We start from the raw sequence: 57,671 nt of genomic DNA, 5'->3' as shown, positions 1-57,671 counted from the left end.
AGTACTTTTACATGGTAAGTGCTGAGGGGCATTTAAGGTTAGCCGGTGAGCATGCTTTTGCTGATAACATTGCGTTAGGCTACCGCTCCTATGTGAGAGGATATGAATTGTATATAATAGGAGGGCAGCATTATGGCATGTTTAAGCAAGGCCTAACGAGGCAGCTGCTTGATATTAAAAGTATAAAACTTAAATTTATAGATAACCCAAAGTTTAATAATATACCTTTGTCGGTGTTTCTCAACGCTTTTACAGATGCAGGTTATGTAGTGGATAACGCCTTTGCTGAAGGAAACCCACTAACCAACCGTTTTTTGGCTGGAGGAGGATTAGGCTTACATGTGGTTACTTTTTATGACATGGTGCTACGGGCAGAGTACACGTTGAACCTAGAAGGAGACAGAGGTATATACTTTAGCGGGCGCATACCTTTTTAAACTTTATGAATTATGAGAATAGCAATACTGGGAAAACCATTCAGCGATAGCATTGCACCTTTTATCCAGATGCTTTTTGATGAACTAAAAAGGCGCAAAGCAGATCTTTTTTTAGTTGAACACTTTCATGCTTATTTAAAAAACACACTTAACATTCCTACTGGCATTCAGACTTTTAAACGCGGTGATAAGCTTGAAGGTGTGGATGTTGTGTTAAGTGTTGGAGGAGACGGCACGCTGCTAGATTCTGTAACTTATGTAGGAGCACAGCAAATACCTATACTAGGAATCAATACTGGGCGTTTAGGCTTTTTGGCAACTATACCTTACGATAGTATAAGCATTGCATTAGACGCACTGTACAAAGGCCATTATACGTTAGATGATCGCGCTTTGATTAGGGTAGATTCTGACCAAGAAGTGTTTGACGGGATAAACTTCGGGTTAAATGAATTTAGTATTTTAAAACGTGACACATCATCAATGGTAGTAGTGCATGCCTATTTAGATGGTGAGTACCTGAACTCTTACTGGGCAGATGGCCTTGTAGTTGCCACTCCTACAGGGTCTACGGGATATTCGTTAAGCTGTGGTGGACCATTAGTGCTACCGCAAACCAACAATTTTGTTATTTCACCCGTATGTCCCCATAATCTAAATGTGCGCCCTATGATCGTGTCAGATCGAAGTGTAATTTCCTTTGAAGTAGAAGGACGTAGTAGTGGCTATCTTGCTTCATTAGATTCAAGGTCTACTCCAGTAGACATGTCGGTGCAGTTAGCCGTAAGAAGAGAACACTTTGTTGCCCGCTTAGTAAAGCTGAATCACGTTAATTTTTTATCTACGCTGCGTAGTAAATTAAATTGGGGTCTTGATAAAAGAAATGTCCTTCTAAAGTAAATTATATTAAATATATTAAATATCATTTCTTTAGTAAGGTTAAATAGTTATTTTTGTCCTTGCTATAGTAAACTGGGGTAAGTGTTAATTATACAAAATCTCCATTCTTAAGAAATTGTTATCATTATGAGAAAATTTTGTACCCTTGTGCTGCTGCTTATCTTTACGATTACCTTGGTAGCCACTGAGGCTGAAGCGCAGCGATTCACACAAAGAAAGAGGTACGGTTCTATCGGTTTAAGCCTAGGTGCTACGAACTACTTCGGGGACATAGTGCCGGAGCCAGATTTTACAAGCCTTCGCTTTAAGTCTACAAGGCCAAGTGCAGGTATTAGCTACACCTATCGATATTTCCCAAGAATATCATTCCGTGGAGCTTTTCAATGGGGGCGTATTGTTGGCGATGATATGCTAAGCGCATCTGAAAACGAGTCGGAGAATATTGGCCGTTTCGGACGTAACTTATCTTTTAGGAATGATATCAAAGAATTAAGTGGAGTTGTTATTGTTGACCTATTCGAAAACCGCCAGACTTATCGCCGTCGTCCGGACTTTGTGCCGTATGGCTTTGTAGGTGTCGCGTTATTACATCACAACCCAAAGGCATATTACGAAAGAGGTTCCTACTACGCTCCAGGCTCAGGAAGAACACTTGCTCCAGAAGATGACATTCCAACAGGATGGTACGAGCTTCAGCCGCTTGGTACAGCAGGCCAGTATGCAAACGGAGATTATCCTGAGCCATACAAACGCATTCAGATTGCCATTCCTTTTGGTTTAGGTGTGCGTTATAAGATAGACAGATATTGGGACCTAAGCCTTGAAGTTGGCTGGAGAAAAACATTTACTGATTACTTAGACGACTCTAGCGGGGGCTATGCCAGCAAAGCAGATATATTAGCAGGTGGCGGCAGTAACCCTAAAGCTGCGGCTTTACTTTCAGACAGAAGCGCAGCCAGCGGGTTTACAGTAGTTAATGATGAGTCTGGTACACCTTATGGAAGTGCCACGCTTAATCCTAACAGCACAAGCCAGAGTTATGGTACTATCAGAAACAATAGAAGAGGTAATGATGCAGACGATGATTGGTACATCACATCAAACATTACTTTGAACTATATTCTTACTCCTCGTATTAGAAGTCCGAAGTTTAGATAATAGAATGAACATGTTATCGTTCTTCTCTAAACTCCGTATTAGATTTTCATGATATTAAAAATATTTAAACAAGTACTCCTTATTTGTGCCTTACAGCAAATAGGGAGTCTTTTTTTTAGCCAATTGGCTCAGGCTCAGTCGCGGGTTACAACCAGCGAAATAGGTGTTGGTATAGGTGGGGCTAACTATAAAGGCGAACTTTCTCCAAATTACCGCTTCTTAAATAATCAACCGGCAGTTACGGCTTTTTACCGCAGAGATATATCGAGTGCTATAACAGCCAGAGGTGGGCTGATGCTAAGCCACCGTGTTATTGATGATAACACCTTCAGCGATGAGGCTTATGACCTGCCACTACACAATTGGAGACAAGCCGAAGCGCGGCTAAGTTTTGCGGAAGTCTCTTTAGTAGGAGAATATAATTTTCTGGATTATTACGATCTTCGCCAAAGGCTGCGCATCTCACCATACTTTTTTGCTGGCATTGCGGGGTTGATCTACAATATTAAGGTTACAACTGAAAATCCAGATCTTCAGCCTGTGCTCGATAAGCCTTACGAAACAAATGTAGCTATTTCTGTTCCGTTTGGAGTAGGGGTAAAGTATGCGTTAAGCAAGCACTGGAACCTGGGACTAGAGTTTGGAGCACGTAAATTATTTATGGACCGTCTGGACAACGTGTACGAAATTGACGGGAAACGTATAGCCAATCCGTTCGACAACGATTGGTACTTTTACAACGGAATAAGCCTTTCTTATACCATATACCGCGTTAATTGCCCTCCTCCTTATAAAAACAAGACAGGAATATTAGATTAGAAAGTTAATGTTTCACAAATTTGCCTTGTATTTAGTAACTTGCAAGGAAATTGTGCTTTAATGAATCTTAAAGAGAAAGTTGACTTAAACAATTTACCCAAGCACATTGCCGTTATAATGGACGGTAATGGGCGTTGGGCGAAGAAGCGGGGAGGTTTACGCATATTTGGTCACCAGAGTGCCATAACAGCAGTACGTGAAACTGTAGAGGCAGCAGCTGAGATGGGAGTAAAGTATTTAACGCTTTATGCTTTCTCTACCGAGAACTGGAAAAGACCAGCTACCGAAGTAACTGCACTGATGCAATTACTGGTTTCTACTATTCGTAAGGAAACCGCTACCTTAAATAAGAACAATATCCGGTTGCAGACTATTGGCAATACCTCCAGCTTACCTGCTTCATGCCAGAGAGAGCTGATGGAGGCCATGGACCTTACGAAAGAGAATACCCAAATGACGCTGGTACTTGCGCTAAGCTACAGCGGCCGCTGGGATATAACGCAGGCTGTGCAACGTATGGCAGCTGAAGTGGGTCGTGGAAGTATGAAGGCAGAGGATATTACGGAATCTTCTTTTACAAATTACCTGTCAACTGCTGGTATACCCGATCCGGAACTTTTAATCCGAACAAGCGGTGAACAGCGCATCAGCAATTTTTTGCTGTGGCAGATGGCATATACAGAGTTATACATTACAGAGTTGCTTTGGCCTGATTTCAGAAAAGAGCACCTATATGAAGCAATTATTTCTTATCAGCGCCGCGAGCGCAGGTTCGGAAAAACTAGTGAACAACTAACCAAGTGAGAATATTAATGGCAAGATGCATCTGGGCAATTGTGTTCCTGTTGATAACAGGCACAGCATCGTCCCAAGTTCTAAACAACCCTTCGCAAACTACCCCAATTGATTACGCGCAACCTCGCCAGTATGTTATCGCTGATATCACGGTGACAGGGGCTAACTTTCTGGTACCATCTGCACTGGTCTCTATTACAGGGCTCAAAGTTGGCGATCAGATAACTGTTCCCGGTGAGGATATTAGTCGTGCTATCCAAAAGCTGTGGGAGCAGGGTATACTTGGTGATGTAGAGGTATTTATCACAAAAGTAGAAGGCGATCGCATCTGGCTTAACTTTAGCCTTACAGAGCGTCCGAGACTTGCGGATTATACTTTTACAGGGATAAACAAAACACAGTCTGATGCTTTAAAGGGTAAAGTGCCGCTGCAAAAAGGTAAAATTGTAACGGATGCTGTGCTAAACAGCACACGCAATGTAATCCGTAAATATTACGCTGAAAAAAGCTTCTTAAACGCTAAAGTTAATATTGTTCAGCGCCCATCTACTACACTTCCAAACAGTGTAGTGTTAGATATTGCCGTAGATAAGGGTGATAAAGTTAAAATTGGCGAGATTGTAATTGAAGGCAACGAAGCCTTTAAGGATAGTAAACTGAAGCGCCAGCTGAAGAAGACGAAAGAAAAGAAGTTCTATAAGATCTTTACCTCCTCTAAATACCAGAAGGCGGAGTATGAAAACGATAAGGAGCTTTTAATAAACTTCTACAACAAAGAAGGCTACCGGGATGCTACCATTGTGTCTGACTCTGTTTATAGAATAAGCGACGACAGGTTAGGAATTAAGATAGTAGTAGATGAAGGTAGCCGTTACTATTTCCGTAACATTACTTGGAAAGGCAACTACCTGTACGACGATGATTACCTGACACGAGTACTTGGTATTGAGAAAGGTGATGTTTATAATCAGGAAGAACTTGAGAAGCGAATTAACTATAATCCAACAGGTGGTATAGATGTATCTGGCCTTTACCAGAACGATGGTTACCTTTTCTCGAGCATAGATCCTGTAGAGGTAGCTATAGTTGGTGATTCCATTGATTTGGAAATGCGTGTTTTTGAAGGACCCCAGGCAACTATCAATAAGATATCTGTTAGCGGTAACGATAAAACAAGTGACCACGTGATTCTACGCGAACTGCGCACGTTACCTGGCCAAAAGTATAGCCGCGACGATTTAATTCGTTCGCGTAACGAACTTGCAAATCTAGGCTACTTTGACCCAGAGCAAATTGGCATGGTACCAATCCCGAACCAGGCAGACGGTACAGTAGATATTAATTACAGTGTAGTAGAAAGACCAAACGACCAAATCAGTTTATCTGGTGGCTGGGGTGGCCCTATCGGTGCCGTAGGAACAGTAGGCCTCACACTAAACAACTTCTCTACCCGTAAGCTGTTTAACTTATCGGAGTGGAGACCAATACCAAGCGGTGATGGCCAGCGCTTATCACTAAACGTACAGGCAAACGGTAAGTACTATCAGTCTTACTCACTATCGTTCACAGAACCTTGGTTAGGTGGCCGAAAGCGTAATTCATTCTCAGTAAGTTTATTTAAAACTGTAAGAAGAATACCAGGTGATGCAGACCAGCGTTTAAACGTAGATGGTGCAGCTATCAGTTTAGGCCGCCGCCTGAATTGGCCAGATGACTTCTTCTACATGAACCACTCCTTATCATTTAACCGATACAACCTAAACAACTATCCGTTGTTCCAAGGCTTTGGCGATCAAAGATTTGATAACGGAGTGTCTAACAGTATTTCGTTTGTAAATACAATCGGCCGTAGCAGCATAGATAACCCAACATTCCCTCGTCGTGGTTCTTCTGTCTCGTTAAGCGTAAACCTTACACCGCCATATTCACTGTTTGCTGACAGAGAAAACCAGTATGAATTCATTGAGTTTAACAAGTTTATGTTTGATGCCTCATACTTTATAAACTTGGCAGGGAATTTGGTACTAAACACAAGAGCACACTTTGGTTTCCTGGGCAACTATAGCAGTGAGGAGCAAATTGGGCCGTTTGAACGATTTAAACTAGGTGGTTCCGGTCTTGGAGGTGCCAACATATTTGTAGGAACTGAATTCATTGGCTTGCGTGGTTACGATGATGAGCGTGTTGTTAATAACGATGATTTAACGCTACGTTCTGCCGGTGGTGTGGCTTTCAACAAGTTTGTGTTAGAGGCCCGTTATTTAGTGTCACCAAACCCGGCGGCCACTATTTATGGTTTGGCATTTTTAGAGGCAGGTAATAACTTCGGATCTTACGAAAGATACAATCCGTTTAATTTATACCGCTCAACGGGTGTGGGAGCCAGAATATTTATGGCAGCCTTTGGTATGTTAGGTTTTGACTATGGTTGGAGACTGGATACATTGCCTGGAGGTGAGAACGATAAGCGTGGCATGTTCCACTTTATCATAGGCCAGCAGATACGCTAAGGAAGGAATTAGTATGAAAAAGTTTTTGTTCATCTTTTTAACAGGCTTTTTGCTGGCGCATATTTCGCAAGCACAGAAGTTTGGCTATATTGACTCAAATTTTATTCTGAGCAAGATGCCTGCCTACAATAAAGTACAGCAGGAGATGGACAAATACGCAGAAGCGTGGCAGAAAGAAATAGAGACTTTGCAACAGCAGGTTGACAAGTTGAAAGAAGATTATAAAGCCGAGGAAGTGCTTCTTACTGATGAAATGAAGAAGAAGCGGCAGGTTGAGATTGCCAAGAAAGAAACCGAAATGCGTGATTATCAGCGTAAGGTTTTTGGCTATGAAGGTATGATGTTTAAGCGCCGCCAGGAGCTGATGCGACCGATACAGGATGAAGTTTTTACAGCTGTGGAGAAAGTATCGAAGGCAAGGGGGCTGCAGATCATGTTTGATAAGTCCGGGGATCTTGTAATGATTTATACTAACCCAGTTCATGATTATACTGAGTATGTGTTAGAAGAACTTGGCTTAGCTTCAGAGAGGCAAAATACACCTGGTAACAGGCCACCAGCAACTAACACGGCTGATGATTCGACAGATGTTTTACCTGAAACTGGAACGCAGGAAACCCAGCAAAGGGATACCAATACTGCTAAGCCAGCAACAAAAAAGAAGTCTAAAAACTAACAACTGAACATTATTTAATTAACCAACCAATGATGAACAAAATCAAAACCTTAGTAGTAGCGTTCTTACTGATCAGCTTTGCGTCTTTTGCACAAAGCAGTGACCAGCCCCTTAAAATTGGTTATACAAACGTAGAATATATCCTGCTACAGTTGCCAGAGAGCAAGCAAATTGAGTCTGAACTTAAAACACACAGCACGCAGCTGGAAAATCAGCTGAAAGGCAAGTATAACGAGTACGAGACTAAATTGCAGGCTTATGAAAAAGGTGCAGCTACAATGGATAAAACCATTCGTGAGGACAAAGAGAAGGAGCTGATGAACCTAAACAACTCTATTCAGGAATTTCAGCGTAATGCACAGATGTCACTACAGCAAAAAGAGAAATCTTTAGTAGATCCTGTTATTGCTAAGATCGACAAAGCTATCAAAGATGTAGCAAAAGAGAATGGTTATACTTACGTAATTAGCAACCAGGCATTACTTGCTGGCCCAGAGGGTGGCGATATTTCACCACTTGTTCTTAAGAAGTTAGGTGTTGACCCAGCCAAAGCACAGCAAACTCCAGAGCCTGCTGCAGCTAAGCCAGCTTCTACACCGGCCAAAACACCAGCTAAGACGCCTGCTAAGAAGAAAAACTAATTTAGCAGCATAACAAATAACTTTCTATAGTTTGAGAAAGCCGATGTATCTACTTCGGCTTTCTTTTTTATTTATACCTAATAGATATTACCGTGGTTGATTATTTAGAACAGGATGAAACAGCTGAAGACTCAGATGAGTTGTATGAGCATCATCGGATAGTTGTTGATAAGAAGCAAAGCTTACTGCGGATCGATAAATTTTTGATGGACCGCCTGCCAAACGTTACCAGGAATAAACTGCAGGAAGCCATCAAGTCAGAAGCGGTACAGGTTAACCAGAAACCAGTAAAAGTAAGTTACAAGGTTAAGCCAAATGATGTAATTACAGTTACGTTAGCAGAGCCACCACGCGATACTGATATTGTTCCAGAAAATATTCCGCTGGAGATCTTGTACGAAGACAGCGAGCTACTATTGGTAAACAAGGCGGCTGGTATGGTGGTGCACCCTGCCTACAATAACTGGAACGGGACACTGGTAAATGCTTTAGTCTATCATTTGCAGAATTTGCCAACTACTCAAAATGGGGAGGGTCGACCTGGTTTAGTGCATCGCATTGATAAAGATACATCAGGCTTATTGGTAATTGCTAAAACGGATTATAGCATGGCATACCTAGCTAAGCAATTCTATGACCATTCTATAGAGCGAACATACTATGCTCTTGTATGGGGTTCACTTAAAGAGGATGCAGGCACAATTAGAGGCCATGTAGGGCGCAGTATTAAGGATCGGAAGGTGATGGCAGTATATACTGAAGGAGAGTATGGGAAACACGCTGTGACGCATTACAAAGTGCTACGCAGGTTTAAATATGTTACGCTGGTGCAATGCAACCTCGAAACCGGCCGTACACATCAGATTAGAGCCCATATGAAGTATATTGGTCATCCATTGTTCTCTGATGCTACCTATGGAGGAGATAAAATACTATCAGGTACTCCTAACGGAACCTATAAAGCTTTTGTAGAGAACGCATTTAAGCTAATGCCGAGACAGGCGTTACATGCTAAATCATTGGGTTTTATACATCCGGTAACAAAGGAGTTTATGCAGTTTAATACGGAGCTACCAGAAGATTTTCAGCAGGTGCTGGATAAGTGGGAGCTGTATGCAGAGTAGAGTTTGCTGTAAAAAAGTAGTCACTATAAGAAAAAAGAAAACCCGCTCTTATGAGCGGGTTTTCTTTTTTCTTATAGTGACTACTAATTAACGTTTCTTAGCAGTTTTGTTAATCTCGTTAAGAGCAGCTTCAGCCTGTGCATTAGCAGGGTCTAACTGTTTAACTGTAGTATAATGTTTAACTGCATTGTCGCGCTCACCTTTTAGGTAATAATAATAACCTAAGTAAGTGTTTGCCTCGATCAGTTCTTTCTTATACTTTTCAGTTTCATTGCCAGCTAGCTTAATAAACTCCTCATACATTGGCTTCGCTAAACCCTTTTCAGTCTCTGGGTCCTGGCTGTACAAAGCACGGCCTCTCCAGATATAAGCATAAGCATAAGTAGGGTTAGCTTCAATGATCTTGTTATAAGACTCAGCAGCCTTCTCATAATCTTCTGCCATCATGTGAGCATTACCGATATGGAAGTAATCTGTGTTTGCTACACCATGCTTTTCCTGCTTCTCCTGATAAGTAGCGATAGCTTTATCAAACTGCTTGTCTTTTGCATAAAGGTTAGCCAAGTCATAGTATAACTCTACTTTAGACGAATCCATCGAGATTGCCTTGTTCAAGTTATCTATAGCAGCCTTATTCTGATTATTCTTACCAAGGATCTTTCCGTAATATTCGTAATCACTAGCAATTAGCTTTGTCTTGTCTACCTTCTGCAGGTAAGAATTCATTGCCTCTAACGCTTTCTCAGGCTGGCCTAGCTCAAGATAAGAATACGCTCTTAAGCGGTTCATTACTGTGTTAGTAGGGTCTTTCTGCAGTACCTGCTCTACTTCTTTTAGCGTTTGGTCATAGTTCTTTGTCAGGAACAGGAATGACGCATACTTAGCACGAGTCTCAGGAGTGTTTTCAGACATATCTACATACTTCTGGAAAGTAGATAAAGCTCTGTCGTACTGACCGGCAAAGTAATAAAGTTCACCTAGGTCGCGGTAAGCTGGCGCATAGTTAGGGTCTACTTCAATTACTTTTTTGTATGCTTCCTCAGCTTCGTTGTAATTACGCGAGCTAGTATAAAGCTGGCCTCTCTTCAAGTAAGCTTTTGCATTGCGATCATCAATTTGTATCGCTCTGTCATAAGCTGTCATTGCTTCTCCGCCTTTTTTCATGGCTAGGTAAGCATCACCTAATACAACCTGAGCCTCTGCATTATTTTTATTGCGCTCAATAGCCTGCTTCAGATACTCTACACCTTTATTAATAGTTGCATCAGATGCATTTGGAGCAGTTACATAAGCTTCACCAATTTCAGTGAGTACGTAAGAGTCTTTTTTCCCTCTCTTAAGCGCATTCTTGAAATGGTTTTCAGCTGCTGCTTCATTACCCTTTTGTAACTCTAGTTTGCCTAAACCAACATGAGCTATAGATGATTTCTTATTATTTGTAAGTGCCTGATTGAAGAAGTAAGCTGCAGAGTCTGGTTTCTCAGTCTTAAGATAAATATCTCCTATCGCGAAATACGCTTTATCTGCATCTTTTGAACCAAATTGAGATTTGTAATAGTTTTTAGCTTCTTCATAGCGCTCTAAATCAACAGCTTTCTGACCTGCATCACCAGATTGTGCAAAAGCTGCTGTAGCAGGAAAGGCTGTCGCCATAAGGGCGATATATTTCCAATTCTTAGTCATTGTAATTTAGGTTTAGTTGTTTCTGTTTTAAATGTAATGTTCAAAAATGGAGTTTAGTTTCTTAAACCTACAACTCTTACTGGCATTGTGGCAGGAACTAGTCCGGATTTGAGTATAATACGTTGTCCTTTGTCTCCGGCTACATATGATGCAAATCCTGTGCCAAGACCTGTACGTCCCTCAGTACTAATAATATACAGGTATCTGCGGAGAGGATATTCAGCTTGTGCGATATACGCCTGATAGGGTTGATAATAACTGTCATTTGTAAATGGCGCAGGGTCTGAGCTAATTGCTACTACTTTAATCTGATTCATGAATCCAATTACAGTAGCATCATCAAAATCACTGATCCAATTTACACCAATTACACCAATTGCATTCTCATTTTGATCCACATACTCTATGAGTGCTTTGTGCGAGTTGGAAGCATATGTGTTTGATGGAAGCTGCTGACCAGCAATCAAAGTATCTCTCACATATCGTGCTGTGCTTGAGTTATTATTATCAAACACAATCGTTATATCTCCAAGTGTTGATGTCTCATCAAGCTCTTTCCAGGTTTTTACTTTTCCTGAAAAGATACTCTTCAATTCATCAACTGTAAGTAAAGTGTCTTTATTGTTTTTGTTCACAATTAATGCAACAGCATCGATTGCGATTTTAGTTGTTCGAGGTACTATTTTCCTTTTATCAAATACTGCTTTCTCTTCCTCATTTAGCTTTCTTGCAAGCACTGCAACTTTGGTGCTGTCATTTAGCAAATCATTGATTACCTGCCCCTCTGGCTTGTAAGCTGGATTAAGGTCAGCATATTTGTAAATACTTTCAAATGTGCTAATCTGTGTCTCCAGAATTGGCTGAAAAGACTCATCAATGCTGATCGATATGCTTCCGGTTGTAGGTGTATCTAATTGTTTTTTAGGATCGTCACCACCACAGGAAAAAAGAGTTGCAGTCAACGCTACTCCACTTATTATACTTTTTAGTTTACTCTTCATCCCTGTATCTGGATTTCTTATTTAGTTGGTGCACTCTTATAAATCTTACAGCTCCATAAAGTATAAGTACGCCGCCTAATACTATTCTTACTTCATCTGAGATGTTTAGATTTAAACTCTCTTTATCTGCTGCTATCAGAAAAATTCCTAACCCTACATAAAGTAATGTCATGAGCAGGCCAAACATCCTTACGAACTTTTGAGTCGTATTTGCGGCTGATCTATCTTTTCTAGGTTTTAGCATGCTTTTGTTTTAGCGATACATTAATGTTTAACTCCTAAAAATAGCACTTGTGTATTAAAAATGAAAATAGAAGCATATGATTCCTTTCATATGCTCCTTTTTTCATAAATGAATTTTAAATTAATTTAAGCTGAATCGGATTGGTAGCGTATATCTCACGGCTACAAGTCTTCCATTTTGTTTGCCGGGCTTCCATTTTGGCATTGCTTTTACCACTCTTACTGCCTCTTCATCTGTGCCGTATCCTAATCCCTTTATTATTTCTACGTCACTTATATCTCCACTTTTGGTAACCACAAATGTAACGACAACTAAGCCTTCAATGTTTTCACGTTGAGCAGCTGCAGGATACTTAATTTTTCTTCCAATAAATTGCAGCATTGCCTTTTCGCCACCAACAAACTCGGGCATTTCTTCAGCATTTATAAATATATCTGAGTCGTTATTTTCTCCTGATCCATTGTCTATTCCTGTAGGTGCAACATCTGCTGGTACAGCATCTGGTATTTCAAGGACTATGCCATCAATTGTTTCTTTACCAAAAGCTGCATTTTTAAGTTGCTCTTGGTCAGCTATGATCACTTCTTCTTCTTTACTATCATCTGGTACTATTTTTTGCTCTGTATATACTTCCGTTTTTACTTTTTCTTTAGGAGTAACTGCTGCTACTTCTTCTTTAGGTTGTTCAATTGTGGGTATTACTTGATCTATAATGACTACAGTTCCAAGAGTTTCTTTTTTAGGTAATTGATGTTCTTGCTTATCAGGGAAATATTTTGTTTTAATAAGTGGAGTCAGGAGTGATAAGGTGAACAGTAGTGTTGCTGCTAACATTGCAGACTTTACATTGTGTGCATACTTGTGCCTCAATTCATATGCTCCGTATACTTTGTTCCTATTGCTGAAGATTACTTCATTGAACGTAGTGCTTAAGAAATACTGCTTTTCCATGGGTCTAATAGTTAAGTTAAAGTTTCACATCCAATTAGTTGCTTTGCTATTGTTGTATCTAATTAGCAAGGCTGCTATCTGTGACAATTTTACGACTCATGTAAAGCTAAATCTCCCCATTTCGTGATGTGGGAGCACTCAAACCCTGATTTGAGAACTATTGACAGAGGATTTATTTCATACTCCTATCTTCTGGTATCTTTTTAGGTTTTGATTTGGAGATATAAAACAACAAGGCCAGCCGGTTTAACCAGCTGGCCTTGTTAGTTATGTACTTATTAGTGCTTACTTAATAGTAAATCGTACTGGTAACGTGTAACGTACTGGTACTGCTCTACCGTTCTGTTTACCTGGAGTCCACTTAGGCATTGTTTTCACAACACGCATTGCTTCTTCATCGGTACCGGCTCCAAGGTTTTTCACAACCTGGATTTCAGAGATCTCACCTGTTTTACTTACTACAAAAGAAAGTACAACCAGGCCTTCAACTCCTGCACGTTGTGCAGCTGCCGGGTAGCGAATGTTTTTAGCCAAATACTTAAGCATTTCTGTTTCACCACCAGGGAAAGCTGGCATCTGCTCTACGTAAGTATAAGGTTTTTCTTCTACTACCTCTGCTACTACATCGCTTGTTCCGTCGATGTCGCCCAGATCTAGTGGAGCACCTACAACGCCTTCTACTGTTTTAGTACCAGCGTCGATTTCCTCCAACACTTCCACATCCGGAATTTCTTCCTCTTGCTGTACCTCCTCGTCACGTTTAACTACAGGCGGTGTAAACTTAACCTGTGCTCGTACTGGCGGCGGTGGCGGTGGAAGATCTGGCGGCGGCGGTGGCGGCGGTGTATTTTCTTCTAATGGTGGTGGCGGTGCCAAGTCTACTTCTGTGATAATACGCTCAACCACTTCTTCCTCTTCTTCAGTTGCTAACAATCTGCTTATAAGCGGAATGCTGATAAACAAAAAGAATAAAATTGTAGCAATGATATAGGCTTTAGTAACGTGCTTATTATACAGCTTGCGAAGTGAGTATGCACCATACGCCTTATTTCGTCCTTCGAAGACGATATCATCAAGCGATGCTTTTGCTAACTGACTTGCGTCCATATCTTATTGTCCTAATGTTTGCTGTACTAATGTTTTGTCGTTGTCTGTAATGTCAACAAGGGCAAATTTCTTAGTCTCAGTGATCTTTAACTCATCTAAAATGTCTACCATGTTCTTGTAACGAGAGGTCTCCATTGCTTTTACGAGCACAGTCATTTTGTCGTTAGACTTAACGCGTGGTGATAAAAGCACTTTCCTGATACCATTGGCAGAATAATCTGATTCTAATACTTCCGGGTTATCAGCTGGATCGCCAAGTCCGAAATAGTAAAATAATTTATCATTCTCTCCCACAATAATAGTTAAAGCATTACTTGCTTTAAGTGGCATCTGGTCTTCTGGAGATTCTTCTTTCACAGGCATGTTAATTTCCATGGTCTGTGGCTTACTAAATGTAGTAGTAAGCATAAAGAACGTTAGTAGAAGGAAGGCAAGGTCCACCATTGGTGTCATGTCCAGGTGGACAGACATCTTTTTGGCTCTTTTTTTCCCGCCTTTACCGGAGTCGGCTTTTTCTTGTACTTCTGCCATTTTTTATCTTCTCCAATTAAAGGTTAGTAGGTCTATTTTCCATGTCGGTAATCAGGTTAAATCTGTTTACCTTCTTGTCCTGCAGGGTACTAATAACCTTCTGTACTGTTTCGTAGCTCACATCCTGGTCACCCTTGATAGCAATTACTACCTTAGGATTGCTTAAACGTGTCTGGTGTACCCAGTCTGCTAACTCATTGTTAGTAGAATCTACTGGTATACCAGGAGCTGTTTTATCGTACTTCTTACGTGCGTCATCGCTCATCGCCAGGTATGACTTAAGCTGGTTCATCGGCACTCCGAAGTTTGTTAGCAGTGAGAAGGTTTCTGTTTCGATTGGATTGAACCCAACACCATATTTGCCTGCCATCTTGTTAAGCACAGCTTCCTTTACTTGCTTGCTGTCAACTCCAAAGAATACGCGGTCGTTCTTATCAACCGTTATTACAATTACGTTTGACTCCGGCAGTCTTATCTCCGAAACAGAAGATGGTGTATCCACCACTACGGCTTCTTCAGGAGAGAACTGCGTTGTTAGCATAAAGAAAGTAACCAGCAAGAAGGCAAGGTCCACCATTGGTGTCATGTCCAAGGTTGGTTTGGTCCTTTTTACTTTTACTTTAGGCATTTTCTTGTGTTAAGAGTCAATTAAACAGTTTGTTGTCTTATTGGTGCACCAGTTGTCTCGTGCTGAGCAGCGAAAGTAGAGATAATGCTGAAGCCAGCCTCATCAATGCTATACGTTAACTCATCGATCTTGCTAGTGAAATAGTTGTAGGCAATGATAGCGATTGCAGAACCAGTTACACCAAGAGCCGTGTTGATAAGGGCCTCAGAGATACCATTTGATAGTGCAGTTGCATCAGGCGTACCAGAAGCAGCAAGAGCCGAGAACGCTTTAATCATACCAAGTACTGTACCAACAAGACCAGTAAGTGTTGAGATAGAAGCGATAGTTGAGATAATTACAAGGTTTTTCTCAAGCATTGGTAACTCAAGTGAAGTAGATTCTTCGATTTCCTTCTGGATAGCAGCTACTTTCTCAGCTTTTAAAAGCTCAGGCTCGTTCTGCATTTCTTTGTACTTAAGAAGACCAGCTTTAACTACGTTTCCAACTGAACCTTTTTGAGCATCGCAGGCAGCAATTGCACCGTTGATATCGCGCTGGTTAAGTTTAGCAGAAATAGTACGTACGAAGCCTGCAACGTTTTTAGTACCTTTTGCTTTGCTGATTGTAAGCGTACGCTCAATAGCGAAGATAAATACAAGAAGTACCAGTGTCATCAATACAGGTACTACCCAACCACCTTTGTAAACAATGCCAAGGTAGTTGCCAGGAAGAGGATGGTTCTCGTTGCTGCCACCTTCGAAGTTAGCAGGGTTACCAAGAACAAACATATAGATTAGCACGCAAACCACGAACGTTACCGGAATAACGATTGTGGCAAATATTGAGCTGGCTGAGCCGCTCTTGGCTTCTACATTAGCATTTTTGCTTACTACTGCAGTCTTTTTTTCCATTTTGTTTAAAGTTTAAAGTTTAGCTGTTTGTGTTGTAATAAATTGTTTGTGTAATTATAAAATGTAATTGTTTCGCTTTTAGTTCTTTATTCAAATTGCAATTTCTGCTTTTTCTGCAATTTTCAAATAGTCTACTACGCAAAAAATAAAAAAAGCGTATTACAAAGGTTGTTTTATGAACAATCCAATTTTGAAAATAAGTTTGCTTTGCACCCTTTATACTACACTCCTTTTTACAAAACTAATTATTTAATCGACTTATGCAAAGTATAATTGCCAACTGGTTATTTGCTGCTTCAGCCATGCTTACTAAGATAATCCATCATGGTGTATGCAACTTGAAGAAGGAAAACTTATGTGCTTTAGGACTTTTGCCTGCATTGCAGAAATACTGCAACAATCAGCGTCTTTAAATTAATATTTGTATTGTGTAGCGGTGTTCAAGGTTTTAGTTGAGAAAAAGTGGTTTAAATATAGACAATGAATACATAAGTTGTATGCGTGCCTACATTTTTTTTGCTTTGTTCCAATAATAATCCATTTCTGCCAAGTTCATGTCCTGTAATTGTTTGCCGTCTTTTGCAGCTTCTTGCTCTATGAACTGGAAACGAGTAATAAACTTGATGTTAGTTCTTTCCAGAGCCTCTTCAGGATTGATGTCGATAAATCTTGCAAAATTTATCAGTGAAAACACCAGATCACCAAACTCTGCTGTAGCTCTTTGTTTGTCTATTTCATTGACATTCTGTATGTTAAACTCGGATTCGAACTCATTTAGTTCCTCCTGCACCTTTTTCCATACTTCTGCTTTGTCATCCCAATCAAATCCTGCGCCCCTTGCTTTCTCCTGGATTCGCATAGCTTTAACTATGGCTGGCAGCGATGCAGGTACTCCACCTAAAACAGATTTATTGCCTTCTTTCAGTTTAAGCTTCTCCCAGTTTTGCTTTACCTGCTCTTCTGTTTCTGCTTTTGTATCGCCATAGATGTGTGGGTGCCTGAAAATAAGTTTATCGCACTGAGCGTTCAGTACATCAGCTATGTCAAAAGCATTCTGCTCAGAAGCTATCTTGGCATAAAAGACCAAGTGTAGCATCAGGTCTCCAAGTTCCTTCTTAATCTCTGGCAGATCATTTTTAAGTATCGCATCCGACAACTCATACGTCTCTTCTATTGTAAGGTGGCGCAAGCTATCTGTCGTTTGTTTCCGATCCCAGGGGCATTTCTCACGCAATTCTTCCATTACATCCAGCAGTCTGTTAAAAGCCTGCAATTGCTTACCTCTTGGGCTGTCATCAAAGTTTATAGGAGTACTCATACCTACAAATATAAAAAAGTGTGGTCAATAAGGCTAATAGTAATGTGTTTAAACATTGATTGGCTTAGGGTTAACTTCAAATAGTATAGTATAAAGTATAACACGAAAACACAGGCGGCGACATAATTTATAAGTTTAATAGCTGTTTCAGCTACATAGTTATTTAAGCAATAAAGCCATTGAGGGTTAAAAGTGTATCATGAATTAAAAACCGATAGATTAATCTATCGGTGTCGGTGGTTTGGCGCACCATTGTTTTTAACTAAGTACAGCGCGTTTGATTCTAAAAGTCTTACAAAATTCACTACTTTTGCGGTATTAATTAACGATTATATAAAGTGGCATTAATAAAATCAATTTCCGGTATTCGTGGTACCATTGGCGGGAAGGCAGGAGAGGGGCTGACACCAGTAGATGTTGTGAAGTTCGCAGCTGCTTATGGAACATGGGTATTAAAAACGACAGGTAACAGCACCATAGTTGTAGGACGCGATGCGCGTATCTCCGGCGACATGGTAAACAAACTAGTTTGCGCTACCCTGCAAGGCTTAGGTATTAATATTATTGATGTGGGCTTATCTACCACACCTACTGTAGAGATGGCTGTGCCTGACATGAAAGCTGGAGGCGGTATTATACTTACTGCTAGCCATAATCCTAAGCAGTGGAATGCTTTAAAGCTGTTGAACCAAAAAGGCGAGTTTATTTCGGATGAAGAAGGCAAATTAGTTCTTGAGATTGCTGAGAAGGAAGCTTTTGAATTTGCTCAGGTAACGGAACTTGGTTCTTATAAAACAGACAACACCACACTGGATAAGCACATTCAGGCTATACTTGCATTACCTTTAGTTGATGTAAAAGCAATACAGGAAAAGAACTTTAGTGTTGCTATAGACTGCGTGAACTCTACAGGTGGTATTGCAGTGCCAATGCTACTGGAGGCACTGGGCGTTAAAACCGTAGAGAAACTATACTGCGAGCCAGATGGTAACTTCCCGCACAACCCGGAGCCACTACCAGAAAACCTGCGCGAGATCTCCAAGGTAATCGAAAAAGGTAAATTTGATTTAGGTATAGTAGTAGATCCGGACGTGGACAGGCTAGCGCTTATCAATGAAGACGGCAGCATGTTTGGCGAAGAGTATACTTTGGTGGCTGTTGCAGATTATATACTCAAGAACCAGGTAGGAAATACGGTTTCTAACTTGTCATCTACACGCGCACTGCGCGACGTAACCGAGAAAGCCGGTGGTGCATATTATGCTGCTGCTGTTGGCGAGGTAAATGTAGTGAACATGATGAAAGCTCAGAATGCTATCATCGGTGGCGAAGGCAACGGCGGTATAATTTACCCTGAATTGCACTATGGTCGCGATGCCTTAGTAGGTATAGCGTTGTTCCTGACACACCTGGCAAAATCAGGTATGAGCATGACGCGCCTTCGTGCTTCTTATCCGAGCTACTACATCTCTAAAAATAAGATTGAGCTTACGCCAGAGGTAAATGTAGACGAAGTGCTTCGCCAGATGCAGGAGCGTTACGCAAAGCAGCCTATAAATACTATTGATGGTGTAAAAATCGAATTTGACAAGGAGTGGGTGCACCTGCGTAAGTCAAATACTGAGCCGATCATCCGCATTTATGCTGAGTCTGATAGTAACGCTACAGCCGATCACCTGGCAAACAAAATTATTGCTGATATTAAAGAGATCATCTCAGTAAAAGCATAATGTGTTGTTGCTGTAGCATATTATAAAAAGCAATTAATGGTTGCGCCAAAGGAGAAACAAAGTCTTTTTCTCCCTTGGCGCAACTTTTTTTTATACTTTAGTAGTTCGTTTATAGTGAATTCAATCCAAAATAACATGCGTGTTTATTTAGATAATGCTGCTACAACTCCTCTGGACAAAGAGGTTTTTGATGCTATGGCGCCTTTTATGCTTGAGCATTTTGGTAATCCGTCGTCCATACACTCTCATGGGCGCGAAGTTAGGTCTGCTATCGAGAAAGCCCGTCGCACAGTAGCAACACTTTTAAACACGTCTCCTGCCGAAATCTTTTTTACTTCAGGTGGTACAGAGGCCGATAACGCTGCCATCCGCTGCACTTGTCACGCTTACGGCATTAAACACGCCATCACTACCAAGTTGGAGCACCATGCTGTGTTGCATACGATGGAACTGCTGGAGAAGGAAGAAGGTGTGCAGGTAACATACCTGCGCCACGATGAGCGCGGTAACATTGATCTGGAGCATCTGGAGCAGCAGCTGGCAAGCCAGCCGCGCACGCTGGTATCTGTTATGCATGCTAATAACGAGATTGGTACTTTGAACGATATTCAGGCAATCGGGGAGATATGTAAAAAGTACGATGCCATTTTCCACTCTGATACGGTGCAGACAATGGGGCACTACAAGCACGATCTGCAAACGCTGGGAGCAAATTTTATAGTTGGCTCGGCACATAAGTTTCATGGGCCAAAGGGTATAGGCTTTTTGTACTGCGATGCCAACATTAAAATTCAACCGCTTATCCAGGGTGGTGCCCAGGAGCGCAACATGCGTGGCGGTACCGAAAACGTGTATGGCATTATTGGTTTGGCCAAGGCATTGGAAATTGCTTACCGCGATATGGAGGATCATACGCAGTATATTCAGGGTTTAAAAGATAGGATGATTTACAAACTGCGTGAGCAGATGGAGGATGTAAGCTTCAACGGCATGTCGGAGTTTGGTGATAAGAGCCTTTATACGGTGCTAAACGTAAACTTGCCTGCTTCTGATATAAACGAGATGCTGCTGTTTAGCTTGGATATTGCGAAGATATCAGCATCAGGTGGCAGCGCCTGCAGTAGCGGTGCTAATGCAGGGTCGCATGTGTTGCGTGCACTTAATGTTGATCCAGCCAGAGGCTCTGTTCGCTTCTCCTTCAGTAAATATAATACGGAGGCAGAGATAGACTATGCTGCCGAAACACTTGCCAAGATGTATAAAAAAGAGCTGGCATAATATTAACAGCCATACTCTAAAGTATAAAAGGCTTCAGCAGAAATGTTGAAGCCTTTCTTTGTGATTAATTTTTAGCCAAAGTATAAAGTATAAATATGAAAAGTATTGGTGTATTCTGTGGTGCCAACCACGGATCAAATCCGGTATACCAGGAGGCTGGAGCAGCTTTAGGCCTGTTGATGGCGCAGCAAAATATAATGCTGGTATATGGTGGAGGTAATGTAGGCTTAATGGGCACCATTGCAGATGCAGTTTTAGCAGAAGGAGGCAGGGCCATAGGTGTTATTCCACAGAGTTTAGTAGACCGTGAGGTAGCACACAGAAATTTAACAGAGCTGCATGTCGTGCAAACCATGCACGAGCGCAAAGCCATGATGGCAGCCAGGTCGGATGCTTTTATCGCTATGCCAGGTGGCTTTGGTACGTTCGACGAGATCTGCGAGATTATTACTTGGAACCAATTGGGTATCCTGAAAAAGCCTGTAGCTTTCTTTAACGTGAATGGCTATTGGGATAAGTTTCTGGAGATGGTAGACCATACCGTGGCTGAGGGCTTTGTAAAGTACGACCAGCGCGAAAACCTGATAGTGGAGAGTGACCCGGAGGTGCTGTTGCAGAAAATAAGAGCCTATGCGGATGCTACGTCTGATTATTGGGTTGATTTTAAACGCATTTAACCTTCTATACAAAGTATGATATCTTTCGAAAGCATAAAAGCAGCTTTAAAGTATAAGCTGCTTTTGCTTATAGTGCTGCTAACATTTTCTGCAGCACAAGCGCAAGACGTTTTCTCGGTAGGGCCGGCTCTTCATTTTAACTTTGGTGATAAAAAACCTAAAGTAAGCTGGGGTGTTGAGGCATCGTTGTGGTGGTTCGAAGATCAGTTTCCGATAAGTGGTAACCTAGGGTTGGACCGCAGGAAAGGCAGTACTATTTTATATGCTCAAGCCCAAACAGGTATTGGCGTCGCTGGTATATCAGCTGGCCCGTACCTGGAGTTCAGGAAAGAGGATGCGCCGGTGCTGGGAATGCAGACAGACTACTGGATAAATTACTTTGCCGGCCTTAATTACAGAATCCGGTATAGCGGTGAAGGGAAACAAAAAGCTTTAGGTTTTTATTTAAAAGCACCTCTGGGTGTTGGACTAGACGATACGGATGGAGAGGAAAGTGATTGGGAGTGGGACTGGGATTAATTTCTCTAAAGTATAAAAGGAAGAGCCGCTGCAAACAATCTGCAGCGGCTCTTCCTTTTATACTTTAAATGTTTTTAAGATTCTCTATTCCTAATGCTGCAGCACCATCTCCTTTAAGGCTTCTACCCAAGTATCGTTAGAGTTAAGGCTTTCTACCAATTGCCATTTCTCTCCGCCGGCATGCTCAAACATTTCCTTAAACTCTTCTCCTACTTCAATAGTAGTTTCCAGGCAGTCGGCAACGAAGGCAGGGCTGTAGGCCAGTACTTTCTTAATTCCTTTGGCAGGAAGTGTCTTTAATACTTCGTCTGTGTAAGGCTGTAGCCACGGATCTTTCAGAAGCCTCGACTGGAAGGTAACCGTATACTGGTCTTCGCGCAGGCCTAGCTTCTCGGCTAACAACCTGGAGGTGGCAAAGCAGGCAGCCCGGTAGCAGTACTTATTGCGCTTGTTATAGGTATTGCAGCAGGCTCCTAACTGGCAGTAGCCCTTGTCGCTGCCTTTAAGCACTTGGCGTTCTGGCAAGCCGTGGTAACTGAAGATTACATGGTCATAATTATCCTGTTCCATGTGCTGCTTGCCCAGTTCCACAAAGGCGTTGATAAAACCAGGGTCGTCGCAGAAAGAAGAGATAAAGTTGATGCTAGGTATAACCCACCATTCACGCACGATTTCCATTACCTTATCCTGAACCGAGCCAGTAGAGGCGGCGGCATATTGCGGGAAAAGCGGAAGCACAATAATACGATCTACACTCTTGTCGCGTAGTTCTTCCAGTGCACTTTTTATACTTGGACTTTGGTAACGCATGCCAAAGGCAATGTGGTAATCGTCGCCTAAAGCAGTTTGAAGCTTTACCTTCAGGTCAAGGCCATGGTACAGCAGCGGAGAGCCGCGCTCAGTCCAAAGCTGTTTATATACTTTAGCCGACTTCGGAGCCCTGAATGGAGCGATAATGCCATTTACTAATGCATAGCGGCCAACAGGATTTATGTCTATCACACGGGGATCCAGGAGGAACTCGCGCAGGTATTTTCTTACGTCAGGAGTGTTAGGGCTATCTGGTGTGCCGAGATTCACCAGCAATACGCCAATCTTACCAGCTTTTTTCTTGCTCATTTATACTTTAGAATGCTTTTGCTTTACAAAGATACGAAGTATAACTCGTTTGTTATGGATAGATAATTTCTATGCTCTGATAGAAGAGCAACGTGGAGTAAAGCAGAAAGTATGGAAGATTGTTTACACGAGTTTAATTTTCTGCTGTTGATTTAGCTTACACTTTCCATTTTGCAGCACTGGATGCAATTACACCTGCTGTTTTACCTCACCCCAGCCTTCTCCTGTGAGTAGAAGGAGTTTTGGCACTATTTATACTTAACTATACTTTCCATAGCAGCCGTTAAACATCTCCCACTCCCCTTTCGAAGGGGGGCTTTCTGCCACTGCTTTAGCCGCTTTATAGTCACATAGCCTCAGCCATTCCTGGGACAGGTCGCGACCTGTCCCTACAATATATATCCTATAGCAAAGGCCTCGCTTAAGTAGGGGCTCTTCCCCAGCTCTGAGCGCAATAAACCTAGATGCGAAACAACTAAGCTTGTAAGGCTGAGGATCAGAGGCAACTATAAAGGATAGCTGAAAAACGCCAGCGGGAACATAGGCATCAACTTCAAACCTTTTCCCTTCATTCACAAATAATTATACATCCCACTTAAGTCTCGTAAAAAAGAAGTAATTTTGCATCCTTAAATTTTAGAGTATGGCCGAAACACAGCATAAAGCCGGATTTGTAAGTATAGTGGGTAAGCCAAACGTGGGCAAATCAACGCTAATGAACGCGCTGGTAGGCGAGAAGCTTTCTATCATCACTTCAAAAGCACAGACGACACGGCACCGCATCATGGGTATCCTGAATGGAGATGACTTCCAGATTGTGTATTCTGACACGCCTGGAATTATAAAGCCGCAGTATGCCCTGCACGAATCGATGATGGGCTTTGTGCGCACCTCACTAGAGGATGCCGATGTTATACTTTTCGTGACGGATATTTATGAGAAGCACGACGAGGATGATGTAATTAAACGCCTGCAGCATGCTGATGTGCCTATACTTTTACTTATAAACAAAATAGACCAGGCTACAGAAGAGGAGGTAAACGAAAAAGTTGCTTACTGGCAGGAGGTAATGAACCCAACTGAGATCCTTCCGATATCTGCTTTGCATAACTTTGGTCTGGACCACCTATTTCAGCGCCTGCTGCATTATTTGCCGGTGCACCCAGCCTTTTATCCCAAAGATGAACTGACTGACAAGCCGGAGCGTTTCTTTGTGTCAGAGATTATTCGGGAGAAGATCCTACTGAACTATAAAAAAGAAATTCCTTATAGCTGCGAAGTTGTAGTAGAGGAGTTTAAAGAAGAAGAGAATCTTATCCGCATCCGTGCTGAAATTAGTGTGGAGCGCAGAAGCCAGAAGGGCATTGTGATAGGCAACAAAGGCGAAGCCCTTAAAAAAGTAGGCACACAAGCCCGTGTGGATATGGAGGATTTCTTCCAGAAAAAAGTATTTCTTGATTTATACGTGCGCGTGAACGAGAACTGGCGAACTGACCAGAAGCTGCTACGCCGTTTCGGCTACAGCGAGTAGCGCACCATAAAGCTTCGGGGCAAGGTGCTCCGAGGGCACTTTAACAATTTTATTTTTGAACGATGTCATCAAACATCATTGCGATCGTAGGTCGCCCAAACGTGGGTAAGTCCACGCTATTTAACCGCTTAATTGGCCACCGCAAAGCCATCATGGACAACGTAAGCGGCGTAACCCGCGACAGAAGCTATGGCCATGGCGAGTGGTGCGGTAAGTTTTTTACAGTAATCGATACCGGTGGTTATGTGCATGGCTCCGAGGATATTTTTGAAACAGAAATCAACCGTCAGGTAGAGCTGGCCATGAACGAGGCCGACGTTATACTTTTCATGGTGGATGTAGATGCCGGCTTAACTGGCTTGGACGAAGAGTTTGCTAACGTGCTTCGCCGTACCAAAAAACCAGTTTATGTAGTAGCCAACAAAGCCGATAACAATGCCCGCATGCACCAGATGGGTGAGTTCTATGCCATGGGTGTAGGCGAAGAGATCTACCCAATCTCATCGCAGAGCGGTTCCGGAACCGGTGAACTACTGGACGAGGTAGTAAAGCATTTTAAAGACGAAGGGATTGAAGACCCAGATGCAGGTATTCCTAAGATTGCAGTATTGGGACGCCCAAATGCAGGAAAGTCTTCTTTTGTAAACCTGCTGTTAGGCGAGGAAAGAAATATTGTAACTGATATTGCCGGCACAACACGCGATGCCATTCATTCGCGCTATAATGCTTTTGGTAAAGAGTTTATTATTGTAGATACTGCCGGTTTGCGCCGCAAAAGCAAAGTAAGCGAAGACATTGAGTTTTATTCGGTGATGCGTGCTATTCGAGCCCTAGAAGACGCCGATGTTTGTATTGTAATGTTAGATGCTACGCGTGGTATCGAGGCGCAGGATGTAAACATCATCACCCTTGCTGAGAAAAACCGCAAAGGCATAGTTATACTTGTAAACAAGTGGGATTTGGTAGAGAAAGACACCAATTCTACTAAAGAGTTTGAAGAAGAGATCCTAAGCCGTATAGCACCTATTAAGTATGTACCAGTAATCTTTACTTCTGTGCTTACCAAGCAGCGTATACACAAGGCTGTAGAGAAAGCAATGGAAGTATACGATAACAAAACGCGGAAAATACCAACTTCTAAACTAAACGACCTGCTGTTGCCAGATATCGAGCGTTATCCGCCACCAGCAATTAAAGGCAAGTTTGTCAAGATTAAGTATGTTACGCAGTTGCCAACGCACAACCCTACCTTTGCGTTTTTCTGTAACCTGCCGCAGTACATTAAAGAGCCTTATATGCGTTACCTGGAAAACAGAATGCGAGAGCATTTTGGGTTTGAAGGTGTTCCTGTTAAATTAATTTTTAGGAAAAAATAACCGGGTATTAGGATATTGGAATATAGTAGTATATTTGTCCCTTCATTTCATAAAAACATCAAAAACATCATGAAAAAAGTATTCGGTTTACTATTTGTTGCTGGTCTTTTCGCTTTCGCATCTTGCAACAATGCAGAAGAGACTGCTACTGAGGTTGAAACTACTGAAGAAACTGTAGTAGAGGAAGCTCCAGTAATGGAGGATACTACTGCTGTTGAAGCTGACACTACTGCTACTCCAGAAGATACTACTTCTATCCAGTAATTAGCAAAAGTAATCACCTGGCGAATAGTCAGGAAAACGAAAGGCATCCTATCAGGGTGCCTTTCGTCGTTTTAAAAGTATAAAAAACTATATTCAGATAGTTGCGTATTGCTTTTCATGTTTCTGCTGCGGCAGATAAGTGCGCTACATACTAAAATGCAGCGCTTAAATTTATCACTAAACAAAATAGAACATGAAAAAGGTACTTTATGTATTTGCATTAGCTGGCTTCTTCGGCTTTGCTTCCTGCGACTCTCCGGCTGAAGAAAGAGCCGAGGAAAGAGAAGAAGCCGTAGAAGAAATGGAAGACCAAGCTGAGGAAACTGCCGATGAAATGGAAGACATGGCAGAAGACGCTGATACAGTAGTAGTGGATTAACCAGGAAGCTACAAAGTATAGCGCCACCATATTATAACAAAGGCTATCCAACTGTAGCCTCAAGTATAACTTAATATTTTCTTTATAGAATTGAAAACCATGAAAAAGCTAATATATGTTTTTGCAATTGGAGGATTGTTCACCTTTGCCTCATGCGACTCCGCTACGGAAAATAGAAACGAAGAGGTAGAGCAAGAAACTGAAGATTTAGGAGATGAAATAGAAGAAGGCGCAGGAGATGTTGAAGAAGAAGTAGAAGAAGGCGCTGAGGAAGTAGAAAACGAGGTGCAGTAAGCACCGCAGCTAGATAAAAAAAGGAGAGGCCCTATCTAATGAATAGGGCCTCTCCTTTTAAATTTAAGGACCAAGCCTTTTCTGGATTAAGCTGTTTACTAGCGCAAATAATCGCTTTGGCGTAAAAGTGCGCCAATAGATATCTTCCAGATTTCCCCCAGAGTTTATATATGAGTCTAGGTTGTAGTTGCGCATTTCACTCAGCACAAAATCCTGAAATCCAAGCGCTGCGATCCAACCTTCTTCTACGTCCTCAAACCACTCTTCGTAGTAAGAATCGTCGGAACCGTGAAAGTTAAAGACGTTTTCACCGATAAGTATGAAGTGCTTTATACCCTCAGTTATCAAAGGGTCAACGATGTTGCGTTTCAGGCTCATGATGTCGTTGTTCAGGGCATCGTTCCATTCTCCTATAAGCTCTATCACAGCAAAGCCTAGGTCGTAATCTGCGTATAGTATCTTCAGGAAGAGTGTTTCTGATTCAAAGTCGTCCCATTGCGGGTGTATGTAATACCCGTAAATCGTGTTTGTATAGTAGGTGAGGTTGTTCTCAGCTCCAAACAGCGGCGATCTTGGGTCTTCTGAGGCGGAATATTTATCTATCCAGTTATAAAATGGTTCTATTTCGTGCATAGTGTTTCTTTTCAAGGGCAGTAGCCGCTAATTGGGCATTTGCTTAATTTACTAAAAAGGCACTGCCAAAGTTAAAGCTATAAGCCCTATTTTACTTTATGAAACTAATCTCGTTAAAAGTGAATTGAAAATATAAGCCACACAAGGCTAACACCGTTATACTTGTAACAATTAAATGATCTTGCTTCTCTAAACCTTTCTTTTTACCATGAGAAACATCTTTATTACAGCTGTCCGCACTGTTGTCCTGCTATTTTTTGTGCTGATGACAGTTTCTACCTTCGCAGATAATATTGACTATACAAAAGAATATCACCCCCTAATAAATAAAGCAGAGCTAAGTATAGTGGAGCAGGATTTTGCAGCTGCTTTAGAACTGTATCAGCAGGCTTTTAAGGCTGTACCAGCGCCCTTTGCCCGCGACTATTACAATGCTGCTGTTTGTGCTATGCTGCTAAAAGATAAAAAACAATCACAGGCTTATCTGGAAAAGCTGGCAGTAAAGGGTGTAAGTATAAATTATCTTGCAAAGCAGCCCGTGTTCGATTCGTTAAAAACAACCAAACATTGGCGGAAATTCAGGAGAAAGTACTCTAAATACAGGAAGCAATATAGCAGCCAGGTAAACCCTGATTTGCGTGCCGACCTAGACGAATTGTATGCCCGTGATCAGTATTTTAGGCAGGCAGAGGGAGGCTTGCGTATGTATGGCGATACCCTACGTAAAATAGAAACCGCAAACACAAAGCTGTTTTTGGAGTGGGTAGAAAAACATGGTTATCCCGGCGAATCATTAGTTGGAGTTGCAGATACGCTGGAGCAACTGCCACGTTTTAGCATAATTATACAGCGGCAGACCAAAGCCAGAAACGGGCATGATTTCTCTAAGGTTTTAGTTGATGCAGTGCAGCAGGGGCGGTTAAGTCCGCAGGCAGCAGCTTACCTGATTGAGCAGCAGGTAGGGCGCAGCAAGTATGGCTCTAAAGCTTACGTAAAGTTAAACTGCAACTCTTGTAAGAATAACTTGGATGGCATAGATCGTTATATGGAGGAGAGGCGAACGGATAAAGAACTGCTTACAATTGAGGCAAACCGTAAGCTGCTAGGATTAGAGCCATTTAACGACTACAAGAAAAAAGTGTTATACAGCATGGATGATAAACGGTTTAAGCTTGATTACTCCTGGTCTGTAGTAAATTATCAGGTGCCAAGCGAAGAAGCGGCTAAGATTATGATGGAAAGATTTGTAGTGGCAGACGCAGAGTAGATCTGCAGAGGCATTATTAGAAAGGGCGTGAGATCTATGATTTCACGCCCTTTTTGATTTTATTCTTTAGTTGTGCCCGTTTTTGTAGGCATCCATAGCAGCACGTACACTCCCAAACTTTTTAAGTAGTGCAGCTGCTTCAGGTCGGGTTAGTTTCAGCTCGTCCATTAGCATCCGGGTGCCGCGGTCAACCAACTTTACATTAGACAGCTGCATATCTACCATCTTGTTACCTTTTACTCTGCCTAACCTGATCATGGTGGAGGTGGTAAGCATATTTAAGGCTAGCTTTTGTGCTGTGCCGGCTTTCATGCGGGTACTGCCGGTTACAAACTCAGGTCCGGTAATAATCTCTATTGGATAATCTGCCTCAGCGGCTACCGCGCTGCCTGCGTTGCACACAATACAGCCTGTGGCTATGCCCTTGGCTCTACACTGCCTAAGGCCGCCAATTACGTAAGGTGTGCCTCCGGACGCAGCAATGCCTACTACTATATCTTTGTCATTAATATCGTGCTGCTGCAAATCCTCCCATGCCTGTTCTTCATCATCCTCAGCAAACTCTACGGCCTTACGTATGGCAGTATCGCCGCCAGCAATTAAGCCTATTACCATGCCATGCGGTACGCCATAAGTTGGAGGGCACTCAGAGGCATCTACAATACCCAAGCGACCACTTGTGCCGGCACCAATATAAAATAACCGGCCTCCCTGGCTCAGCTTTTCAACGGTTGTTACTACTAAACGCTCAATCTGAGGTATGGCAGCTTCTGTGGCTAAAGGCACAGTTTTGTCTTCGCGGTTAATGTTTACCAATAGTTCATGGATGCTCATTTGCTCCAGGCTATCGTAGTTAGAAGCCGACTCGGTAGTAGACATGGGTATGCTAAAAATAAAAGTATAGACTTGGTAATGCTGTTGCTACTCTGCTTTATCTGGAGTGCCTACTTGCTGTAGTAGCTCTTGGTGGTACTCTATTAGGCCTTCGCTTGGGCTACCTATAATTTTCTCAATGTGTGCGCCGTATTTCTTCGCAACTTGCTTCAGGGTGTCAGAGAAGTGGAAAGCGATGGAACCTACAAAGTTTACAGGTATTTCCTGATAATTCGGGTACTTGCACACATGGCGCTCAAAAAACTCGGCGAAGTTCTCATAGATCATGGCATGTACTGCTGGGTGCTTACGTTTATCAAAGGCAAAGCGTGCAAACGTGGCAATGTAGCGGCTAGGTACAGGCGATCCGTAGAGCTCATCTAAGAATACGTCTTTGGTGATGTTATACTTGTTCTTAAGTGATTGCGCAAGCTCGTCAGGTAGTTCACGGTAAAAGTATGCTTTCATCAGCAGTTTGCCCAAGTAAGCACCGCTTCCTTCATCGCCAAGCAGGAAACCAAGAGATGGCACATTGTCAGTGATTACTTTGCCATCGTAAAGGCAAGTGTTAGAACCTGTGCCAAGTATGCAGGCAATACCAGGTTTGTGGCCACAAAGCGCTCTGGCTGCTGCTAATAGGTCATGGTCTACGTGTATATCAGCAGTTGGGAAAGCTCTTTTCAGAGCCTCCTGAACACGGTTATTGCGCTCCGGAGAGCTACAGCCTGCGCCATAGAAGTATATCTGCTGAGGGGCTTTATCTTTTAGCTTGGGAAGAAGTGAGGTTTCTAACTCGGAGTAAATTTCCAATGTGTCCTGATACATTGGGTTAAAACCTACTGTCTGAACTTCTTCTAGAACTTCTGTGGCATTTAATACACGCCAGTCCGTTTTGGTGGAGCCGCTGTCAGCTATTAAGATCATAGTTAAAATAATAAGTATAGATCAGCCTTATTAAAATCAGTTATTACTGTTACGGTATACTGAGTTTTTTATAAGTCCGATTGCTTCAAATTTATCAAAAACATATTCTGTGTGTGGGGCATCCTTCAGTTCTTCTGTCAGATCCTGGCCTGCCCAATGCTCATAGTGGTTGCCGTCGCGCCAAAGCCTCGATTTTTTAACATCGTAGATAATGCCTTTATACGCTACCCATATTTCGTCACGATCCTGCCCGTTGCGGGAGGCAAGTTGCTGCAAAGTATACTCTGGTAAATCCATACTTAACTTATAAGCTGCTAAAATAGCCTGCCCACATGCTTATCTCAAATGTATTTACCTCAAGCTGCGGCGTACAAAGTATAAATATCGGGGCCTTTTTCAAAGAATAATATAAATTAACTGATTACCCGATCCTTGCCTGCGTCAGAATCCAACGGTTGGGAACCTCACCTTTTATGGCCTGCAAATAGTCTTCATAACTGCAAGGCACTACACGGCTCCCTTTATCGCTGCTGAGGGGTTCTACCTCTAACCACCACTTTTCGCTGTTCTTGCTTTTGTAGAAAATCATGCGGTCCGGGTTGTCGTCGTTAAAAGCCACTGCGTACTTTGTAAAATGTTTGCTGTTAAAGTTAACCTCGTTTTTGCGGTGGTAAAATCCCTCAATAAAATACCAGATCATGGTAGCAATGGTCATGGCGGTTAGCTCATTCTGGTCGAGCTCCGGGTTATACTCGTAAATGCCAAACGAGGTTAAATGGTCGTTCAGGCCGGCGTACCAGCAAATCTGACAGGCCTCTTCTCCTGTTAGCCCAAATGGGTTTGCGGGTTCATAGGCAGGAGCATCTTGGTGACGTATAGCTGATATGTCGAAGGTAAGCAAATCTGCTACACGAACAACCGGCTCCATTTCCTGCACGTTACGGTGTACTTCGCCTACTCTATACGACTCAAAATGCATCTTCTCCAGTGTTGCCATTACTTCTGGCTCCACGAGGTATGACTGATAGCCGATTTGACCAAGGCTAAAGAGGTAGTTGGGCTCGTGCATGAGTATCTGGCGCAGTTGTTTTTTATTAGCAGTTGCTTCTGCATCCTCTGTCATATCTACACTGCTATCAACAGTAACCATATTAACGACACGGTCCAGGTGCTCGTAGCCTAAATATTGGCCGTACTCCAGGTCATGAGTGCCGCCTATAATCAAGGGTATGGTGTTATGTGAGATAAGCACCTCCACGATCTCTTTCAGGCGCAGGTATGTGTCGTCAAGTGTAATGCCAGGCCTCAGATTGCCCAGGTCCACAATCTGGCAGCGTCCGCTTCCTTTCAGTAGGCTATACAGCTTTTTACGTACGATGCGGGCAGGAGCCTCTGCCGGCTTTGTCTCCATCGTTTCATGGCCTGTTAACCCGCGTGTTTCATGCACACCAAGTATGGCAATATCGGCAGCGCGCCAATCCGGAAACTTGCTAACAAAACGATTGATGTAAGTTCCGAGTGTTCGGGGCTTGTTTAGCTTAACAAAAACATCCTCGTTTAAGGGCTCAAAAAAGATAGAAAGATTCATGCAGTTGCTGTCTAGAGAGGTCAAAAATACTAAAAAAGCTACGTTCTAGCTGCTTTTAAAGCTTAATGATTTTGTATCCTGAAATATAAGTTTTATTAAATATTTATGTTTGCCAACGTGGTAGATATGAAAAAAAATGTATAAAATGCACATAGATTAGCTGTAATTGCTATATTTAGTAATTCAGAGCCTAAAAACAACCGACTCTTAATCTAAAACACCATGGAGATAACCCGTACAATTGACCTGCTGTCTCATCAGTTGGCTAACTATCCACAGCCTGATTGTTTGGCCGCCAAAGAAAATGGCAAGTGGGTAAAGTATAGCACACAAGATGTTCAGGACTACGCCAATAAAATAAGTTTAGGCTTGCTTAAACTTGGTGTTGGGAAAGATGACAAGGTAGCAATTGTTTCTTTTAACCGTCCGGAGTGGGTATTTGCTGATTTTGGTATACAGCAAATTGGCGCCATCAGCGTTCCGATGTACCCAACCATCACTGTAGAAGACTACAAGTATATTTTTCAGGATGCCGAGGTTAAAATAGTGTTTGTGGCTGATGCGGCTTTGTATAATAAAGTAAGTGCTGCTACAGAAGGCTTAGACAGTATAAAAGAGATTTATACTTTCGATAACATTCAAGGAGCCAAGCACTGGAGTGAAGTACTGGAATTGGGCAAGAATGAGAGCGTGGAGCAGTTGGAGCCTTTAAAGGCGGCTGTTAAGGCAGACGACATCTTAACACTTATTTATACTTCAGGAACAACCGGTAACCCGAAAGGCGTAATGCTGACGCACAATAACATAATCAGCAACGTGAAAGGCACGATGCCTTATGTGCCGGTAGGTCAGGAGCATAGAGCGCTTAGCTTTTTGCCGCTTTGCCACATTTTTGAGCGCATGCTGCTATACTTATACATGCGAATTGGGGTATCTATCTATTATGCTGAAAGTATAGAGAAAGTAGCTGATAACCTGAAGGAGGTACAGCCGCATGTGTTTACTACTGTGCCACGCCTGCTGGAGAAAGTATATGATAAAATTGTAGCAAAAGGCCTGGAGTTGACCGGTGCTAAACGTAAACTGTTTTTCTGGGCGCTGGAGCTTGGACTGAAGTATGATACCCGTGCAGATCAGGGCTGGTGGTATAACAAGCAGCTGGAACTGGCGAATAAACTTATCTTTAGTAAATGGCGTGAGGCTTTAGGTGGCAACGTAAAAGTTATCGTATCGGGTGGCGCAGCTTTGCAGCCTCGTTTAGCGCGTGTATTCTGGTCTGCCAACATTCGTGTAATGGAGGGGTACGGTTTAACAGAGACATCGCCGGTTATTTCAGTTAATAGATTCGAGCCAGAAAATAACGTGATTGGTACAGTAGGTATGGCCATAGACGGTGTGGAGGTGAAGATTGCCGAAGAAGATGGCGAAATCCTGACGCGTGGACCACATATCATGAAAGGATATTATAAACGCCCAGACCTGACTGCCGAAGTAATCGATAAAGATGGCTGGTTCCATACAGGCGATATTGGCACACTAATAGAAGGCAAGTTCCTGAAGATCACTGATCGCAAGAAAGAGATGTTCAAAACTTCCGGAGGAAAGTATGTTGCTCCTCAATCAATAGAGAATAAATTGAAAGAATCTGTCGTGATTGAGCAGGCAATGGTAGTAGGAGAAGGGCAAAAGTATGCTGCTGCGCTGATAGTACCTTCGTTTACAGGATTACAGGATTGGTGCCAGCACAAAGGAATTGCTTATACTTCTGATGAAGAAATGATCACAAAACCAGAGATCATTGATAAGTTTCAGCGTGAGATTGAAAAAGCAAATGAGAGCTTAGCGCAATATGAAACCATCAAGAAATTTAGGCTGCTACCTAATGTATGGACAATTGAGAGCGGTGAGCTTACTGCTAAGCTCAGCATCAAGCGTAAAATAATAACAGCTAATTATAAAGATACAATAGATAGCATGTTCTAAACTAAATAAAAAGGCCTCTTAAACAGAGGCCTTTTTATTTATAAGCGTTTACTGAAATTAGAATTTTAGTACCACCTGCTCTACTTATCCAGGCAGCTATGCTAGTTGTAAGCAGATAATGCCTCAGGTTTTTGCCTCTTCATCATACTTCTTTCAAGTGTGATAAATCCCATCCATCTTTTTTGAGTATAACTATACTTATTCCTTTTAAGATTATCAGACTTGCATCAGCATGCATGCGCAAATAATTTTTTTACGAAATAGTATGCAAGCATAACATTTATTTTTATATTTGGTATATACCAATGTTTACCTATGAAGCCGGAAGAGACTGTAGACTACAACTTTAAAGTATGCTGGCATGCTATCTCACGCATGTACAATGCAGAAGCTATTAAAAATGACATCACAACATCCATCGGGTTTGTTTTGTTAAACATTGACCAGGAACAGGGTACACCAGCTACTAAAATAGCTCCATTGCTTGGGTTGGAGGCGCGCAGTCTTACCCGCATTCTTAAAAGTATGGAAGAGAAGAAGCTGATCTTTAAAGTTTCTGATCCAAACGATAAGCGTTTGGTTCGTATTTTCCTTACAGATAAAGGATTAGAGAAAAAAGAAGTTTCGCGGTTAACAGTAAAGCAGTTCAATAACAAGGTGCACGAGGAGTTGCCGCAAGAGGAGCTGGATGTGTTCTTTAAAGTGTGCGGCCGCATACTTGGCATGATTGAGAATAAAGATATCTTTTAAACCATAGACAACTATAGCTATTCTATGAAGAGAATAATTAAGAAAGTAGCCGTACTTGGCTCGGGTGTGATGGGCTCGCGTATTGCCTGCCACTTTGCCAACATCGGGGTGCAGGTGCTGCTACTCGACATCGTACCAAAAGAGCTGACGCCTGACGAAGAAAAGAAAGGCCTTACGCTGGAAAACAAGCAGGTGCGCAACCGCATTGTAAACAGCTCACTCGAAGCAGCTATCAAGTCAAATCCGTCTCCGCTTTACCGCAAGTCAGATGCAAGCCTGATAAAAACAGGTAACTTTGACGATAACATGAAGGATATCGCTACCGCCGACTGGACTATAGAGGTGGTAGTAGAGAACCTGAAGATCAAAAAGATCGTGTACGACCAGGTGGAGCAGCATCGCAAGCCGGGTACACTTATCTCATCTAATACATCAGGCATTCCGATCCACATGATGCTGGATGGCCGCTCTGATGATTTCAAGAAACACTTCTGCGGTACGCACTTCTTTAACCCGCCACGCTACTTAAAACTTCTCGAGATCATACCTACGCCTGAAACAGACCAGAGTGTAGTTGATTTCCTGATGCATTACGGAGATCTATACCTTGGCAAGACTACTGTACTCGCTAAGGATACACCAGCCTTTATCGCCAACCGTGTAGGTATCTACGCCATTATGCAGGGCTTACAGGTAATGAACAAGCTCGGCCTGAATGTAGATGGAGTAGATCGTATTTCTGGTCCAATCATCGGTCGTCCGAAGTCGGCTACTTTCAGAACGCTAGATGTTGTTGGCTTGGATACCTTGGCAAACGTGGCCAATGGCTTATACCAGACAGGAGAGAAAGATGAGTCGCGTGAGCTATTTAAGCTACCTGATTACCTTCAGAAGATGGTAGAGAACAAATGGCTGGGTGATAAAACCGGTCAGGGCTTCTACAAAAAAACCAAGGATGCCAAGGGCAAAACCGAGATACTAACGCTAGACCTGAACACGCTGGAGTATGGACCTAAGCAGCGCCCTAAGTTTCAGAGCCTGGAAGCTATAAAGCCAATCGAAGACCTGAAGAAGCGTGTAAAAGCCTTCTCGCAGCAGAAAGACAAAGCTGCACAGTTCTTCAACGAGTCACTTTACGGCCTGTTCCAGTACGTGAGCAACCGCATTCCGGAGATCTCTGACGAGCTATATAGAATAGACGACGCCATGCGTGCCGGCTTTGGCTGGGAACTTGGTCCGTTTGAGTACTGGGATGCTATTGGTGCCCGTGAAGGTGTGCAGCGCATGACAGAAGCTGGCTATCAGCCTGCTGCATGGGTAGAAGAAATGCTGAACGACGGCAAAGAGTCTTTCTATATAATTGAGAACGGTACCCGCCGCTATTACGACATCCAAAGCAAAGAGTATAAAGCCATACCTGGCGCTGAGAACTTTATTATACTCGACAACCTGCGTGGCAGCAACGTGATCTGGAAAAACAGCGGTGCTACCATACTTGACCTGGGAGATGGTATCCTGAACGTAGAATTCCACTCGAAGATGAACACCTTAGGCGGTGATGTAATTCAAGGCCTGATGAAAGGGGTGGAGCTGGCAGAGAAAGACTTCAGAGGCATGGTGGTTGGTAACCAGGGTGCTAACTTCTCGGCGGGCGCTAACCTTGGCTTAGTATATATGTATGCGCTGGAGCAGGAGTACGACGAGATCAACTTCATGATCAAGCAGTTTCAGGATGCTATGATGCGTATGCGCTACTCGGCTATACCGGTAGTTGGTGCGCCACACGGGTTAACGTTGGGCGGTGGTTGCGAACTTAATCTGCATTGCGACCACGTGCAGGCTTCTGCTGAGACCTACATGGGCTTAGTAGAGTTTGGCGTAGGTGTGATACCAGGCGGTGGCGGTACAAAAGAAATGACCTTGCGCGCAGCCGATATGTATGCTGACGGTGACATAGAGTACAACGACCTTAAAAACGTGTTCCTGACGATAGGCATGGCCAAAGTATCTACTTCTGCGAAAGAGGCAATTGACTTAGGCTACATGCGCAAATCGGATAGCATCACCATCAACAGCAACCGCCTGATAGCTGATGCTAAAGCGCAGGCTATACTTCTGGCTGACGGTGGCTATACCAAGCCGGTACAACGCACGAACGTGAAGGTACAGGGCAAAGGAGCCTTAGGTATGTTTCTGACAGGTGCGAATGCCATGTATTCTGGCCGTTACATTTCTGAGCACGATAAAAAGATTTCAGAAAAACTGGCTTACGTAATGTGCGGCGGCGACCTGTCTGCCCCAACGGAAGTTAGCGAGCAATACCTGCTGGACCTGGAGCGTGAAGCCTTCCTGTCGCTGACAGGTGAGCGTAAAACGCTAGAGCGTATCCAGAGCATCCTGACCACAGGTAAGCCGCTGAGAAATTAAGTCTATAGTATAAACTATAAAAGAGCATCAAAATGAACAATGCATATATCGTAGCCGGATTTCGTAGCGCCGTGGGTAAAGCTGGCCGTGGCGGATTCCGGTTCACCAGACCTGATGACCTGGCAGCCGATGTCATCAAACACTTAATGGATTCTGTGCCAAGCTTAGACCCGGAGCGTGTTGACGATCTTATTGTTGGTAACGCTGTGCCGGAAGCAGAGCAAGGCCTTCAGATTGGTCGTATGATCTCCCTGTTATCATTGCCGCTATCGGTGAGTGGTATGACAGTAAACCGCTACTGCGGCTCGGGCTTGGAAACAATTGCCATTGCTGCTAACCGAATCTCAGCAGGTATGGCTGACTGTATCGTGGCAGGTGGCACGGAATCGATGTCGCTGGTGCCAACGGCTGGCTGGAAAACAGTGCCAAACTATAAGATCGCAAAAAATAACCCGGACTGGTACCTGAGCATGGGTTTAACCGCAGAGGCTGTTGCTAGTGATTATAGTGTTTCACGTGAAGACCAGGACGAATTTGCCTACAACTCTCACCAGAAGGCTATCAATGCCATCAAGAACGGCTACTTTAAGGAGCAAATTGTGCCGATTACAGTAGAAGAAACTTACCTGGACGAGAATGGTAAAAAGAAAACCCGCAGTTATGTAGTGGACACTGACGAAGGTCCGCGTGCTGATACCTCTATTGAAGCCTTGGCAAGACTAAAGCCAGTGTTTGCAGCAGGTGGTTCTGTAACTGCCGGTAACTCTTCTCAAACATCTGATGGCGCTGCCTTTGTTATAGTTATGAGCGAGCGCATGGTAAAAGAACTCAACCTGGAGCCAATTGCCCGACTAATAACTTATGCTACTGGTGGCGTTGACCCGCGCATTATGGGTATGGGGCCAATCGCTGCTGTTCCGAAGGCCCTGAAAATGGCTGGCCTGACACTGAACGACATCGACCTGATAGAAATGAATGAGGCCTTTGCTGCGCAATCTATTGCTGTAATGCGCCACCTGGACTTTGATCCTGCTAAACTGAACATAAGTGGTGGTGCTATTGCATTAGGCCACCCGCTGGGTTGCTCCGGTGCTAAGCTATCAATTCAGCAGTTCCACGAGCTACGCCGCTTAGGTAAAAAGTATGGTCTGGTAACTGCCTGCGTTGGTGGTGGTCAGGGTGTGGCAGGAATTTACGAGCTTTTAAAGTAAGCTTTTGATAAAAGCCCCAAGTCCCCCTTTGAAGGGGGTAGGGGGATGATTACATTTTTGAGGTAAAAATTTTATCTATAACGATTGTCATCCCCCAGCCCCCTTCAAAGGGGGACAAAAAACTAACTAAAACAGTATCCAAAACCTTAAAATATACATCACCATGGAAACTCAAAATAAAACCGCAACTATAAAAGGTGGTGAGTTCCTGATAAAGGAAACGAATCCGCAGGACGTGTTTACGCCCGAAGATTTTACCGAAGAGCAACGCATGATGGCCCAGACCTGCCTGGACTTTGTGCAGGAAGAAGTGCACCCGCTATTGGAAAGACTGGACAACCACGAAGAAGGCCTGATGGAAAACCTGATGAAAAAAGCAGGGGAACTTGGCTTGTTCGCAGTATCTATACCAGAGCAGTACGGTGGCCTAAATATGGACTTTAGTACCTCGCTGCTGGTAACAGAGTCAGTAGGTGGTGGTCACTCGTTCCCGGTTGCTTTTGCGGCACATACGGGTATTGGTACGCTGCCAATTTTATACTTTGGTACCGAAGAGCAGAAGCAGAAGTATGTTCCTAAACTGGTGAGCGGCGAATGGATGTCGGCTTACTGCTTAACGGAGCCAGGCTCTGGTTCTGATGCCTTGGCTGCTAAAACAAAAGCTGTACTAAACGAGGCTGGTACGCATTACATCCTGAACGGCCAGAAAATGTGGATCACGAATGCAGGCTTTGCCGATGTGTTTATCGTGTTCGCACAGGTAGATGGCGATAAGTTTACAGGGTTTATAGTTGAGAAAGATTATCCGGGCCTGAGCCTTGGCAACGAAGAGCATAAAATGGGAATCAAAGGCTCATCTACGCGCCAGGTTTTCCTTTCAGACTGCGAAGTGCCGAAGGAGAATGTGTTGGGAGAGATCGGTAAAGGCCATTTGATCGCCTTCAATATCTTGAACATTGGCCGTATCAAGCTTTGTGCTGCTACGCTGGGTGCATCTAAGAGCGTAGCAAGCCTATCGGTGAAGTATGCGAATGAGCGTCACCAATTTAAACTGCCAATTTCTAAATTCGGTGCTATCCGTCATAAACTGGCAGAGCAGGCGATCAGGATTTATGCAGTAGAGTCAGCGCAGTACCGCTCGGGTATGGATATTTACCGCATGGAGCAGGAGCTTATGGCAGCCGGCAAAGACGAGAACGAAGCGCTGCTCGGTGCAGCCCGTGAGTTTGCCGTAGAGTGCGCCATGCTGAAAGTAGAAGGCTCTGAAGTACTTGACTTTGTAGTAGACGAAGGTGTGCAGATCTACGGTGGTTATGGCTTCTCTGCCGACTACCCAATGGACCGTGCCTACCGTGACTCCCGTATCAACCGCATCTTTGAAGGTACCAACGAGATCAACCGCATGCTTACTGTGGATATGATCCTGAAGAAAGCCATGAACGGAGAGCTTGACCTGATGGGACCTGCACAGAACGTGCAAAATGAGTTGATGGCTATTCCAGATTTCGGTGCTGAAGAAGAAGGTTTGTTTGCCGCAGAGTATAAAGCTGTTCGTAACCTAAAAAAGTCTATACTTTTAGTAGCAGGTACAGCGGTGCAAAAGTATATGCAGTCGTTAGCAAAAGAGCAGGAAATTCTGATGCACATTGCCGATATGGCTATCAAAACATACGTAGCAGAATCGACTTTACTGCGCGTTGAAAAATTAGTAGGCAACAAAGGCGAAGAAGCTGCTGCAAACCAGATTGACATTGCCCGCGTGGTGGTGAATGATGCAGTAGATGCTTCGTTTATAGCTGGTAAAGATGCTATTGCCGCTATGGCTGAAGGTGATGAGCAGCGTCTGTTATTCATGGGCTTGAAGCGCTTCACCAAAAAAGACCTCTTCAATACAAAAGAAGCACGTCGTCGTATAGCAGCAGCGCTTATCGATGCAAATGAGTACGTTTATTAATTTCTGACCATTTATAGTTTAGAAAGGCTTTCTCCTTAGGAGGAAGCCTTTTTGCTTTAAGAATTGTACAACACAGGTAAACTTCATAGTAAATATTCAAATTTATTCTCATCTATACTGAAAGTATACATTGTTTTTACGTATGGAGAATGGCGCCCCGATTGTACTATAATAAACTATGAAAGTCACTTGTCTTATACCTTGTTTTAATGAGCGGGAGCGAATCTCCCAAGTGTTGGATGTAATTGTCGGCACAAACTGTATACATCAGGTAATTTGTGTGGATGATGGATCTGAAGACGGAACTGCAGAGTTTATACAAGAATACTGGCCTCAGGTAGAGATTGTACGCCTGTCGCAGAACCATGGTAAAACAGCTGCCATAGCAAAAGGAATAACATATGTGCGGCACGATGTATTACTTATGATGGATGCAGACCTGCAAGGCTTGCAAAAGGATGAGCTAGAGGCGGCGCTGGAGGCCTATACCCAATACAACAGTATCGATATGATTATTATGAGGCGAGTCAATTCGCCTTGGTTTGTAAAGTGGTACCGAAGTGATGTACTTCTTTCCGGCGAGCGTATTCTGAGAACATCAGACTTGCAGCAGGTGCTAAAGCAAAAGCTGAAGTGTTATCAACTTGAGGTTGCAATAAACCGGTATATGCTGCGCCACAAAAAAGTGGTTCGCTGGATGCCATGGTCTGCCATCAACACTTACAAAGTTGACAAGCTGGGGGTAATAGATGGCTCGCGCAAAGAATTTAAAATGTATGTGGATATTGTTAACTATGTAGGCTTTTCACATATGTGCTTGCAATTAGCTTCTTTTACAAAGAGGCTAAGGTACAAAAGCCCACCTGTACATGCAGAGCAAAGACAGCTATACTCTAATACTTACTTCAGCTGAAGATAATGCAGCCTTAACCCAGTTTCTCTCTTACGCGGGCGAACAACCACTATTATACCCTTATCAGATAACCATGTGGTAAAGTCTTTTACATAAGCCAATTCTTTGTCGTTGGCCATGTTCAGGCGCACTCCTTTAGGTGAGCTGGCTTCACCGTTTTTAGTGCTTATCTGGCGGAGGTATAAATCATACTTCCCATTTAGCTCTTCGATAGTAAGAAGATTAAGGGTGTTGCCGCTGAGGTGTGCACGATAAGAAATACCCGAGAATGCTTCGCTAGCAGGTGCTTGCTGGTTTTTAAATAGTATAGAAGTCCAGGAAGGGCTCATGTATTCATCATAGGAAAATAAGTGAAGTTCCTTTGCAAAGTATGGCGCGCCCTCACCGCCTTCAGTATATTTTTTTTCAGCTATTACTGTTAGGTGGTTATCTTCTGAAAGCAGAATGTCTGAAAGGTAAATATCTTCTAGGCGTGTGCTGCTTTTATCAAGTGCAACTACTTTGCTTACATAAGCTTCTGTAAACTTAAACTCCTCTGCAAATATCATGTCGTCGGCTTCAAAGTCAAACTTTACAGTTTTTAAGCTGTAATATCTGCCGCTCTTCTCTTCTGCTGTAAGCACCGCACCATACAATGTGTTGTTAGGCATCAACTCAAATTTAGAATCGAGTATGTATACTTTCTGCCCGTTATACATGCCACCTACCAACACACTCATTACTTTTGCGGCTTTCACACCCGGAGTATACTGCCCTACAGTTAAGCGGTTCATGTTCTCAGAAATCAGGCAGATGTACTGCGATCCACTGTTGCTCACTTTTAAATCGGCGGTAAGTATGCCGTTTATATCGTTCAGATTATACTTTGTTTCTGCTATTTTCTGAAAGTTGCCATCATATAAATTGCCACTGATATCTTGTATCTGGTGGCGCTGATCGGAGTGGTAGCGGTAAGCAAGAATTTTAGAGCCATCAGCTGAAGTAGCTATACCTGCTCTGCGTCCTTTTGCAGGTGCTTCTAACAAAAGTACGGGGTCTTGTTTTTGCCCAGATTGTAGGTTTATGCGGTGGCCGTAAAGCTGTTGTGTGGTTTCGTTGGTGCGGCGGGTAATAACAACTGCTGCATCTGCTGACTTTGTAAAGGCTTCTACAGTTCCGGTAGCATCCATTGTGATGGAGCTCTTCCAGGCTTTCTTTAAGTTGTCATTATACTTTTCTATGGCATACTCATTTTTGTCTTGCCTGCTAAGTATGATAAACTCATTTGCGTTTAGCCGGATAGTTTTACGAGGAATCCGTTGGTTATACTGATCTTGGCCTTTTTCGGGCAGGTACACAAAATCTGCAGATGCCTTGGTTTTAGATTGTGCCAGTGTGGTATTTGTGCCGTTAAGCAGACACAGTAGCATAAGTATAGAGAGGAGATGGCTTTTCACAAAAGTATAGTTGGTGTACGAGTATATGTAAATGTATAAACGTTCTTAATAACCAGCAAGTATAGATTTTACGCTATTGTTTCTCGTGGAACTTGTTTATACAGCGTGTCTATACATAGGAATTCTTAGACAAATGTTTCGAGCGGTCACATTATATATTCTGACTGCTAAAGAGGTATGAAGTGCGTTTACCTAATATATGAGCCCTACTGTAACCTGGCGCTGCTCGTTTAAGTAAATCTCATCATACAGCACATATTATGAAATCTATTCTCAAGCTTATGTTATTCATGGGAATTATTCTCGTGAGTAAAGTAACTAAGGAAAATGAGATAGCAACTGCAAGTGCAACCACGAAAACAGAAAAGTTAGAAGGATCTTTTACAAATTATCAGCAGCAGATAGAAGAGCTAAATGAGCAGGAACAAGCAAAGAAAGAGGCTGCAAAGGTAATTTATTAAAGTAGGAGGAGTACAGGAGATAAAACTTTACAAAACCAGCCTTAACAGTACCGTTTTCTTAAAGCGTATATTCTAATTGCGCTTTGTTGTTTTGTTGCGGCTATATTTTTATTCCTGATGCAGTGCCGGCTCTACAAGCAGGTGCAACAGTATATGTACAGTATACTTAAATTAGCTAATGCGGCTCCAGTTTACCGTGTTGGCACTAAGTGATTGTATATGACGGCGAATATTGGCATGCTGTGGCAGTTCTAGCTGTGAATCCTCTGCTAGTATACGTTGTGCTGCGGCACGAGCTTCTTGTAGTATAGGCGCGTCTTTAGCCAAATCTGAAATCAGCAGGTCCAGCACACCGCTTTGTTGTGTACCCATCAAATCTCCGGGGCCACGCAGTTTCAGGTCGATGTCGGCAATTTCAAAACCGTTGTTGGTACGCACCATTGTCTCCAGACGTGTTTTGCTGTCTTTGCTCAGTTTATAACCCGTCATAAGTATACAATAGCTCTGCTCGGCGCCACGACCTACACGGCCCCGCAACTGGTGCAGCTGCGACAACCCGAAACGCTCGGCACTTTCAATGATCATCACAGATGCATTTGGCACATTTACACCAACCTCAATTACAGTAGTGGCTACCATGATCTGTGTCTCGTTTCGTACAAAGCGCTGCATCTCGTAATCCTTATCCTGAGGTTTCATCTTGCCATGCACCATACTTACCTGGTACTCCGGGAACGCCCGCTTCACACTCTCAAAGCCATCCATCAGGTCTTTGTAATTCTCCATCTGCTCCGACTCTTCAATTAGCGGGTACACAATGTATATTTGCCTGCCAAGCATGATCTGTTCGCGCACAAACTGAAACACGCGCAGGCGGTGGCTATCGAATCGGTGTACAGTTACAATCTCTTTACGCCCGGCTGGCAGTTCATCTATCACCGAAACATCCAGGTCACCATATAAAGTCATGGCCAAAGTACGGGGAATAGGAGTTGCCGTCATTACGAGCACGTGCGGGATAACACGCGGATTTTTGCGCCATAGTTTAGAGCGCTGTTCCACACCAAAACGGTGCTGCTCGTCTACAATACAAAGGCCTAGGTTATGGAACTGCACTACATCCTCGAGCAGGGCATGTGTACCCACAATCATCTTCATCTCGCCGGAGCGCAGTTGCTCGTGCAATATCCTACGGTCTTTTGTCTTGGTTGAGCCGGTCAGTTTGCCAATGTTTATACCTAACCTATCTGCAAAAGCCTTTAAGCCTACAAAGTGCTGGTCTGCCAGAATCTCAGTTGGTGCCATCAGCACCGATTGTGCCCCATTATCAGCTGCGATCAGCATGGTAATAAAGGCTACAATAGTTTTGCCTGAACCCACATCACCCTGTAGTAGCCGATTCATTTGTTTGCCTGCTGTTAAATCCCCATAAATCTCTTTCACCACCCGCTTCTGCGCATTGGTTAAGTCAAAGGTCATGTGGTTTTTATAGAAATCCGTGAGGGTAGAAGTATTTTTAAATATCTGCCCCTTCAGGTCGGCTTTGCGCACTACTTTTTGGCGGAGCAGGCGCAACTGCACATAAAAAAGCTCCTCAAATTTTAGCCTGAACTTAGCCGAGTTATACTTTTCGGTTGATTGCGGAAAATGTATGTTGATCAGCGCCGTACGCTTATCGGTAAGGCGATAATGATCGATCAAGTCAGGGCAGAGGGTTTCCTGTATATTTGGCACAGCCACCTTCAGGAGGTGCTCCATCATCTTACTGATGACTTTACTATCGACGCGGTGTGCCTTTAGTTTTTCGGTAGTGTTGTACACAGGCTGCAGAAAGGCATTGGTTTGCTTCTCCTCGCCAAGCTCCTCTAGCTCCGGGTGGGCCATACTAAACTTGCCGTTGAACTCAGTTGGCTTTCCAAATACAATATAGTCTGTATGGTTCTTCAAGCTTTTCTGCATCCACTTCACACCCTTAAACCATACCAACTCTAGTTGGTCACCGTTTTCATCTACCAGCGTTGCCGCAAGACGCTGCTTACGGCCTTCTCCAATTACTTCTTTGCCACGCACACGGCCCTTTACCTGCACATAAGGCATGCTTTCGTCCAATTCTGCTACTTTATAGAATTGGGTGCGGTCTAAGTAACGGAAAGGGTAATGCTGAATGAGGTCGCCATAGGTGAAGATTTGCAACTCTTTCTGCAGCAGCTCCGCACGCATTGGCCCTACGCCTTTTAGAAACTCAATTTTAGTATGGAAAAAGTTGCTCAATGTCTTCGGCTATACTTGGCTGATAAGGGTTAACGTATAAGTACAAATTTAAGAAAAAGCCCCGACAGGTATAGGTGCTGACGGGGCTTTTACTTTATGTTATTTTAAACAAGATGCCTTCCAATAGCAGCATTCCTGCCTATAATTATTAAAAAGGGGGATATTATTGATAACAATACATAAAGCCATACAGCAACTTTTACATAACTAGTATCAGCCCATGGCTTATTGTTATAATGATGATAGATTTTTGAAGTTTTACCATGCCTTACAAATAGGAGGTATGCAAGGCCAGCGCTTACGATTAACGTTGTCCAAACATAAAGCCTATTTATGTTAAAATAAACATAAGGGTCTTGTAAGTAGATAACTAATATTGTCAGGCCAAGGAACTGCGCGGTAAATACAACAGTATAAATAATAGTTGCCCTACCTAATGGGGAGTAGGTTTTAGGATCCTCACCTTTATTATAGTATTTAAAAATTATGTAATACGTGAGATGTAAAAAATTCATAAAACCAAGAGCGGCTTCTTAAGCTTAATAGATTAATAAACTACTTCTTCTCCGTCCACTGCAGTGTATTCAGCATGTGGATGATATCCTTTTTTACAAACTCGATGATCGGAGCAAGGGAGTCGTTTTGAGTTGCGGTTCTAAAGTATAAAGCGCCTCTTAAAAAATGTGTAGTAGAGTCGGTTACGTAAAACTGGAACTGACTTGGTACCTCACCCTCCAGTTCAAACACAGAAGCTATGTCTCCGGAAGGTGTTTTAACTTCGGCCTCCTCAATAGAATATGCTTTGATCTGGTGCTTACCGGTAAGCTTACGAGCATCTTCTATCATATCGTTCAAGGCCTTTCCGCTGCCTTGCAGATCTTTGTAAGTTAACTGCACATCAGCACCCAAGTTAGGATACATGATATGTATCCAGTGCGGCTGCGCGATAGTAGACGAGTCGGGGCGTACTTTGGCGTGTTGCGAATGCTCAAAAGTATAGGGGTGCTCTGCTTGTAGCTGCTGATAGGTTTGTTCAGGCAAGTCAATGCGATTATATCCTTTAGGCTTTGGTGTATACTCCGCACCACAGGCTACCATACTTGCTGCTAAAGCAAACCACAAAAATACCTTTAACTTAGCTGGCTTTATGGTAATGTTCTTTTTTGTTTCTGACATTTATTTTTACTCGTTTTACGCGCTTGGCATCAGCCGACTCTACTGTAAAGTGGAAGCGGCTATACTGTGCTTCTTCGCCTACGCGCGGTATCCGTGAGAAAAGCGCAAGCATTAGGCCGGCAACTGTTTCGTTTTCGCCTTTTACCTCGTTAAAGGCATCAAAAGGCAACTCTGCTATCTTGCAAAAGTCATGCAACGATGTTTTGCCATCAAAGATAAAGGTATTTTCGTCTAGTTGAGAGTATATAATATCGTCATCGTCGTCAAACTCATCATTAATCTCACCAACAATCTCTTCTATAATGTCCTCCAGCGTAAGCAAACCAACCGTGGTGCCATATTCGTTTATCACAATGGCCATGTGCACATGCTTCTCCTTAAAGTCTTTGTATAAATCTGCAATGCGCGTGTTCTCTGGTATATAAAACGGTGGCCTTAGCAGCTTAAGCCAATTAAAATCATCTCCTTGGTCCAGGTATGGCAGCAGGTCTTTTACATAAAGTATACCATCAATCCTATCGGTACTTTCCGTATACACTGGCACACGCGAGTAACCCCATTTTACGATCTGTGGCAGCAGTGCAGTAAACTTTGTATTGGCATCAAAAGCAATAATATCCAGGCGAGGCCGCATAATTTGCTTTACTGTTATAACTCCAAAGTTTACGACTCCACGCAATATTTTGCGCTCTTCTGGAGAGGTCTCTTCGTTGGTAAGGGCTACATCTAGGCTATGGTGTAATTCTTCTATAGTATGGTTGTAGCCGCGTATCATGTAGTGCTTATCAATATAATTGCTGATACCCGACATAATCCAGGACAATGGCTTTGCTATAGCCTGCATGTATTTAATAAGCGGTACGGTACTACGGGCAATTGCCAGCTGGCGCGTCTGCACATATACTTTAGGCAACAACTCTCCAAAGAACACGATGAAGAATGTTAGAAACAAAGCACATGCTACTAAAGTAGGTGTAGGCAAAGACCTGGTAGAAGATAGCTGCCAGGCTATATAGGCAAAGAAAGTAATAATACTTACGTTGATGCCATTGTTAAACACCAATAGCGTGTTGAGAAGCTTTCTTGGATTTTGTAACAGGTGGTAGATACTGCGCTCATTAGGGTCTGAGCTGTTTTTACAATTATCAAGTTCCCGCTCTGATAGAGAAAAAAAAGCTGCTTCTGCCCCCGAAACAAGGGCAGAAAGCAGCAAAAGGATGAAGCCAGCAAAAACCGCCGCTATATATTCTATCCTGAGTTGGTCAAACGACGTCTGGAATAACTGAAGTAAGCTATAACTCAGGGGGTCAGGGTCTGTACTTTCCAAAATTACCTAATTAGGTCAAACATAAATTAGAACGGTAGGTCGTCTGGCTCGTCGTTCTGTGCAACAGACTTGCCGCCACCGTAGTTACCGCCAGCAGATGCTGTAGGGGCAGCAGCTCCTTGGAAGTTCCCTCCCTCTGATGAGCCTTCGCCACGGCTACCCAGCATTGTCATGCTATCTGCCACGATTTCGGTAGAATAACGCTGGTTGCCTTCTTTATCCTGGTACTGACTCGTTCTGATCTTGCCTTCGATAAAAACAGACTGGCCTTTGCGCAGGTACTTTTCAGCTATCTCAGCTAAACCGCGCCATAGCACGATGTTGTGCCATTCGGTTTTTTCCTGGCGTTGTCCGTTTTTGTCTTTGTACGATTCAGAGGTTGCCAGCGGGAATCGGGCTACAGCCACGCCGCCTTCTAAATGACGTACTTCAGGGTCTTTGCCCAGATTTCCGATAAGAATTACTTTGTTTACACTTGCCATGCTTTTTTGTCTTTAATAGTTAATTGATTTGGGCTACTCCGGCAACCAAGCCGGAGGCAATATGGCTTACTGAATTACAAATATAGTGTTATAAAAGTTCAGTTTATAAATGTACTAAAATCTTAGCATCTTTCAAATAGTTGCTGATCAAAACTGGCTTCGGAAGTTCATCTATTTTTTCGGGACTATAAAGCGCTAAACGGCTCTCTTTCAGTACCTCATCTCTTAAACCATTTTTAAGTTTAAAGTGATAAAAATGAGCTGTGATTTTCTGGTGGCTGAGGATGTGTTTGTATTCTTTAGCCGGTAGTATAGACGGAGAGTTGCTTAACTCTATTCCAGCCTCGGCCAACTCTTGTACAAGCACTTCCTGTTCTAAATGTTTACTGTCAGATTCGTATAGGTAAAAATCGTAAAGCCCCTGCCAAATATCACCCTCCAAACGCTTACGCAGGTAAAAGTTGTCTTCGAACTCCAGCACGATGTAATGGAAAAACCTTGGCCTTGACGCTTTGGCCTTCGATTTTATAGGCAATTCCTGCACCATGCCATGATTAAAGGCAAAACAACTCTGCTGCAACGGGCAGAACAGGCAATCGGGCATAACAGGTGTGCATTGAATAGCCCCAAACTCCATAATGGCCTGGTTGTAAGTATCCGTTTCATCGGTTGGAACCAGATCATCGGCCAGTTTTTGGAATACCTTGCGTGAGGCAGGTGCGGCAATATCCTCTGTAAGGCCAAAAACACGTGCAAGCACTCTAAATACATTGCCGTCTAGTACTGCTACTTTCTCCTTGAAGGCAAATGAAGCAATGGCCGCAGCAGTGTAACTGCCCACGCCCTTTAATTTTAGAAGCTCCTCATACTTATTTGGGAAGTTGCCGCTATACTGCTCTACCACTAATTGGGCTGTATGGTGCATGTTGCGGGCACGGGAATAATAACCTAGTCCCTGCCACAGCCTTAATACCTCGTCTTGAGGGGCAGCGGCCAGATCTTGTACGGTGGGGTAAGCCTCTATAAATTTTATATAATATGGCATACCTTGGGCTACACGGGTCTGTTGCAGTATTACCTCCGAGAGCCAGATGTAATAAGGATTTAAAGTTTCGCGCCACGGTAAAGCGCGCTTATGTTGGTTATACCATTTTATTAATGTTTGCGCGAAGTATGGTGTAGGCGTAAGTGCCATAGTATAAATTAATTGGCCTCTGTTGTAATTAAAGGGAACAGGCAAATGTAATCAATTGTTCTGTACGAGATCTTTATTAAGCCAGACCTGAAATATAACTGAGCATAGGTCGTTAAGGTGGTGTTATACGGTGCAGGTGTTGCATTAAATCAAATATTCAGGTTAAAAAGGTAAGTATCAGCCTGTAATAATTTGCTCGAATGCTTTTACATATCGAAAAGTAAAACTACCTTTGTGCCCCGAAAATCAGCAAGTTGTTGTAACTAACTGATTATTAAAAGGTGGAAATTATCTTATTATTAAATTTATAAAAATCTAAGAAAGTGACTAAAGCAGAAGTAATATCAGAAATTGCTGATAAAACAGGGATTGATAAGGCGGATGTACAGGCTACAATTGAGGCTTTTTTCAAAGTAGTAAAAGACTCTATGGCTGATGGCAACAACATCTACGTGAGAGGTTTTGGTAGCTTTGTGAACAAGAAGCGCGCGAAAAAAGTAGCACGTAACATCTCTAAAAATACGTCTATCATTATCGATGAGCACTTTATTCCGAGCTTTAAGCCGTCTAAAACTTTCATCCAGAAGATCAAGAACAGCAAAAAAATCAAAGAATTAGCTACTGCTTAATTTTTTGTATCTTTGCAGCGGAATTTTAAAATCATTGCATAACTAACTAAAGGTAAAAAGAATGTCACGGTCACAAATATTCATCGTTGTACTTGCTGTAGCGTTGATAGCCGCTATATTCTTTTTGCCTAAAGTAGTAGTGAATGACGATAAAGATAACTTAGCGAAAGGCGAAACCACTGCAGCTATACCAGAGGGGCACTCTGAGGATGATGGTCATAACCATGGGGCTGAAGAGAGTGCAGCAGGCGTACATACGCAGGCGACACCAGAGCAGCTAATGGCATTGACCACAGCACGCTCAAAGTATAATAAAGCAACTGATACTCAGGCAAAGAACCGTTTGGCGGCTGAACTGGGTGATGCTTATGCAGCTGCCTCTAAGTATGACAGCGCCGGTTATTATTTTGAAATAGCAGCAAACGCCCGTGGTGGCGAGAAGAGCTACAAGAGAGCCGGTGATGCTTATTATGAGGCTTTTACATTTGCAGCAACTCAGGAGCGTGCAAACGAACTGGGAAACAAGGCTCGCAATATGTATGAGCAAGTGCTGAAAAACAATCCGTCTGACCTGGATGCGAAAACAAACGTAGCTATGACGTATATCGCAACTTCAAACCCGATGCAGGGAATTACACTGTTGCGCGAAGTTATTACTGCGAATCCAAAGCACCAGAAGGCACTGTTTAATTTGGGTATACTTTCTATCCAATCTAACCAGTACGATAAGGCAGTGGAGCGTTTCCGCGATTTAGTAGCTGTGAACCCACAGCATGTGGAAGCTAATTTCTACCTTGCGTTATCGTTAGCTAACACAGGCGAAAAAGAGGAAGCTAAAACTTTATTTAATAAGGTGAAAGGAATGAGCAATGACCCAGCCCTTAACACCTCGATAGATGAAGAGCTGGCGAAATTAAATTAGAGTTAAAATATTTTTTAAAACATAAACGTACAAGACTATGCCTTGCGGAAAGAAAAGAAAAAGACATAAGATCGCTACACACAAGAGAAAGAAGCGTCTAAGAAAAAACAGACATAAGAAGAAGTAATTTCTTCTGCGTAGTATGAGGCCCACATTGCGTTGCAATAGTGGGCTTTGGTCTATACATCCAACTAATCTTTGAGAGAAATTGAGTAATGAACTAATTATCAATTCTACTCAGGATGGAGAGCGTATTGCACTTTTACAGGACAAGAGACTGGTTGAGTATCACTTCGAGCGTAAAGACACAAATTACATCGTAGGTGATATTTTTCTGGGTACTGTAAAGAAAGTAATGCCAGGCCTAAATGCTGCTTTTATTGATATTGGCTACCAAAAAGATGCGTTTCTGCATTATCATGATTTAGGTGCCAATGTTAAAACGCTTAATAAGTATTTAAAAGCAGCTCAGACTCAGAAGAACGCAACGCCTAAACTTAACCAGATAAAATTTGAGCCAGAGATAGACAAACTGGGCAAAATAGCTGATGTACTTAAAAAAGGACAGCAGCTGTTGGTGCAGATTGTTAAAGAACCTATCTCTACTAAAGGCCCAAGACTTTCCTGCGAGTTATCCTTAGCAGGCCGCTTTTTGGTACTCGTGCCGTTCTCAAACACGGTAAGCGTATCTAAAAAGATTGTCAGTAAAGAAGAACGCACCAGGTTAAAGCGTTTGATCACCTCGATCAAGCCGGAAAACTTTGGTGTGATCATCAGAACCGTGGCAGAAGGCCGCGAGGTAGCAGAGCTCGACAGAGACCTGCGGAATATGCTCGCTAACTGGGAAGAAGGCTTTAAGACGTTGAAAACGGCAAAACCATGTGACAAGGTCATTGGTGAACTGAACCGTTCTTCTTCCATTTTGAGGGATTTGTTAAATGAAAGTTTTGACAACATAGTAGTTGACGATAGCCAGCTGTATGAAGAGATCAAAACGTACATCGGCAGTATTGCACCGGATAAGTTAAAGATCCTGAAGCAGTACACCGGTAAAACCAAAACCTACGAACACTTTCACATTGAGAAACAGCTTAAGGCTGCTTTCGGTAAAACAGTAACTATACCAGGTGGCGGATACCTGGTAATAGAGCATACCGAAGCATTGCACGTAATCGATGTAAACAGTGGGAATAAATCTAATACCGAAACCGATCAGGAGGCAACAGCGCTACACGTGAACCTGATGGCTGCCAAAGAGGTGGCACGACAGCTTCGCCTTCGGGATATAGGTGGTATAATAGTAGTAGACTTTATTGATATGAAGTCGCCGGAAAACCGCCAAAAAGTCTATGAGGTTGTAAAAGAAGAACTTAAAAGAGACCGATCAAAATCTACGGTTCTTCCGATCTCAAAATTCGGCCTGATGCAAATTACAAGGCAGCGCGTAAGGCCAGAGCAAAATATAGTAACCGGAGAAGTTTGCCCAACCTGCAACGGCACTGGTAAAATAACAGCCAGTATTCTGGTTACAGACGAAATTGAAGCAGCGGTAGACGACCTGCTGACAAGCCACAACCACAAAGGCCTTACAGTTTACCTGCATCCGTTTGTGTACGACTATTATACCAAAGGTATGGTATCTAAACAAACAAGATGGTTCTTTAAGTACTTTAAGTGGGTTAAGCTGATTAAAGATACATCACTAGGCATTACAGATTTTAAAGTAATGGATGATCGGGGTGATGAAATAGAATTGCGTACCGCGGCAGTAGAAATGCTGGAGGTACACGACAAAGACGAAGAGTAAAAGATATACTTTAAACAAAAAAGCCGCTCCAACTTATTGGAGCGGCTTTTTTGTTTAAAGTATTAGTTGTTAAAACTTAACGCCTACATCTAATGAGAACCCGCTATTCTTTATACCAATATTATCGTCGGCTAAAATATCACGGTAAAAGTCATCTATGTTAGACAAACCTCTATGGTAGGTAAGGCCGGCAAACAACTTAGTACTTTCTCCCATCTGAAACTCTGCGCCACCGCCAAGAATAGCGTCGGCCTCAAAAATGCTGAAACGTTTTGAAACTTTCTCTTCATTTATCACCTTCTCATTGTTCACGTTTGCCGAGACCCTGGTGTTAAGAGAGCCGCCAACCTGAAAGTATAAAATAGTGCCTGGCGCAACTTCATTTGTGAAAAGTTTAAGAGAGATAGGTAGCTCAATGTACTGAAGCGAGATATCATCTTTGCCCTGTGTTGTAATCGTTGCACCATTTTCTTCACGATCATAACGGTAGGAAAGCTCGCCGCCTTTGCTGCGATAAATTATACCAGTGCTAAATGCATAGTTTTGGGCAAAGAAATAGTCGGCAACAACGCCAATGCCTAAGCCTAATTTACCACCTTCGTTTTCGAAATTATACTTATCTTCTGCAATAAAACGTGGACTGGAAATAGTAGGAGAGACCATTAAGCCAATCTCTACCTGAGCCATAGATGTGAATCCAACAAGTAAAAAAAGTGCAAGGAGTGTGATTTTCTTCATGTGCATAGTTAAATTGAAGCATTAGTGTTACACTAATACGTAAGAACCCTCTATTTTTGTACAAATATACACGATAATGTATTATAGATTTCTAATACTGGCAGTACTGATACTCTCTTTTGGGTGCAAAAACAAAGGCTGCGAAATACCCGACGAAGTAGCAAACATACCTATAAAGGTAGAGATTGAGCGACTGGAGAAACCATTTTTCGAAGCTGAATCAAAGCAGGAAATGGCACAGTTTTTAAATGGCAATCCACTGTTTGCAGAGATGTACCTGCAGCAAAGCGAATATCCGTCTAATTCTGTTCTGGTTAACTCCCTGTTACCTATAGCTACAAATGCATCATTAGATACACTGGTGCAGGAAGCCGAGAAAAGATTTGGGAACATGGAAGAGGAACGTGAGCAGCTGGAACTGGCATTTAAGTTTATCAAGCACCATTACCCGGACTTCAACCCTCCGCAGGTAAAAACTTTTATAACAGGTTTGGGATCATTAGGTAACGACTTGTTTGTATCGGATACACTACTGGTGTTTGGCTTGGATTATTTTATTGGCAAAGGCGCAACCTATCGGCCACAGGCTTATGAGTATATACTTGAGCGCTATGAGCGGGAGAAAATGGTGCCTGCAGCTATACTGTTGCTGTCTAACCGTTTTAATAAGGCTAATCTTACAGACAGAACTATGCTGTCGGAGATGATAAATATGGGTAAGGCATATTACTTTGTTAAAGAGGTAATGCCGTGTACACCGGATTCACTTATTGTTAGCTATTCTGAACAACAGCTGGCGGATGTGCACCATAACGAGAGCCGTATCTGGGCTCATTTTGTAGAGAAGAGTCTTCTGTATGAAAAGAATCCTTTTCAGATACAAAAGTACATAGCAGAGCGCCCTTCTACGCCAGAGATAGATAAAAATGCTCCAGGCCGTTTAGGTACTTGGCTAGGCTGGCAAATTGTACGAACATACATGGAGCGCAACCCGAAAGTTACACTACAGGAGTTAATGGCTGAGACCGACTATCGGAAGATATTTAACGAATCGAAGTACAAGCCTAAGAAAAAGTAACCCGAGGGATTTGCCCTGATGCATATAGCCATATTTAACCAGCACCACCACAACCCTGACTGCCCTGCCACGTGCAGGCATTATACTTTTTTGCAGGAGCTGGCAAAGCGGCATCAGGTAACGCTTATTACCAGCAACGGGTGGCGTAGCATCAGAATAACCAATAAGTATAGCTGGGCACCGAAAGGAGTGAAGCTGCACGAGTGTGAAGTGCCTTATGCCAATAGAATGGGTGTTTTGCAGCGCTTATTTTCGTTTGCCGGTTATGCAGCCTACAGTTTCTGGAAAGGATTAATTATGCCTAAACCAGATGTAATATGGGCAGTCTCAACACCACTTAGTACCCCTTTTGTAGCCTCGCAGGTGGCGCGCATGCGCAATATACCTTGGGTATTTGAAGTGCAGGACCTTTGGCCAAGCTTTCCAATAGAGATGGGAGCTGTAAAGTATACATGGATGCAGCGCCTGCTTTACCGCATAGAGAAGAACCTGTATAATAATGCCAAACATATTGTTGCTCTATCACCGGATATGACAGCTTACGTACAAGAGGTAGGTATATCTGCGGCTAAGGTTTGCACGAACTATAACGGCACAGACCAAGACCAGGTAGATGCTATAACAGAGCAGCAGGTAGAGGCCCTACGACAGAAAATGAACCTACAGGGTAAACAGGTAGTGCTTTATGCAGGTACCTACGGCCGCGCCAATGATATTCCTACTATAATGCAGGCTATTGAAAAAATGGCTGCAGATGAAAGTATAAAGTTTATACTTACTGGCAACGGTTATTATGAACAGCAACTAAGAGAGTTGGCAGCAAGGGTGCCCAACTTGCTGCTCCTGAAACCACAGCCGCGTCCGGAGGTTTTTAAACTGTTTAAGCTGGCAGATATTTCGCTTGTTACTTTCAACGATCTGCCGGTGCTTGCCAGCAATTCTCCATCTAAATTCTATGATAGCCTTGCCTGCGGCACTCCTGTTATTGTTACCAACCCCGGCTGGACAAGGCAGTTTACTGAGGAGCATCAGGTTGGTTGGTACGTGCCTGCAGAGGAGCCAAAGGCTTTAACGGAAAGAATAAGTTGTGCACTAAGCGAGCCGGAAGCAATAAAAGCAGCTGGTGCCAGAGGCGAGGCAATAGCCCGGAAACTTTTTAACAGGCAGGAGTTAGTGCAAGAGGTAGAACAGGTGCTATTTGCAGCCGCAAAAGTGTAGCATTTGTAGGGGCAGACCGTGGCTTGTTCCCATAAAGTATAAACTGTATTAACTTTACTTGCCTAACATCTCTCGGAAAGATTCTTTGCCCATTGGCAGCTTCTTTAAATTCTCGATCAAGAGTATGGCCCTGTCTATACGCAACTGGCTGCTTTTTACACCGGCTACATAGTGTATAATGTAGCGTTGCCTGCCGGGGGTTAAATTATCAAAGCGCCGCCTGCCTTCTGGGTCTTGTAATAATAGCTCTTCCAGTTCTTCGGGTACATCCATGCCATACTTACTGGTGTCTTTCTCAAGCTTTACCCATACTTCTGAGCCAGCTTGTAATGCCAGTTGCTTCAGGCGTTTAGTGTTGATGCTAATGTAGCCGCAGCCATTTCCTAACGCCACCAATCCTCCTTGGAAGGTAAGGCTATCGTTAACAGTGCATAGCAAGCGCACATTATACTTGCCGCCTAGTTGTTGCACCACATCTTGTGGCACTTCCAGGTAGTGCATGCCTATAAGGTGTGCCAGTTTATCTATATGTGTTTTATACTTTATTTCAGGAAAAGCTGCTGTCATGGTTGGTGTGCAAAGTATAGGTTAATTATTAAGTGCTGAGGCAGCTTAACTATAGTCTTTTAACTCAATTATCTTGTTATCAGCAAATATAAAAACAGATTTGCCTTGAAGTGAGATAGTATCTCCTGCTTTAAGATTATCAGATAAATCTACTGCAAGTATAGCTTTGTAATCAATAGTTACCTCTACCTCGTGCCCTTGCTCCTGAATATTTTTTATACTTTGCTCGCGCTGAGTAAAGTATGTTTTTGCCAGCTCTGCCTGCTCCCTAAAGGCAGTCTTTCCTGTAATAGCCAAGGTTACATTGCTTCCTGATATATTCTGGAATTTTACATCCTCATGCATGTACTGCAGCATGCTATCAACATCAAACTGGTTGTAAGCTTCTATGTACTTTTGGATAATGTGCCGGAGGGTTTGGTTTTCCATAGTGTAGCGGGTTTTATCTTATAAGTAAGTTAAGCAACTTGCACAAATAATGCACTAATGCAGCGTACGGAAGTGTAATTAATGGTAGCTGGTGCTTAATCTTATTAGTACATTTTTTAAGTTGCTTATTTCTTACCCTTGTTTTTTGGCACAGCTTTTGGATATGGCAATATACAGGGCAAGTAACTCTAGGTTAAGGCTCTGCTAACGATTAAATTATCTAACCTATATAAAGAAATAAGATGAAAAAGATCATAGCAATATTATCGCTGGGTGTGCTGATGGCCGGTACAACGTATGCGCAGGAAGCACCAAAAAAGGAAAGGAAGCTGCGTACAGAGCAACGCGGTGAGCGCATGCACAAGCAAAGAAAGTCACCGGAAGAGATGGCTGCCAAACGCACCGAAATGCTTACTAAAAGGTATGACCTGAACAAATCGCAGCAGAAGAAGCTAGAGGCGCTACATTTAAAGCGGGCACAGGAAAAGAATGTTCTTCATGCTAATAGAGGCGAAGCCAGAAACAAAGAGAGCATGCGCAGCGAAAGAAAAGCAAGCAGAGCACGTTACGAAGCCGAGTTGAAAGAGATACTGAACAAAAAGCAGTATGCCCAATATGAGGCTGATAAAGCAGAGATGCGCGCTAAGCATGAGCAGAAGCGTGAGCACCGTAAGGGCCAACGCGGCGAAAGACAGCAGCAGCAAAGAAGCGAAAGATAAGAGAATGCAAAAGGGGAGGCTACATAGCCTTCCCTTTTTTATTTGTAGCAAAGTATAAGTTACTCTTTAAGCACCATATCAATGCACATAACGGCACCAAGTATAAGCAA

Annotated in this window: 57 protein-coding genes (1 of these 57 running past the window's edge); 32 read left to right on the top strand and 25 right to left on the bottom strand. The window is 42.9% G+C overall.

What is annotated here, in order from left to right:
- From WG943_RS16165 to WG943_RS16125, 9 genes are all read left to right on the top strand, one after another.
- A protein-coding gene (locus tag WG943_RS16165; RefSeq protein ID WP_340410576.1) for a BamA/TamA family outer membrane protein crosses the window boundary here: on the top strand, positions 1 to 437 show its 3' end. 955 nt of this gene lie to the left of the window's left edge; 437 of the gene's 1,392 nt are visible here — the last part of the coding sequence; the start codon falls outside the window, past its left edge; its stop codon occupies positions 435 to 437.
- A gap of 12 nt (positions 438 to 449) precedes the next feature.
- A complete protein-coding gene (locus WG943_RS16160; protein WP_340410575.1) occupies positions 450 to 1,337 on the top strand; it encodes an NAD kinase in 888 nt (295 codons plus the stop codon).
- A 126-nt stretch (positions 1,338 to 1,463) separates the two neighbouring features.
- On the top strand, positions 1,464 to 2,495 hold the full coding sequence (locus WG943_RS16155; protein ID WP_340410574.1) for a DUF6089 family protein: 1,032 nt from the start codon (positions 1,464 to 1,466) through the stop codon (positions 2,493 to 2,495).
- 48 nt (positions 2,496 to 2,543) lie between these two features.
- Positions 2,544 to 3,314 (top strand): type IX secretion system protein PorG, encoded by a 771-nt coding sequence (gene porG, locus WG943_RS16150; RefSeq protein WP_340410573.1) that lies wholly within the window; start codon positions 2,544 to 2,546, stop codon positions 3,312 to 3,314.
- A 60-nt stretch (positions 3,315 to 3,374) separates the two neighbouring features.
- Positions 3,375 to 4,118 (top strand): isoprenyl transferase, encoded by a 744-nt coding sequence (locus WG943_RS16145; protein ID WP_340410572.1) that lies wholly within the window; start codon positions 3,375 to 3,377, stop codon positions 4,116 to 4,118.
- 8 nt (positions 4,119 to 4,126) lie between these two features.
- Positions 4,127 to 6,619: an outer membrane protein assembly factor BamA gene (gene bamA, locus WG943_RS16140; protein ID WP_340410570.1), complete on the top strand. Its 2,493-nt coding sequence runs from the start codon at positions 4,127 to 4,129 to the stop codon at positions 6,617 to 6,619.
- Positions 6,620 to 6,632: 13 nt separating this feature from the next.
- Positions 6,633 to 7,295, top strand: a complete 663-nt coding sequence (locus WG943_RS16135) for an OmpH family outer membrane protein (RefSeq protein WP_340410568.1) — start codon at positions 6,633 to 6,635, stop codon at positions 7,293 to 7,295.
- A gap of 29 nt (positions 7,296 to 7,324) precedes the next feature.
- A complete protein-coding gene (locus WG943_RS16130; RefSeq protein ID WP_340410567.1) occupies positions 7,325 to 7,936 on the top strand; it encodes an OmpH family outer membrane protein in 612 nt (203 codons plus the stop codon).
- Between the two features lie 92 nt (positions 7,937 to 8,028).
- Positions 8,029 to 9,060, top strand: coding sequence for an RluA family pseudouridine synthase (locus tag WG943_RS16125; protein ID WP_340410566.1), 1,032 nt, complete (start codon positions 8,029 to 8,031; stop codon positions 9,058 to 9,060).
- An 87-nt stretch (positions 9,061 to 9,147) separates the two neighbouring features.
- Here the strand turns inward: WG943_RS16125 and WG943_RS16120 are convergent, their stop codons facing one another.
- The 9 genes from WG943_RS16120 to mazG all read right to left on the bottom strand — a co-directional run bounded on the left by WG943_RS16120 (position 9,148) and on the right by mazG (position 17,416).
- On the bottom strand, positions 9,148 to 10,743 hold the full coding sequence (locus WG943_RS16120; RefSeq protein WP_340410564.1) for a tetratricopeptide repeat protein: 1,596 nt from the start codon (positions 10,741 to 10,743) through the stop codon (positions 9,148 to 9,150).
- 53 nt (positions 10,744 to 10,796) lie between these two features.
- Positions 10,797 to 11,744, bottom strand: a complete 948-nt coding sequence (locus WG943_RS16115) for a PstS family phosphate ABC transporter substrate-binding protein (protein ID WP_340410563.1) — start codon at positions 11,742 to 11,744, stop codon at positions 10,797 to 10,799.
- Entirely contained in the window at positions 11,734 to 11,988 is a 255-nt protein-coding gene (locus WG943_RS16110) for a hypothetical protein (protein WP_340410561.1), read from the bottom strand. The genes WG943_RS16115 and WG943_RS16110 overlap by 11 nt, the downstream gene beginning before the upstream one ends.
- Positions 11,989 to 12,108: 120 nt before the next feature.
- On the bottom strand, positions 12,109 to 12,939 hold the full coding sequence (locus WG943_RS16105; RefSeq protein WP_340410559.1) for an energy transducer TonB: 831 nt from the start codon (positions 12,937 to 12,939) through the stop codon (positions 12,109 to 12,111).
- Between the two features lie 285 nt (positions 12,940 to 13,224).
- Complete coding sequence (locus tag WG943_RS16100; RefSeq protein ID WP_340410558.1) at positions 13,225 to 14,046, bottom strand: energy transducer TonB; 822 nt, start codon at positions 14,044 to 14,046, stop codon at positions 13,225 to 13,227.
- A gap of 3 nt (positions 14,047 to 14,049) precedes the next feature.
- The gene (locus WG943_RS16095; protein WP_340410557.1) at positions 14,050 to 14,577 is read right to left on the bottom strand and encodes an ExbD/TolR family protein; all 528 of its coding nucleotides are present in this window, start codon (positions 14,575 to 14,577) and stop codon (positions 14,050 to 14,052) included.
- A gap of 16 nt (positions 14,578 to 14,593) precedes the next feature.
- On the bottom strand, positions 14,594 to 15,205 hold the full coding sequence (locus WG943_RS16090; RefSeq protein ID WP_340410556.1) for an ExbD/TolR family protein: 612 nt from the start codon (positions 15,203 to 15,205) through the stop codon (positions 14,594 to 14,596).
- 20 nt (positions 15,206 to 15,225) lie between these two features.
- Positions 15,226 to 16,098 carry a MotA/TolQ/ExbB proton channel family protein gene (locus tag WG943_RS16085; protein ID WP_340410554.1) on the bottom strand — a complete coding sequence of 291 codons (873 nt, stop codon included), beginning with the start codon at positions 16,096 to 16,098 and terminating at the stop codon, positions 15,226 to 15,228.
- Between the two features lie 505 nt (positions 16,099 to 16,603).
- On the bottom strand, positions 16,604 to 17,416 hold the full coding sequence (gene mazG, locus WG943_RS16080; RefSeq protein ID WP_340410552.1) for a nucleoside triphosphate pyrophosphohydrolase: 813 nt from the start codon (positions 17,414 to 17,416) through the stop codon (positions 16,604 to 16,606).
- 338 nt (positions 17,417 to 17,754) lie between these two features.
- On the opposite strand from mazG, the gene glmM reads away from it, so the two are divergent.
- From glmM to WG943_RS16060, 4 genes are all read left to right on the top strand, one after another.
- Positions 17,755 to 19,146: a phosphoglucosamine mutase gene (glmM, locus tag WG943_RS16075; RefSeq protein ID WP_340410550.1), complete on the top strand. Its 1,392-nt coding sequence runs from the start codon at positions 17,755 to 17,757 to the stop codon at positions 19,144 to 19,146.
- Positions 19,147 to 19,281: 135 nt separating this feature from the next.
- Positions 19,282 to 20,424, top strand: a complete 1,143-nt coding sequence (locus WG943_RS16070) for a cysteine desulfurase family protein (protein WP_340410549.1) — start codon at positions 19,282 to 19,284, stop codon at positions 20,422 to 20,424.
- 95 nt (positions 20,425 to 20,519) lie between these two features.
- A complete protein-coding gene (locus WG943_RS16065) occupies positions 20,520 to 21,101 on the top strand; it encodes an LOG family protein (protein WP_340410548.1) in 582 nt (193 codons plus the stop codon).
- Positions 21,102 to 21,116: 15 nt separating this feature from the next.
- Positions 21,117 to 21,620 carry a hypothetical protein gene (locus WG943_RS16060; RefSeq protein ID WP_340410547.1) on the top strand — a complete coding sequence of 168 codons (504 nt, stop codon included), beginning with the start codon at positions 21,117 to 21,119 and terminating at the stop codon, positions 21,618 to 21,620.
- 90 nt (positions 21,621 to 21,710) lie between these two features.
- Here the strand turns inward: WG943_RS16060 and hemH are convergent, their stop codons facing one another.
- A complete protein-coding gene (gene hemH, locus WG943_RS16055) occupies positions 21,711 to 22,739 on the bottom strand; it encodes a ferrochelatase (protein ID WP_340410546.1) in 1,029 nt (342 codons plus the stop codon).
- A 643-nt stretch (positions 22,740 to 23,382) separates the two neighbouring features.
- Here hemH and era point away from each other — a divergent pair.
- The 5 genes from era to WG943_RS16030 all read left to right on the top strand — a co-directional run bounded on the left by era (position 23,383) and on the right by WG943_RS16030 (position 26,583).
- Entirely contained in the window at positions 23,383 to 24,270 is an 888-nt protein-coding gene (gene era / locus WG943_RS16050; protein WP_340410545.1) for a GTPase Era, read from the top strand.
- A 62-nt stretch (positions 24,271 to 24,332) separates the two neighbouring features.
- Positions 24,333 to 25,646: a ribosome biogenesis GTPase Der gene (gene der, locus WG943_RS16045; protein WP_340410544.1), complete on the top strand. Its 1,314-nt coding sequence runs from the start codon at positions 24,333 to 24,335 to the stop codon at positions 25,644 to 25,646.
- A 69-nt stretch (positions 25,647 to 25,715) separates the two neighbouring features.
- Entirely contained in the window at positions 25,716 to 25,910 is a 195-nt protein-coding gene (locus WG943_RS16040; protein ID WP_340410543.1) for a hypothetical protein, read from the top strand.
- Between the two features lie 193 nt (positions 25,911 to 26,103).
- Entirely contained in the window at positions 26,104 to 26,289 is a 186-nt protein-coding gene (locus WG943_RS16035) for a hypothetical protein (RefSeq protein ID WP_340410541.1), read from the top strand.
- A gap of 99 nt (positions 26,290 to 26,388) precedes the next feature.
- Positions 26,389 to 26,583, top strand: a complete 195-nt coding sequence (locus tag WG943_RS16030) for a hypothetical protein (protein ID WP_340410540.1) — start codon at positions 26,389 to 26,391, stop codon at positions 26,581 to 26,583.
- Between the two features lie 63 nt (positions 26,584 to 26,646).
- Here WG943_RS16030 and WG943_RS16025 read toward each other — a convergent pair whose 3' ends face one another.
- On the bottom strand, positions 26,647 to 27,216 hold the full coding sequence (locus WG943_RS16025; RefSeq protein ID WP_340410538.1) for a hypothetical protein: 570 nt from the start codon (positions 27,214 to 27,216) through the stop codon (positions 26,647 to 26,649).
- A 208-nt stretch (positions 27,217 to 27,424) separates the two neighbouring features.
- Between WG943_RS16025 and WG943_RS16020 the strand changes: the two genes are divergently transcribed.
- Entirely contained in the window at positions 27,425 to 28,483 is a 1,059-nt protein-coding gene (locus tag WG943_RS16020) for a hypothetical protein (RefSeq protein ID WP_340410537.1), read from the top strand.
- A 66-nt stretch (positions 28,484 to 28,549) separates the two neighbouring features.
- On the opposite strand, the gene murQ is transcribed toward WG943_RS16020, so the two are convergent.
- From murQ to WG943_RS16000, 4 genes are all read right to left on the bottom strand, one after another.
- The gene (gene murQ / locus WG943_RS16015) at positions 28,550 to 29,362 is read right to left on the bottom strand and encodes an N-acetylmuramic acid 6-phosphate etherase (RefSeq protein WP_340410536.1); all 813 of its coding nucleotides are present in this window, start codon (positions 29,360 to 29,362) and stop codon (positions 28,550 to 28,552) included.
- A 42-nt stretch (positions 29,363 to 29,404) separates the two neighbouring features.
- Positions 29,405 to 30,280: a hypothetical protein gene (locus WG943_RS16010; protein WP_340410535.1), complete on the bottom strand. Its 876-nt coding sequence runs from the start codon at positions 30,278 to 30,280 to the stop codon at positions 29,405 to 29,407.
- Between the two features lie 36 nt (positions 30,281 to 30,316).
- Positions 30,317 to 30,577: a cytochrome b5 domain-containing protein gene (locus tag WG943_RS16005; RefSeq protein WP_340410533.1), complete on the bottom strand. Its 261-nt coding sequence runs from the start codon at positions 30,575 to 30,577 to the stop codon at positions 30,317 to 30,319.
- A gap of 124 nt (positions 30,578 to 30,701) precedes the next feature.
- Positions 30,702 to 31,868 (bottom strand): formimidoylglutamase, encoded by a 1,167-nt coding sequence (locus WG943_RS16000; RefSeq protein WP_340410531.1) that lies wholly within the window; start codon positions 31,866 to 31,868, stop codon positions 30,702 to 30,704.
- Positions 31,869 to 32,090: 222 nt separating this feature from the next.
- Between WG943_RS16000 and WG943_RS15995 the strand changes: the two genes are divergently transcribed.
- The 6 genes from WG943_RS15995 (at position 32,091) to WG943_RS15970 (ending at position 41,106) form a co-directional block, all read left to right on the top strand.
- Entirely contained in the window at positions 32,091 to 33,851 is a 1,761-nt protein-coding gene (locus tag WG943_RS15995) for an AMP-dependent synthetase/ligase (protein WP_340410530.1), read from the top strand.
- 315 nt (positions 33,852 to 34,166) lie between these two features.
- Complete coding sequence (locus WG943_RS15990; protein ID WP_340410528.1) at positions 34,167 to 34,601, top strand: MarR family winged helix-turn-helix transcriptional regulator; 435 nt, start codon at positions 34,167 to 34,169, stop codon at positions 34,599 to 34,601.
- A 24-nt stretch (positions 34,602 to 34,625) separates the two neighbouring features.
- Positions 34,626 to 37,028, top strand: a complete 2,403-nt coding sequence (locus tag WG943_RS15985) for a 3-hydroxyacyl-CoA dehydrogenase/enoyl-CoA hydratase family protein (RefSeq protein WP_340410526.1) — start codon at positions 34,626 to 34,628, stop codon at positions 37,026 to 37,028.
- A 32-nt stretch (positions 37,029 to 37,060) separates the two neighbouring features.
- A complete protein-coding gene (locus WG943_RS15980) occupies positions 37,061 to 38,239 on the top strand; it encodes a thiolase family protein (protein ID WP_340410525.1) in 1,179 nt (392 codons plus the stop codon).
- 163 nt (positions 38,240 to 38,402) lie between these two features.
- Positions 38,403 to 40,193: an acyl-CoA dehydrogenase family protein gene (locus WG943_RS15975; RefSeq protein ID WP_340410524.1), complete on the top strand. Its 1,791-nt coding sequence runs from the start codon at positions 38,403 to 38,405 to the stop codon at positions 40,191 to 40,193.
- Positions 40,194 to 40,371: 178 nt separating this feature from the next.
- Positions 40,372 to 41,106 carry a glycosyltransferase family 2 protein gene (locus WG943_RS15970; RefSeq protein ID WP_340410523.1) on the top strand — a complete coding sequence of 245 codons (735 nt, stop codon included), beginning with the start codon at positions 40,372 to 40,374 and terminating at the stop codon, positions 41,104 to 41,106.
- Here WG943_RS15970 and WG943_RS15965 read toward each other — a convergent pair.
- Positions 41,094 to 42,542 carry a hypothetical protein gene (locus WG943_RS15965; RefSeq protein WP_340410522.1) on the bottom strand — a complete coding sequence of 483 codons (1,449 nt, stop codon included), beginning with the start codon at positions 42,540 to 42,542 and terminating at the stop codon, positions 41,094 to 41,096. The genes WG943_RS15970 and WG943_RS15965 overlap by 13 nt on opposite strands.
- A gap of 260 nt (positions 42,543 to 42,802) precedes the next feature.
- On the opposite strand from WG943_RS15965, the gene WG943_RS15960 reads away from it, so the two are divergent.
- On the top strand, positions 42,803 to 43,003 hold the full coding sequence (locus WG943_RS15960; RefSeq protein WP_340410520.1) for a hypothetical protein: 201 nt from the start codon (positions 42,803 to 42,805) through the stop codon (positions 43,001 to 43,003).
- A gap of 171 nt (positions 43,004 to 43,174) precedes the next feature.
- On the opposite strand, the gene recG is transcribed toward WG943_RS15960, so the two are convergent.
- From recG to mutY, 6 genes are all read right to left on the bottom strand, one after another.
- Positions 43,175 to 45,274, bottom strand: coding sequence for an ATP-dependent DNA helicase RecG (gene recG / locus WG943_RS15955; protein WP_340410518.1), 2,100 nt, complete (start codon positions 45,272 to 45,274; stop codon positions 43,175 to 43,177).
- A gap of 104 nt (positions 45,275 to 45,378) precedes the next feature.
- Entirely contained in the window at positions 45,379 to 45,789 is a 411-nt protein-coding gene (locus WG943_RS15950) for a hypothetical protein (RefSeq protein ID WP_340410517.1), read from the bottom strand.
- A gap of 40 nt (positions 45,790 to 45,829) precedes the next feature.
- Positions 45,830 to 46,372 (bottom strand): gliding motility lipoprotein GldD, encoded by a 543-nt coding sequence (gldD, locus tag WG943_RS15945; RefSeq protein ID WP_445323641.1) that lies wholly within the window; start codon positions 46,370 to 46,372, stop codon positions 45,830 to 45,832.
- A 37-nt stretch (positions 46,373 to 46,409) separates the two neighbouring features.
- Entirely contained in the window at positions 46,410 to 47,777 is a 1,368-nt protein-coding gene (gene gldE, locus WG943_RS15940; RefSeq protein WP_340410512.1) for a gliding motility-associated protein GldE, read from the bottom strand.
- Between the two features lie 26 nt (positions 47,778 to 47,803).
- Positions 47,804 to 48,259: a single-stranded DNA-binding protein gene (locus WG943_RS15935; protein WP_340410510.1), complete on the bottom strand. Its 456-nt coding sequence runs from the start codon at positions 48,257 to 48,259 to the stop codon at positions 47,804 to 47,806.
- Positions 48,260 to 48,362: 103 nt separating this feature from the next.
- The gene (gene mutY / locus WG943_RS15930; protein ID WP_340410509.1) at positions 48,363 to 49,454 is read right to left on the bottom strand and encodes an A/G-specific adenine glycosylase; all 1,092 of its coding nucleotides are present in this window, start codon (positions 49,452 to 49,454) and stop codon (positions 48,363 to 48,365) included.
- A gap of 323 nt (positions 49,455 to 49,777) precedes the next feature.
- Here mutY and WG943_RS15925 point away from each other — a divergent pair, with 323 nt between their 5' ends.
- The 3 genes from WG943_RS15925 to WG943_RS15915 all read left to right on the top strand — a co-directional run bounded on the left by WG943_RS15925 (position 49,778) and on the right by WG943_RS15915 (position 52,812).
- Positions 49,778 to 50,083 (top strand): HU family DNA-binding protein, encoded by a 306-nt coding sequence (locus WG943_RS15925; RefSeq protein WP_187068752.1) that lies wholly within the window; start codon positions 49,778 to 49,780, stop codon positions 50,081 to 50,083.
- A 61-nt stretch (positions 50,084 to 50,144) separates the two neighbouring features.
- Complete coding sequence (locus WG943_RS15920) at positions 50,145 to 51,005, top strand: tetratricopeptide repeat protein (protein ID WP_340410506.1); 861 nt, start codon at positions 50,145 to 50,147, stop codon at positions 51,003 to 51,005.
- 208 nt (positions 51,006 to 51,213) lie between these two features.
- Positions 51,214 to 52,812 (top strand): Rne/Rng family ribonuclease, encoded by a 1,599-nt coding sequence (locus WG943_RS15915; protein WP_340410505.1) that lies wholly within the window; start codon positions 51,214 to 51,216, stop codon positions 52,810 to 52,812.
- A gap of 69 nt (positions 52,813 to 52,881) precedes the next feature.
- Here the strand turns inward: WG943_RS15915 and WG943_RS15910 are convergent, their stop codons facing one another.
- Entirely contained in the window at positions 52,882 to 53,556 is a 675-nt protein-coding gene (locus WG943_RS15910; protein ID WP_340410504.1) for a porin family protein, read from the bottom strand.
- A gap of 70 nt (positions 53,557 to 53,626) precedes the next feature.
- On the opposite strand from WG943_RS15910, the gene gldB reads away from it, so the two are divergent.
- Positions 53,627 to 54,628, top strand: coding sequence for a gliding motility lipoprotein GldB (gene gldB, locus WG943_RS15905; protein WP_340410502.1), 1,002 nt, complete (start codon positions 53,627 to 53,629; stop codon positions 54,626 to 54,628).
- An 18-nt stretch (positions 54,629 to 54,646) separates the two neighbouring features.
- A complete protein-coding gene (locus tag WG943_RS15900; protein ID WP_340410501.1) occupies positions 54,647 to 55,846 on the top strand; it encodes a glycosyltransferase family 4 protein in 1,200 nt (399 codons plus the stop codon).
- A gap of 54 nt (positions 55,847 to 55,900) precedes the next feature.
- On the opposite strand, the gene WG943_RS15895 is transcribed toward WG943_RS15900, so the two are convergent.
- The gene (locus WG943_RS15895) at positions 55,901 to 56,413 is read right to left on the bottom strand and encodes a YdeI/OmpD-associated family protein (RefSeq protein ID WP_340410499.1); all 513 of its coding nucleotides are present in this window, start codon (positions 56,411 to 56,413) and stop codon (positions 55,901 to 55,903) included.
- 45 nt (positions 56,414 to 56,458) lie between these two features.
- Complete coding sequence (locus tag WG943_RS15890; RefSeq protein ID WP_340410498.1) at positions 56,459 to 56,842, bottom strand: nuclear transport factor 2 family protein; 384 nt, start codon at positions 56,840 to 56,842, stop codon at positions 56,459 to 56,461.
- Positions 56,843 to 57,084: 242 nt separating this feature from the next.
- Between WG943_RS15890 and WG943_RS15885 the strand changes: the two genes are divergently transcribed.
- Positions 57,085 to 57,561 carry a hypothetical protein gene (locus WG943_RS15885; protein ID WP_340410497.1) on the top strand — a complete coding sequence of 159 codons (477 nt, stop codon included), beginning with the start codon at positions 57,085 to 57,087 and terminating at the stop codon, positions 57,559 to 57,561.
- Positions 57,562 to 57,671 lie beyond the last annotated feature (110 nt).

This window comes from Pontibacter sp. H249, from assembly GCF_037892465.1.
GTDB lineage: Bacteria > Bacteroidota > Bacteroidia > Cytophagales > Hymenobacteraceae > Pontibacter.
Note: the sequence above shows the minus strand (reverse complement) of the source record. Positions and strands in the feature narration are given on the sequence as shown.

Excerpts from the sequence above, each read along its gene's own strand:
- WG943_RS16135 (WP_340410568.1), top strand. The coding sequence starts at position 6,633 with ATGAAAAAGTTTTTGTTCATCTTTTTAACAGGCTTTTTGCTGGCGCAT.
- WG943_RS16110 (WP_340410561.1), bottom strand. The coding sequence starts at position 11,988 with ATGCTAAAACCTAGAAAAGATAGATCAGCCGCAAATACGACTCAAAAG.
- WG943_RS16060 (WP_340410547.1), top strand. The coding sequence starts at position 21,117 with ATGATATCTTTCGAAAGCATAAAAGCAGCTTTAAAGTATAAGCTGCTT.
- WG943_RS16040 (WP_340410543.1), top strand. The coding sequence starts at position 25,716 with ATGAAAAAAGTATTCGGTTTACTATTTGTTGCTGGTCTTTTCGCTTTC.
- WG943_RS15970 (WP_340410523.1), top strand. The coding sequence starts at position 40,372 with ATGAAAGTCACTTGTCTTATACCTTGTTTTAATGAGCGGGAGCGAATC.
- WG943_RS15990 (WP_340410528.1), top strand. The coding sequence starts at position 34,167 with ATGAAGCCGGAAGAGACTGTAGACTACAACTTTAAAGTATGCTGGCAT.
- gldD (WP_445323641.1), bottom strand. The coding sequence starts at position 46,372 with ATGGTAGCCTGTGGTGCGGAGTATACACCAAAGCCTAAAGGATATAAT.
- WG943_RS16020 (WP_340410537.1), top strand. The coding sequence starts at position 27,425 with ATGAGAAACATCTTTATTACAGCTGTCCGCACTGTTGTCCTGCTATTT.
- WG943_RS16120 (WP_340410564.1), bottom strand. The coding sequence starts at position 10,743 with ATGACTAAGAATTGGAAATATATCGCCCTTATGGCGACAGCCTTTCCT.
- WG943_RS16115 (WP_340410563.1), bottom strand. The coding sequence starts at position 11,744 with ATGAAGAGTAAACTAAAAAGTATAATAAGTGGAGTAGCGTTGACTGCA.
- murQ (WP_340410536.1), bottom strand. The coding sequence starts at position 29,362 with ATGTCTACTACCGAGTCGGCTTCTAACTACGATAGCCTGGAGCAAATG.
- WG943_RS16030 (WP_340410540.1), top strand. The coding sequence starts at position 26,389 with ATGAAAAAGCTAATATATGTTTTTGCAATTGGAGGATTGTTCACCTTT.
- WG943_RS16105 (WP_340410559.1), bottom strand. The coding sequence starts at position 12,939 with ATGGAAAAGCAGTATTTCTTAAGCACTACGTTCAATGAAGTAATCTTC.
- WG943_RS16160 (WP_340410575.1), top strand. The coding sequence starts at position 450 with ATGAGAATAGCAATACTGGGAAAACCATTCAGCGATAGCATTGCACCT.
- WG943_RS16005 (WP_340410533.1), bottom strand. The coding sequence starts at position 30,577 with ATGGATTTACCAGAGTATACTTTGCAGCAACTTGCCTCCCGCAACGGG.
- WG943_RS16145 (WP_340410572.1), top strand. The coding sequence starts at position 3,375 with ATGAATCTTAAAGAGAAAGTTGACTTAAACAATTTACCCAAGCACATT.
- WG943_RS16000 (WP_340410531.1), bottom strand. The coding sequence starts at position 31,868 with ATGAATCTTTCTATCTTTTTTGAGCCCTTAAACGAGGATGTTTTTGTT.
- WG943_RS15895 (WP_340410499.1), bottom strand. The coding sequence starts at position 56,413 with ATGACAGCAGCTTTTCCTGAAATAAAGTATAAAACACATATAGATAAA.
- WG943_RS15900 (WP_340410501.1), top strand. The coding sequence starts at position 54,647 with ATGCATATAGCCATATTTAACCAGCACCACCACAACCCTGACTGCCCT.
- WG943_RS15935 (WP_340410510.1), bottom strand. The coding sequence starts at position 48,259 with ATGGCAAGTGTAAACAAAGTAATTCTTATCGGAAATCTGGGCAAAGAC.
- WG943_RS15980 (WP_340410525.1), top strand. The coding sequence starts at position 37,061 with ATGAACAATGCATATATCGTAGCCGGATTTCGTAGCGCCGTGGGTAAA.
- WG943_RS16095 (WP_340410557.1), bottom strand. The coding sequence starts at position 14,577 with ATGGCAGAAGTACAAGAAAAAGCCGACTCCGGTAAAGGCGGGAAAAAA.
- WG943_RS15950 (WP_340410517.1), bottom strand. The coding sequence starts at position 45,789 with ATGAATTTTTTACATCTCACGTATTACATAATTTTTAAATACTATAAT.
- bamA (WP_340410570.1), top strand. The coding sequence starts at position 4,127 with ATGGCAAGATGCATCTGGGCAATTGTGTTCCTGTTGATAACAGGCACA.
- WG943_RS15890 (WP_340410498.1), bottom strand. The coding sequence starts at position 56,842 with ATGGAAAACCAAACCCTCCGGCACATTATCCAAAAGTACATAGAAGCT.
- WG943_RS16090 (WP_340410556.1), bottom strand. The coding sequence starts at position 15,205 with ATGCCTAAAGTAAAAGTAAAAAGGACCAAACCAACCTTGGACATGACA.
- WG943_RS15960 (WP_340410520.1), top strand. The coding sequence starts at position 42,803 with ATGAAATCTATTCTCAAGCTTATGTTATTCATGGGAATTATTCTCGTG.
- WG943_RS15995 (WP_340410530.1), top strand. The coding sequence starts at position 32,091 with ATGGAGATAACCCGTACAATTGACCTGCTGTCTCATCAGTTGGCTAAC.
- WG943_RS15975 (WP_340410524.1), top strand. The coding sequence starts at position 38,403 with ATGGAAACTCAAAATAAAACCGCAACTATAAAAGGTGGTGAGTTCCTG.
- WG943_RS15885 (WP_340410497.1), top strand. The coding sequence starts at position 57,085 with ATGAAAAAGATCATAGCAATATTATCGCTGGGTGTGCTGATGGCCGGT.
- WG943_RS16100 (WP_340410558.1), bottom strand. The coding sequence starts at position 14,046 with ATGGACGCAAGTCAGTTAGCAAAAGCATCGCTTGATGATATCGTCTTC.
- gldB (WP_340410502.1), top strand. The coding sequence starts at position 53,627 with ATGTATTATAGATTTCTAATACTGGCAGTACTGATACTCTCTTTTGGG.
- der (WP_340410544.1), top strand. The coding sequence starts at position 24,333 with ATGTCATCAAACATCATTGCGATCGTAGGTCGCCCAAACGTGGGTAAG.
- WG943_RS16070 (WP_340410549.1), top strand. The coding sequence starts at position 19,282 with ATGCGTGTTTATTTAGATAATGCTGCTACAACTCCTCTGGACAAAGAG.
- WG943_RS16085 (WP_340410554.1), bottom strand. The coding sequence starts at position 16,098 with ATGGAAAAAAAGACTGCAGTAGTAAGCAAAAATGCTAATGTAGAAGCC.
- WG943_RS16065 (WP_340410548.1), top strand. The coding sequence starts at position 20,520 with ATGAAAAGTATTGGTGTATTCTGTGGTGCCAACCACGGATCAAATCCG.
- WG943_RS16025 (WP_340410538.1), bottom strand. The coding sequence starts at position 27,216 with ATGCACGAAATAGAACCATTTTATAACTGGATAGATAAATATTCCGCC.
- era (WP_340410545.1), top strand. The coding sequence starts at position 23,383 with ATGGCCGAAACACAGCATAAAGCCGGATTTGTAAGTATAGTGGGTAAG.
- WG943_RS16035 (WP_340410541.1), top strand. The coding sequence starts at position 26,104 with ATGAAAAAGGTACTTTATGTATTTGCATTAGCTGGCTTCTTCGGCTTT.
- mutY (WP_340410509.1), bottom strand. The coding sequence starts at position 49,454 with ATGGCACTTACGCCTACACCATACTTCGCGCAAACATTAATAAAATGG.
- mazG (WP_340410552.1), bottom strand. The coding sequence starts at position 17,416 with ATGAGTACTCCTATAAACTTTGATGACAGCCCAAGAGGTAAGCAATTG.
- WG943_RS15985 (WP_340410526.1), top strand. The coding sequence starts at position 34,626 with ATGAAGAGAATAATTAAGAAAGTAGCCGTACTTGGCTCGGGTGTGATG.
- WG943_RS15920 (WP_340410506.1), top strand. The coding sequence starts at position 50,145 with ATGTCACGGTCACAAATATTCATCGTTGTACTTGCTGTAGCGTTGATA.
- WG943_RS16130 (WP_340410567.1), top strand. The coding sequence starts at position 7,325 with ATGATGAACAAAATCAAAACCTTAGTAGTAGCGTTCTTACTGATCAGC.
- WG943_RS16010 (WP_340410535.1), bottom strand. The coding sequence starts at position 30,280 with ATGATCTTAATAGCTGACAGCGGCTCCACCAAAACGGACTGGCGTGTA.
- porG (WP_340410573.1), top strand. The coding sequence starts at position 2,544 with ATGATATTAAAAATATTTAAACAAGTACTCCTTATTTGTGCCTTACAG.
- hemH (WP_340410546.1), bottom strand. The coding sequence starts at position 22,739 with ATGAGCAAGAAAAAAGCTGGTAAGATTGGCGTATTGCTGGTGAATCTC.
- WG943_RS15910 (WP_340410504.1), bottom strand. The coding sequence starts at position 53,556 with ATGCACATGAAGAAAATCACACTCCTTGCACTTTTTTTACTTGTTGGA.
- WG943_RS16155 (WP_340410574.1), top strand. The coding sequence starts at position 1,464 with ATGAGAAAATTTTGTACCCTTGTGCTGCTGCTTATCTTTACGATTACC.